Source organism: Sinorhizobium psoraleae, assembly GCF_013283645.1.
Taxonomy (GTDB): Bacteria; Pseudomonadota; Alphaproteobacteria; order Rhizobiales; family Rhizobiaceae; genus Sinorhizobium; species Sinorhizobium psoraleae.
Genome location: NZ_JABEKV010000010.1, coordinates 1 through 56102 on the forward strand (window position 1 = coordinate 1; position 56102 = coordinate 56102).

Genomic DNA, 56102 nt, shown 5'->3' on the forward strand with positions numbered 1-56102 from the left:
TCATGTCGCTCTCCTCATCGACAAACAGGTTTTTAGAAAGTCCTCCGCGCCGCATCCGACTCGAATCGGACGCGGGACGCACGATGTTTTGGCATCGCGCCGATCGATCTGGTTTCTGATTTTTCAAGTTTCAAGAGGGCGATGAAATTTTTTTAGCACTCCACCGCATGGAGTGCTAAAGCCATGATTTCGCCCTCTTGACGCGACGCTCTGGAGTCCCCAACTCATTCCTGCCGATGCCCAATTGGGATCGGCATGGTCAGGGAGCGCCACGCTTCTTGGCGCTTCCTCGTATCTATGTTGCTCTACGGAGGATGTAGCTATGAGAACAAGCTTCGACTTCAGCCCCTTTTACAGGTCCAGCATCGGCTTCGACCGCATGTTCGATCTGCTGGAAAACGCCAGCCTCAACGCTGAAAACTGGCCGCCCTACAACATCATCAAACTTGGCGAAGATGCCTACCGCATCGTCATCGCGGTACCGGGTTTTGCCGAAGACGAACTGACGATCACCCACGAGGCGAACATGCTCGTGGTCACCGGCGCCAAGTCCGAGGATGAGGAGGTAGAGTACCTCCATCAGGGCCTCGCCGTACGGTCGTTCGCGCGCAGGTTCGAACTCGCCGATCATGTCCTCGTCGAGGGCGCAAAGCTCGAAAATGGGCTGCTCGTCATCAATCTCAGGCGGGAGATACCTGAGGAGATGAAGCCGCGTCAGGTTACCATCCGAACCGAGCCGACGATGCCCGCTTCGAAGCAGATCGAAGGCGACAAGGCAGCCTAGACGGCACGCCGCTCGAACTTCGCCAGTCGCTGGGCAGGCATAGGGGAGGGAAACTGCGCCGAACCAAAAAGGAGAGATCAAGCGAAGAAAGGATGAAGCCATGAATGTACGTGACCTGATCGCCTGGAACCGTGGCAGCAGCCAGGTCCCGAGCGTCTATCGCTGTGACGACATGGATCCGTTCCTGTAAACCGTCTGTTTGACGAGGTCTTCCGCGGCTTCGGTAAGGCGCGCGTTTCTAGACAACCCTGGCTGCTGGTGTTCAAACGGAGAGTCCCGCCAACAATCGATTATCTGATGGGCTATACGGGCGGAAGTGACACGCTGTCTCAGGTCCAATTGCGTTTCCCCTCTCTCGAAGCCGCGATTGCCTATGCGGAACGGCAGAAACTGAACTACATCGTCGTGGACGACGGGAGGCGTCGACCGCGCCCTCACGGCGTTGAGCAAGCTTTCGGGCTGCAGCGGCCGCCAATCGTGTGTAGGCCATGATGTTGGTATCAAGCTGCCGATCGAGACTCGACGTGCGTCCATGAGCGAGCGGCCCGTCCGTCGGCAGCTCCAGATTGTTGATGGAGATCGAGCTCAGCGAGCTTGGCCTCGACATCTTTCAGATCACCTTCCCGTGTCAGATCGGCGACGCGCACCTCGATCACCGCATCGGTTTCGCTTCGAAAGACGCGCGAGAGCGCGCCCGGGGCGTCCGGCACGACGTGCGAGCAGCACGAGATCATACCCGCGGCGTGCCAATCGCACAGGACGCATCAGTGATGAGAGCTTTGGGACGCGGCCGCGACATGACGGTTGTTCTTTCGCGATCGGTCTAACGGTTTCCTCGCCATTGAGAACTTGCCGGATTCAAGAGGGTGCCTCTCAGGTTCCCCCGCTACCGCCGGTGCCAACGTTGCGCGATCTTCGAAGCCATAATCCGGGATCGTAACCGCTGAGGCGATCCCCATTTCACCTCGAACCGGGAGGCCGACATGGACACGCATTTCAAACGCAAGATCGCCTTCGCCTTGTCGATGGGTATCGTAACGACAGGGTTGATCTCTTTCACATTGCTCGCGCTCAATCTGGGCTTCTCGAGGGGGTTCGTCCTGACATGGCTCCGCTCGTGGAGCATCGCCTATCTCATCGTCATCCCCGCCATCCTGCTGGTCGGCCCGCGCCTTCAGGCGCAGGTCGACCGCGTTATCCGTTGACGCGACGAAGCTGGAGCTACTGACATGACAATGGCGACCCTTCGACGGCTGTTTGCCGCCGCAGCGATGTTTTCCTCTATCGCGACCGTGACACTTGCCGAGGACCGCTCGCATCAACCGAGGGCGAATATCAGCTTCATTCAGATCGACAACGACATCATACTGAGAAGGTCGGTCGTGCATAGTCTCGACCCGAAGGGGACCGTCCTCTTCCTGCATGGCTTCCCGGAAACGATGTATGCCTGGAAGAAAGTATCCCTGGCTCTCGCCGACGATTACGAGGTCCACGCTTTCGATTGGCCCGGTTTCGGGTTCTCGTCGCGGCCGACGACGGACCGCTTTTCTTATGCGCCGATGGATTATGCACGTGTCCTTGACGGCTACATCGAGAAGGCTCACATCGATCGGTCCAAGCTTACGATCTATGCCACGGACATCGGAGCCCTGCCGGCGCTGCTGCTGGGCTTGGAGAAGCCCGACATTGCACGAACCATTATCGTCGGCGACTTCGCGCCCTTCGATCGGCCGCGTTACATGTATGAGAGCCTGCAGAAGCTGAAGGATAGGCGGTCAGCGGCTCAGGCACGGGAACAGCTCAACAAGAATCGCGCGGACATTCTCGAGAACGCCTTCAGGAGAGGGCTGGCAAAGGAGGTGCAGTTCGAGCTCTCAGCCCAGTTCAGGAGCGACATGGCGCGTGGCTGGTCCTATGGCGCGCTGACGACAGCTGACGCCTTTGCGAGCTATTACATGCATTTCACCAGGGACCAGCAGTATTTCGAAGCCAATCTGGACAAGCTAAGGACTCCTGTAAAGGTGGTATGGGGCGAGAAGGATCTCTACATCAATAAGGAAATGGGAGTAGAACTCGCCGAACGGCTGGGGGCCGAGCTTTCAATTCTTCCTGACACTGGCCATTACCCGCATCTCCAGAAGCTGGAGAGGACGGTCGAGGAAGTGCGCGCTTCATTCCGGTGACGGTGCATCGCAATAATTGCTGCAAGCCGCGCGAAGGCGGGGGAGCATCCAATCGATGAAGGCACGCACTTTGCGAGCGAGTAGCCCCTGACGCGAATAGACGATGTGGATCGGCTTGGGCCCACCATCGTAGTCTTTCAAGATCTGCACGAGCGCGCCCGAGGACACTTCCTCCGGAACCTGGTAGTCGAAGAGGCGGGCGATCCCGGCTCCATTTCGCGCGGCTGCGACGCAATTGGCCGCCGTGTTGACCTCGATCCGACTGCGTGGCATCGCCTCGACACACTTCCCGTCGATCTCGAAACTCCAGAAGAACGACCGGTTATGGAACATGATTCCGTCGTGATTGGTGAGTTCGGTGGGATGTTGGGGAACGCCATGCCGTTCCAGATAGGCCGGGCTTGCGCAGGTCAACAGGCGGAACTCGCCGGCCTTGACCGCGTAGAGCGAACTGTCGACCAACTCACCAAGTCGGATGGCGACGTCGACCTGCTCGTTGGCGAGATGAACAGAACGGTCGAGGGACAGGAGGTTCAAAGTCACCTCCGGATGCTTGTTCATGAAGTCGAGTGCGATCGGCAGAACGTACCGGTGGCCAAACTCGATCGGCATGGTGATGGTGAGCAGTCCCCGCGGCGTCTGATATTCGCCTGAGGCCCTGCGTTCGACCTCCTCCAGATCGGCGATGATCTTGCGCGCCGCATCGACATAGTCGCGACCGGCGTCGGTAAGCTGCAAGTTGCGGCTTGTTCGGATGATGAGGTTTGCGCCGAGATATCGCTCCAGATCGGCGACCTTGCGGCTGACGCTCGGCAGAGGCGCATTCAGCTTCCGGCTGCCCGCCGACAAGCTCCCGGCGTCAACCACCGCAAGCAGAACCCGCATTGCATCAAGCCGATCCATAACGTCCCGACGATTAGAAGCCTCGATGTCGAGGATATGAGAAATCGGTTCTGCTGAATAGGCCGCACAGCCGTCTGCGTGAACCGTATCCCCATGATGGTTCGACGGGTGCGAATCGAGAGGGTGGTTCTCATTTTCGCTGGGTACCGGCCAAGGCTCGCGGCCGGTAAATTTTCCTCATTCGATCAAGGGTCTCGCTTGATTGCCAACCAAAGCTGTCAGCATCACCGCAATCAAATTTCCAGTGACGCAACCTCAAAGGGATGACCACTATGAACAGGGTCTTTTATGTTGGCGTGTCAGCGGCTCTCTTTGCGGCCTTTGCCTTTTCGCTCAACTTCGTTGTGCCCTTCATCATCGGTGACTATTCCACCTTTGATTTTGCCCTAATCCGTCACGTTATTTCAGCGCTCGTTGGGCTTTACATCCTGTTTTCCGAGAAGGGCGTCATGCGCCACCTCACGCTTCGAAACTGTCTGCAAGCCATCTGGCTCGCCTTCGTCGGATATGTCGGCTACTTCCTGACGGTGACGGGAGCGGCCATCTTTGCCGGCCCAGTCATCGCTCCCGCCTTTCTGGGTCTGGTCCCGATCGTATTGATGGTCATCGGTAATCAGTATCAGGGATCAATGCCATGGCGATTCCTTATGATGCCTTTGGCGCTGGTGCTGGTCGGCCTCGTTCTCGTCAATGGCACGGCATTCACGGCCGAAGGATTGAACTCTGTCCAATCGTTGTGGATTGGCGTACCGCTATCGCTCGCTGCCGTAGGACTTTGGGTCTGGTTCGCCCTTGCCAATCAGGCTGCACTCGCAGCCCGACCAGAAATGCCCTCCGGTGTGTGGTCAGCGCTGATACTGGTCGGAGGCGGCGTCTTGATGCTGGCATTTTATCCTGTCGGTGCCGCGATGGACCTCTTCCAGCTTCCAACATTGGGATTCGACTGGAGTGCCGCCGGCAGCCTATATGTTTGGGGTGTGTCCCTCGCGCTGCTGGCAACAGTAGGCGGCGTCTGGGCCTGGAACATTGCATCACGGAGCCTGCCGGTTGCCTTGGCCGCGCAATTGATCGTCTCGGAAACAGCCTTCGGTGTTATCGGAGGACTTGTCGTACATGCCCGCTGGCCAACCCCGATCGAAGTGGCTGGGGTGGTTGTCCTGATCGCCGGCGTTGTTCTGTCAGTACGGATTTTCTACGATCGCCAATTCGCATCGGGAAAGACATTGCTTGCGCACGAGTGATCTGCTGCGCGCAGGATCAATGACAGGCACTGGCATCGGAGATGAAATCACATCCATTGCAGCGCCCGCAGTTGCCGCGAAGCTGCCGCCAGGAGCGACAAACGCAGGGTCGACAGTTCGAACCACCCATTCAAGGCGACGGATGCACAGTCGGCTTCCGAGGGCGGAGGTTGCACCGGCGGCCATCCATCGATCGCCTCAGGTGGGTGTTGCGGTCATCCGCCATGGCTGGGACGAACGGCCAACATGCAGGGGAAAGCCGCCCTTAAGTCGCCGAGGCGAGTGGAGCGACCTATATTGGGAGGCTGTCAGGCCACCTCGAGCTGAGAGTCTTTCGCCGCTTGCGCGATTAACGGCGCGGGAGACTTCCTTTGCTGGTGGGAAGCGTTAAGTCGGCGCGCCACGATATCGTGGTTGAGCCACTGGACGGGGCCGGAGGGATCTGAGGACTCGCCAAAAATTAGCTGCCCGGTCGCCTCCACTACGAGAGCACTGAGAAGGTCGCTGATCATCGCCTTGCTGTCCCGATGCATCTGCGTGATCTCGTTGGACGTGCCGATGGTCAGATCGGCCTGTGCTTGGCTGTTTGCCATGGGCCACGCCGAGAAGTCGTAAAACGGACGCATGACCTCGTTGGCCTGCATATCGGTAATTTTTTGGAACACATCCTTCATCGTGAAGCCGTCTGTCAGAAGCTCTTGGCATGCCTGCCATTGGTCCTCTGCCCATTGGCCACCATTCTCTTTCTTCAAAGCGAGTAGCAGCGGTATCAGGGGAAGTTCGATACCCGTAAATACGTCGGACGAATTGGTTCGGATTTCGGGACAGTTATAGACGGTTGCCTTGACACCCGCTGCCCAGGCTTCTTGCGCGATGCATTCGAGCCGCATCTTGGCGTAACCTTGGGTGTAGTTGGTGTAGGTCTGCCAACGATAGTTCCCGTCAATCAGGACTGCCGTTCCATGGTAACCGTAGGCCGTGTACCGGACCTGAGCACCCGAAGCCTCTACGCGCTCACGGATCGCCGCGCTGAAGTCGATAAGATGTCGAAAGGTGATTGCGGAGACTTCGTCGAAATTCTGCAGGATGAGCTTGCCCATATCGCTGTCGAGCAGCGCTTGCGAAGACATGTGGCGGGGACCACGTCCCTTGTAGATTCGATTGGCAACCACCAGGAATACCTTCGCTTTCGGGATGCCTCCGGCCATTGTATGGGCGAAGAAGACATTGCGGCCGTCGGCAATCATTCCGTCGAGAACGGCCATGACTTGTGAAAGCGAATTCGTGAACCGTGAGGTGGCGATGTCCCGGCACTGCTCAATGTAGTCCCAGTCGAGCCTGTCATGTTCCCAGCTCTCCAGCGTCATTGTTGCGAGGAGATCCGTCGGAGTAGGGCCTCCTGTCGGAGCGTCGAGATCGAAGCCAGCCATAAGAGGTATGTTGATAATCCTGCCGCCCAGGCGGTCCTCTGCGGCAGAGAGTTCCTCGGCATCCAGAGGCCGCAGTGCGTTGTTCTCGTCGCGCCGCCCGACCGTGATGCCCACGATCTCCATTCCAGCCCGCCGGGCTTCGTCGAGCAAGCCAGTCGCATATCCGCGGCCGAATAGTTCGCCGAAGAGGACGAAAACATCACCTTTACGAAAGACGCTGTTTTCGGCGATGCGATTCAATGCGACCGGGTTTTCCATGCAGTCAGCTCTTTGGTCCGTTTGTCGTCGAGAGGTGGCTCAGACGAGCTTCTATAATCACATGACCGTACTGACCCGTAATGGGAAGTAATTTTAAGTGACCGTTCATTTCAAAGCGTGAAGTCCCCATAATATCTGAACCGGATAAAGCAGACCTGCGACGATACCTTCCCGCGGGAGTCGCTGGTTTCCACCGGTCTTGGCATTGAGCTTAGCGCCGGAATGGACGTTCAATCTGCCCAACCGCAGATTCGAGCGGAGGAAGGTGGGGGTGTCGACTTCCGGATCGGGCTTGGTGTCGCCTGGAGCAAGGACGACCCGACAGCCGGACGACATCATCAATATTGCAAGGTCGTTGGTCAGGGCCGGCAGGTGAGGGGGCGAGGCGCCCAGAGGGACCTGGTGCGACCCCTCGATCAAACGGAATGTCTTGCCGGGCTTCGATCCCGGCTCCCCGCCGATCGCGGGCGCTTTGCTGAGCCTCCTGCGGCGAGTCGTTTTACGGTCAAGCCGCGCGCGCACGGGTTCGGGCAGCGTTGCTGCCGGCCTCGTGCGCTCATTAGAAAGTGATCAGCTAGGAGTTCACCCGCCTCAAGAACCGGCTGCGATTCTATTCCGCTCAAGGCGACCTTTCCATCGGATTGAGATTAGCCGCTCCACAGGCAGCAAGCACACGTCTCACAAGTTCTTTTTACCCCATTGTGCCAAACGCGAACTGCGAGAGGTACACCGAAATACCGAGCTCTCGCATGCACTTCAGAAGCTAACGACGCTGAACGATTTTGTTGGACGATCCGTGAGTCCCAGGGGGTTGCCTGGGTGCACTGACGTCGTGTTGCCACTCGCTGTGTACCATTTTCGCCACATGGCGGCGCAGTTCTTAAATCCCTGACCCGCCGAGCTCTTGGTCGTCGTCGCCCTCCCAGGGCGAGGGCATAGAGGTGCGATTGAGATTGGCAGTGGGCATCGGCATCCAGCACTTCAATTCTGGCTCGGCGTACTCGATGATGCGCCCGGGCGAGGAATCAGCGGCGCGCCAGCCTTCTGCGCCGAACTGATCGCCATTCGACCAATAGGCGAGGTCAACTTCTGCGGCCCCCTGTTCGGACGGGCGGATTGTGACGAGGATCCGACTGCCGTTTTTCGGGGCGCTTGCCATGTGGCGCCAGTGGTCTGGCTCGGCCATCATTTTTTCTCCTGCCTTGCTGAAGGTTGCAAGTGTCGCCTTGCCATCGAAAACGGTCAACTCAAACCTTGCACGAACCCATCGTCTATCGCTTGACTTGCTCGCGTCCTTACAGGTGGTGAATTGGGTGGTAGCGAAGCCGTTCGAGTGCGCACTCGACAGTGCAGTAGCGAGCGGCGGTGCAAAGGATGGGTATCTTTTTTCACAGGTTTTCGCGCATTCTGGCTTGTGTGCCCTGTTCTGCCGACCTCATGCGCATTGCCAGGTTCTCACTCGGTTTCTATCCTGAGGCATGATCCGCACCACACTGGTGCGCCGAAGTCCGAGGACACTAAGGGCCGATGGCATGTCAGCTGGAAATGTTTGCCTCGCCGCCTGAGCCAGGCGATGACGTCGTTGTGAAGCTGCGAGCACCCTTGAAGCTGCGGCGGCAAAAGCCACTCGATGACGAGAGCATGGCCCGTCTTTTGGAGGAGAGCGGCAGCTATCGCGTGCTGCGCAAGCTTGTCGGCCGCCAGATCGTCGATATACCGCGGCCCGGATTTCCTCGCATCGGAGTGATCGTCGACACCGAGACGACGGGCCTCGACCGCACGAAGGACGAGATTATCGAAATCGGCGCAGTTGCGTTTACCTTTGACGACGAAGGCAATATCGGCGACGTCACGGGCGTTTACGGCGGCCTGCAGCAGCCAACCGTCCCAATCCCCCCTGAAATCACCCGCCTCACAGGAATCACCGACGAGATGGTTGCCGGGCAGATGATCGATGTGGGGTCGCTTCGAGCGTTGCTCGAGCCGTCCGACCTGGTGATCGCCCACAATGCCGGCTTCGATCGGCCGTTCTGCGAGGCGTTCTCAAGCATGTTTTCCGGCAAGGCATGGGCCTGTTCCGTTAAGGAAGTCGATTGGGCGACGCGCGGTTTCGAGGGCACGAAGCTCGGCTATCTGATTGGTCAAAGTGGCTATTTCCACGATGGCCATCGCGCCGTCGACGACTGCTTTGCTCTGCTCGAGGTGCTCGCCGGCGCCGACGGGGTGACGGAGCCAAGCGCTTTTGCGGAACTTCTCAAGACAAGTCAGCGCTCGCGCGTGCGCATCTTCGCCGAGCACAGCCCCTTCGACATGAAAGATCATCTGAAGGCTCGGGGATACCGCTGGTCGGATGGCAGCGACGGCCGTCCGAAATCCTGGTGGATCGAAATCGACGAGGAGGGGCTCGCAGCGGAGCTCGCTTTTCTGAGGTCGGAGATCTACCGGTGGGAAGAGGCCGACCCACCGGTCAAAAGGCTGACGGCGTTTGATCGGTACAAGGCTTGATGGGGATGGTCTTGCGGCGGGCCGTGGCATGCAGGTTGCGCAGGCTCGTTACCGCGATGGTTTTGCCGTCTCGAAAGTCGTGAGGAAGCAACAGCTGCAGCAGATCGCGGCCCGGCTTGCTCAAGGTGGAACACTATGAAGACACCGTGGAAATTCCTTGCCCAATTGATGTCGCGGCGACCATCGGCGAAAGCGCAAGAGAGTTCGATCGGGAATGACACCGATACCAAGGCGCTCGAGAGCCAAGTGGAGCATACGTCCGCACTTCCGCCCAGTTCGACTGTTGCTGCCGGCCCGCCTGCTCACGATGAGGACGTCTCGGTTGATCAAGGGTCGGTCGCATCCGATAAGGCGAAGGGCAATGACGATGTCGCACAGGCGTTAAAACCGCCGATCGATGCTGAAGAGGCTCAAACAACTGCGCGTCATGAGGCCGACCAGTCGGAGGCCGAAGCGAATTCGTTGGTTCCGAAAAACGCGGCAAGCACAGAGTCGCGGAGCAAGCCGCGGATCAAGCGTCGAGAAAGTGGGAAGAGAGCCAACGCCCACGTGGCTGCGCAGGCCGCTGTCGCCGCAAAGCATCATCAAAACGTGCAACCCGCGTCTTCACGTGACGTGTTTTTTCATGAAGTGGCAACACTTGACGAAGAAATCAAAATGCTGAGGACCCAACTCGCTCAAAAGCTTCATCTGCAGAACGTTCAGCTTAAAAAGATGCTTGAACGATTCGACGCTTCGTGAGCTTGGCGGAGCTCCCGACAAGCGCGGCCTTGCGTTATTTCTTGTTTCGCGGCGAAACTCTCGCAGCCACTCAATTGCATGAGTGCGAGAGCCTGCTGAGCAGGCAGCCATCAATCGGCTCATTGTGCATTCGACGATGCGTGCTGCGCCTCAGGACAGCCCAGCGACAATGCTCAAGCCCAGGTCGTCGCGAATTCCTGCTTGATAGGCGTTGATCAGCTTTGCGGCGAGCGCTTCAGCTTCTTCAGACTTGCGTGACAAGGCTCGCCTTTGCAGCTCGTCTTGGAAGGCCCTGCCGATCATCTCCAACTCGTCAGGCCCAATTGGATCGAAACTCATGGTTTGCGCTGAATTCATCATTCCCCCTCCCTCCGCCGCCCGATGCGACGGAAGACCCTTTGTGCCCCTGCGTTTCAGAAAGGGTGCAGCGTCGCTGGAGATCTATCGAACGTGAGCCGTCCTTAAGGCCGGACCATCCGTATCGGTCCACTCCAGTGCCGCCATGGCGGACCCGAATAGAAGAGCAGGTATAGCCAGAGCCCCCATGAACCTGAGCATTTGCAGCCGACGTGTGCGCTTTCCATCCCAATCGTCAGCCATTTGCCACGCCCTTAAAAGCAAGTCGGAAACAGTACGTCAGGATAGAACCAGAGAACGACTTTCCGGTCGAGTCTATTTTCAAGTATTACTTTTAAACGAATTTCGTCATTGGGATCTATATTGCGTATCCAACGGCGACGATAGAAAACTAGAAGTAGACGCCGAGCAAAAACGAAAAATGACCGTCCTGGCCGTGACGGGCGGCGTGATCTCTAGAAGGCGGTGCCCTGCGGCATCATACTGCGATACCGTTCGAGCTCGCGCGGAACCTGCGCCAACCTGTACGGGTCGCCACGATCGGCAAATTGGGGGGCAGTGGTAAGCAGGGCGCCGTTTTATTTCAGGTGATAGCCGGGAGCCTTTCACCGTCAATCGTCTGGCTCTAGGCACAAGCCAAACATCAACTATCCGTAAAGGAGGACTATGATGGTTGTGTTGACTCTGTGGAGCACTCAGCCGAAAACAGGCGTGACTAAAGGAGGGAATTGCTGATGGCTGACGAGAGTAATGCGGGACCAGTTGCTGCGGCTGTAGCGACGGACGCAGAAGTGAAAGCACCAACGGCTAAGAAGCGGAGGTCGCCACGGCCTCAGAAGGCGGCTTCCGAGCCAGCTCAATCAAAGACGCCCGCCGCTAAACGCAGGGGGTACACCGAGCAAGAGAAGAGCGAGAAACTCAAGCTGATCGAGACGCAAGTCAGCGGAGGCAGCACCCTCAAGGACGCTATCAAGAGCGCCGGCATATCGGAGCAAACCTACTATCACTGGAAAGGTGCTGCGAAGCCTGTCGAGCAAAAGGACTCTAAGAGCACCAAGCCCCTGCCGGCCAGCGATGAGTTGGCAGATCTTGTCCAGCTGGAAGAGGAAAACCAGAGGCTCCGCAAACTACTGGCGGAGAAGCTGCGAGCGGAAAATGCCGAACTGCGCAAGAGGCTCGGTCTGGACTAACCAGGACCGGGAATGCGCGGGCGACAGTTTCTTCGGCGTCCTCCGTGTTACGCCAGAAGCTTATATTTGCTCCCTATGTGGCATTTGCGCGGAAAACGAAGCGCTGCTGTTCCCCCACTCTTGCCGGGTGAAAGGCGCGCCAGCTGCGATTGTTGGCGAGCAGTTGAAGCGCGCGAGGAGGGGCTGTATTGCTGCGCCGGCAGGAATGCAGCGGCGCCAATTGGCGTTGCATTTTTCAGGGGTTGCTTAGGATCGAAAGTAGATGAAGACGCCACATCGGAGATTCGTTGTTGAATTCAAGTCGGGGCGACGACAGCCAAAAGCCCAGACGAACTCAATCTGGGGAGACACAGATCTCAAGGCCTTGGCCCGCGAAGTGGAAGGTACGGCGCCGCATCTGTTCAATTCAGATGAAACACCTGGAACGCCTGACTCGGGTGAAACTGGGCCGGCTGATCCGATCAAGGCAGAGTCTGTCAACGAGCGCGCCGACGATATCGACGTTACACCAGAAACGATACCCTTTGCCAACGGCGTAGAGGCCGAAATCTCGAAGCACCATGAGGCAGATCATCCGGCCGAAACGGTTGAGCAAGTACAGGAGAGCCGACTGGCATCACAGGCTCGAACGACATCAACCGGCACTCCTCGAAAGCGCGCCAAGCGCGCCGCCGCCCAGACGATCACGGTCAACTCGAAGCTTGGGCACGAGGATCGAAAGCCGCAGACCGGGCCTGTCGACAATCCGATCTCACTCGACGAGCTCGCCGCCCTGGACACAGCCAACAAGCGCCTCAAGAGGTTACTGGCCGACCAGCTTCGTGCACAGAATCTTTGGCTCAAGCAGATGCTTGAACGATTTGATGTCGAATAGCGAAGTCGCACCACTGGCGTCAGGGCAAAGAAAACCGCTGAGCCGCGGGTTCCGCGGATAGCCGCGCGCGGGCTGCACCACCTCAATGTCATCTGCCGGGTTTATGCGCTTTGCACGCTTTGCACTACTGAAGGGGGCGGGCCTGAGAACCCGATATTGCTAAGCCGACGGAACGTGGAGGTTGGCGCTTGGAGTGCAGCGGTGATGCGCCTGAGCTTGGCGGAGTCGACATCGGCACCCAATTTTGGGCGCCAGTGAGACCGCAGGTCAAGGAGAGGTCCTTGATGCTATATCCCATTGCCTCGCGAGATTGCTTGACAGCGAAACCTATATCGACGCGGCCTCGGCACGTGGCAACGTCTGTATGCGCTCGATCGCAAGGCCAGGCTTTAATTCGAGATTCTCGTCCTGATAGACGAGGCGCTCGTCGATGTGGGAGAGCAACGAAGTGTTCTCATTGAGGTTGGCGTATTGCGGATCGAGCGTTTCATTTGAAGTTCCTTATTTTAGTTATTGTTAGAGTCGTGACGCCGAGCTGATCTCCAACGCGTGCGTTCATGAAATCGATTGGTCAAAAGCCAGGCCTGCTCTGCAGAGATCCCAGGGGAATGCGCGGTCACTGAGCGGAAGGTCTGTTCAGCCGTCTTGCAACGCTAGTCGGGTTCGGGCGTCGTTTGCCGATCGGTCGCACCAAGAACCAGGTCGATTTTCAGGAGGTCGGCGATGACGCCGCGGATTTGCGGCCACGGTTCCTCGGGGCTGTTGGGGGAGGGCTGCCACTTGGTGACGGCGGCGTGGAGCTTGGCGGCAGCGCCGGCGACCGACACCGCCGGTGTCTCCCACAAGGTTTGCGCGGCCTGTTCCTCGACAATGGATGCACGATCTTCAGCTTCGAGTGCCTCGCTGTAGGTTCGCGAACCTGCAACCGGAAAGAGCGATCTCTCGAGCCGCTGCTGGCGGAAACTCGATTCGCCTAAACGTTGCCAAGCGCTGCACCACTGATGCCAGAGCGCGAGCGCCGGATCGTCATCGCACCCATCCCAGGACAGCTGCTTCGTCCGAGTAAGTTCTTGAAATGTGGGTAAAGACGCCGCCACGAAGGAATGAAAATCCCCGAGGGTGACCGTAGACAAAGTTCTGCTATTGTCGGAATCAGCCATGATCCGAGCTCCCATAAGCTTGGTTGTGGTCAGGCTGTATTCGGTGTTCCAGCACCGGATGCAGCCGCAGTTCCCTTGATACCGCCATTCGAGAGTGAACTGCAGTCTCAAGAAACGTCTAGGTAGCACACGAGATCGTCGTGATCAATTCGAAATCATATGATGCCAACGAAATCACTGGCGCCCAGATACGTGCGGCCCGCGCGTTGATCCGTTGGAGCGCAAAAGAACTAGCAAAAGCAGCTGGTATTGGTGTTGCAACGGTGAGCCGTGCGGAAGTTGAGGATGGAACCACATCCCTTACGAGTGCAAACCTAAAGGCCATTCGACTGGCTTTGGAAACCGCCGGGCTAGAGTTCATCCCTGAGAATGGCGGCGGCGTGGGTGTTCGTTTCAAGAAGTAGTAGTTGGCTGGTCCGTCTATGGCCCGAACGCCTCACCGCTCTTCGCAGGCCGAGCACTTCGGCGGCAACCTAGTCAGCAAATTGCCCACGCGGGTGGCCGGTTTTCCTGATCGGCCGCCGGGCATATATTTTGCCGAGCAAAATTCTCACCAAGCGCAGCAAGCACACGCCGCAAAGCCTTCTCGTTGACAAAGGCGTCAGCCCGAACGCGAACGCCATTGGCAAGATCGACTTCGATGACGCCGGGGCGCTCGTCCACGAAGGTATATCTGGCTTGCCGGCCGGTAGACACGCCGTGGATTCGATGGTCTGTCGGCGAAGGTCGTCACACGTTGAATGCTGATCCCTATCGCGGCTCGACGTGAAGTCTTCCCTGGGCCGCAAACCTTACCGGCGCATCTGCCGAGAGACCCGATCGCCCACCAACCGGCCCGTTCCTGTCCGAACTGCGGCGGGACCGTGTTCAGCAAGATCGGCACGGATGAGCGCGCGAAGTGCTGGAATATGCGCCTTCGCACTTCAAGCGGGTCGTGCATCTTCGCCCGAGGATGAGTTGCCGGGCCTGCGAGACGATCCTGCATGCGCCTATGCCATTGCTGCCGAGCCCGCTGCACACTCTTGGGCGACAAGCATTAATGCTTCAGCCTCGAGCCATTGCAGGCGTGCTCGCATGATCGGGCGTGCAGGTGCACCCAGGCGCCGCTGGGAAGAGAAGGCTCGAGCAACCACGGCGCAAATGTCAGGAAGCGCGCCGAACGCACGGAGACCGGATCTGCGTGGCGGAACAGCGGACCGGTAGGCTCGAAGGAAATCGACTGCTGTTGCACCTCCGGTTGCTTCTCCATGCCGCAGACGGGTTCCAGGCGGCGCAGGACCTCGCGTGCCTTCAGCTTGCAGCGAACGTGGTCCGAGTCGTCGGACACGACCCTGTCGAAACTGAGAAATGCTGCGATGGCGGCATCCCTGCGGCCGGCGGCCAGAAGCGTGACCGCGAGCTTGTAGCGCGGGATGCCCCGATGGGGATGCCGCCCAACGAGCTTCTCGAAGGTTTTGCTTGCCTCGCGATAGAAGCCCTGCTCCATCTGCGTGTCGCCAAGCCGATGAAGGATTTCGTCGGCGTCGGGAAGCGCCGATAACAGCCCGCGATAGAGATATTCCGCCTCGGCGTGGTCGCCCCTATCGCTGCAGAGCTGCGCAAGTGCGTAGCGGGCTTGCACATGGCCAGGGATGGTGCGGATCACTTGACGATACCCCGCTTCCGCCGCGTCGAGCGCGCCTTCGACATGCAGCGCCATCGCCCGCTCGAACACGTAGCCGACACTGCGGCGGTTCAGCCTGTCATGCAGGTTTCGGCCCGTCCGCGTTCTGATAAGCACGCAGTGAACCGGGTCCTTGTCCATCTCGCCTGTCGCTCGATCCTCGCAGCTTCGGGCAAGCGGCCCGTCGGGAAACGCCTGCAGCAAGTGTTCGAGCCTGGCGGACGAGGGCTCACAAAGCTCGATCCGCATGCTCGTCCAACTTTCGCTCATGAGGAAGCCGGCGAAGGCGTCTGCCGCCTCGGCTTCCAGGCCGGGCATGCAGAGAAAGCCACTCTCGCCGCTGTCGCGATTGCCGATCATCAGAAGCTGGTCCGAGAAAAGCCCCGTGTCGTCATCCTGGAGAGTCGTGACCTCCAGCGGCAGAAAAGCGTCGTAGCGATGGTCAGTCTGCTCCTGCCGGAAGGCCAGAATGAACCATCGTTCCCGACAGGACAGGTATTCTTTCAGACAAGTCCAGGAGAGTAAAGGATGAGATTCTGGATCCGAACGATATACTCTGTTCCAATTTTTCCGAATGCTCTCAAATTCTTTAGCATAGCCAATAACATTTATTATCATCTTCGCCTCTCTCTGAGGCGGTATTTGCAATACCGACCAATAAAAATGTTGATCCAATATGATAAAACTAAAATAAAAATCTCAGGCCCAACGGCCATCAATGTGTCTATGCAGTATGGAGCGAGGCGTCCGGTACCGGTGCGCCTCGTGATTGATTTTATCAGGCTGGAGCCCGTGATGCGAGCGGAAAACAACGTGCGGTTTTCTCGTCTTCCCAAACGACGCAGGCGATACGGGAAATCTTGCGGCCAACCGCTCCTTGAATTCGACATCGAATGCTGATGCGAAGCGTTCCTTTCATTCCGCGGTGATCTTGCCGCTTGAGGGCACATCGCGAAGCACCGACGTGCAATTCGGCAGCGGACATTGGCACGACCGGCTCTGTTACCGTTCCCGTTCTTTGCTTTATTCGAGGTCGCATAATGTATCGACAGGAACGGGAATCTGCGCACTGCCATGCCGCGGATTTGGTATCGCGACGGCGGACTCGCGGTTGAAGGGCGGCGGCCGGTCTTGCCAATTTTTGCCAACGCCGCTATGGTCATTCGCATGAGCACAATGAACATTTCCTTGCCGGATCATCTCAAGAGCTTCGTCGATGAGCAAGTCGCCGGACGGGGCTATGGGACAAGTAGTGAGTATATTCGGGAGTTGATACGTCGAGATCAGGATCGCCTCGCGTTACGCAGGCTGTTGCTTGACGGAGCCTCGTCTGCACCAACCGAGCCGGTCGATGCGGAATATTTCCCCAGCCTGCGCGATCGAGTTCGTGGTCTGCGCAGAAAGTGAACAATAAGACTATTATTGCCCGGGAGTTGGCGCGCAGCGACGTCGAGGCGGCCATCGACTATTATGTACGCGAAGCAGGAACCGAGATCGCGCTCGGCTTTATCGACGCTCTTCAAGAGGCGTACTCTTTGATCGCAAGCCATCCGGAGTCCGGGTCGTTGCGGTATGCATACGAGTTGGGATTGCCTGACCTGCGGAGTGTCTCTCTGAAGCGACATCCCTATCTCGCCTTCTATCGCGACCAGCCAGGTCATGTCGACGTGTGGCGCGTGCTTCATGCCAAGCGGGACATTCCGCAGTGGATGCAGGAGCCGAACAGTCAATGACCGATCGGATATTCCCGGAATCTATTAGTGGGCCGGCGGATGCACAACCGACTCCCGATGGCCCGATCGCATCGGCCGTCCGCCGAGAGGAGCAGCATCTACAGAAACTCGCCTTGGAAACAAAGGTCCCGGACGGTGGCTTGAAGGCCCCAAGGCCGGTAGTCAGAGCATGGCCTTACGCGAAAACGCGATCCTAGCTGCCTCGCGAGTTGAATCTAGTGGATCCAACGTCGGGAGGAATTCGATGGACTAGAACCGCGTAGAAGGAAACTGGAAGCAAGTGAAGGGTAAGATTAAAGAGCAGTGGGGCAAGCTCACCGACGACGACCTGGACCAGATTGCCGACAACCGTGAGCAGCTCGCAAGCAAAATACAGGAACGCTACGGCATCCCCGCTCCGGCGGGGTTTTTGTTTATTCACGAAGCCCCGGCCTATATGACTTTGTGAAGCTCGGTAACTTTACCGCGGAACATACCGTCGGCTGTGAGGTTGAGTTAGAAGGACAAAGGCAGCCCCGTATGCACTCGCTCAACCTCGCTGGCATCATGATTCTCCTTGTTATCATTGCGCTGTTCGCCCTGGCTTGGCTAATCTAAGGAGTAGCTTGGCGGGACCGTGTCCCTTGCGATCACTTTGAGAAGTCCACGGCAAAGAATGGCAACGCCTGTAGAACGGCAGAGGCGACAGACTGCCTAGTCGGCTTCCGCTGCATCGCAACGGCAAGGGCCGATCGTCTCGAACGCGTCTTATCAGACACGCAAAGGATGCTGTAGCCCTTTGAATTGCTCATGTTTCCTTGAACGGGCACCGGTTCATGGAAACATGCAGCAGATGGTAGTAAGCCAGCAGTTTGCCGGCATGCCGGTCGAGGAGTGCTGACTAGCTGGTGCGCTTCAACGATCAAGTGTCACTCGTCTGCCCTGCGCGTCGAAAAGGTGTAGGTCCTTCAGACTGGCCGCCACTTTGACCTCGTCACCGATCTCAAAGTCGGCCCGCCCCGAGACACGGAAGACGAGATCGCGGCCGCTTGCGAGCCTGCCATGCAACAAGCTCTCAGCGCCCACCAGCTCGATGCCGTCGACGCGCACTGTCGCTTCGAAGTCGCGAATCCCTGCCTGATCCTTGATGACCGTCAGATCTTCCGGCCTGATCCCGATCGTGAACGGCCCCGACGGTCTTGGGAGATGCGATGCCAGCGCCCAGCCGTCCATCGACGCGTCCCCGTCGAGCAGATTCATTGATGGAGAACCGATGAAGGTCGCGACGAACACTGTCGCTGGCCTTTCGTAGAGTTCGATCGGCGTGCCCACCTGCTCGATGCGTCCAGCATTGACGACGACAAGCTTGTCGGCAAGTGTCATCGCCTCCATTTGATCGTGTGTCACATAGACGCTTGTTGTTCCAAGCGAGCGCTGCAACCGCTTGATCTCGATGCGCATCTGCCCCCTGAGCTTGGCATCGAGGTTCGATAGCGGTTCATCGAAGAGAAAAGCGGCCGGCTCGCGAACGATCGCACGCCCCATGGCAACGCGTTGACGTTGGCCACCGGAAAGCTGGCGCGGCTTGCGATCGAGATAGGGCTCGATTTCGAGCGTCTTCGCGGCCACGGCGATACGTCGTTCGATTTCGTCTTTCGGTGTCTTGCGGTTCTTAAGGCCATAAGCGAGGTTCTGTCGAACCGTCATGTGCGGATAGAGCGCATAATTCTGGAAGACCATGGCGATGTCGCGCTCGGCCGGCTCCAGATCGTTGACACGGCGATCGCCGATCAGGATCTCGCCGGACGTGATGCCCTCCAGGCCGGCGATCATGCGCAGAAGGGTCGACTTGCCGCAACCCGAAGGGCCGACAAGCACGACGAGTTCGCCATCCTTTATCTCGAGCGATACGCCCTGGATTGCTTCGACGGCGCCAGCATAGGTCTTGCGAATGTCCTTGAGGATGATTTCAGCCATTACTTCTCCGTCTCCACGAGGCCTTTGACGAACCAGCGCTGCATCAACACAACGACAAGCACGGGAGGAATGATCGCGAGGATCGCGGTCACCATGACGTAGTTCCAAGGTGTAGACGCGTCGGCGAAATCGACCATTCGCCGCAGTCCGATGATGATCGTATTCATCGTGGCGTCGTTCGTGACCAGAAGCGGCCAGAGATACTGCGTCCAGCCATAAATGAAGAGGATGACAAACAGTGCCGCGATGTTCGTCCTGGAAAGGGGGAGCAGGATGTCGCGCATGAAGCGGAAGGGGCCGGCGTTGTCGATGCGCGCCGCTTCGACCAGTTCGCCCGGGATCGTCAGGAAGAACTGACGAAACAGGAATGTTGCCGTCGCCGAGGCCATGAGGGGCAAGGTCAGTCCCGCATAGGTATCGATCAATCCGAGGTCGACGATCACCTTGTAGGTCGGCAGTATGCGAACCTCCACCGGCAGCATAAGCGTGATGAAGATCATCCAGAAGAAGACCATCTTCATCGGAAAACGGAAGAAGACGATCGCAAAGGCGGAGAGAAAGGAAATGACGATCTTACCGATGGCAATCGCGAGCGCCACGATCGTCGAGTTGAGGAGCAGCCGCTCGAGACTGACGCCGACGACGCGCTCGACACCGCCAACCATGGCTTCGCGATAGTTCTCGACGAACTGACCGCCGATTGTAAGCGACATTGGCGGGCGGATGATCTCGACGGACGTTCGCGTCGATGCCACGAACGTGTAGTAGATCGGAAAAACGACGATCAGGATGCCAATGACGAGCACGAGATGGCCGACCAGGTTCGATATGGGGCGGTTTTCGATCATCTCGGCACCTCAGGAATAGTGGACGCGCTTCTCGACGAAACGGAACTGGAACGCCGTAAGTGCGACAACAATGACCATGAGGATTACCGATTGTGCGGCCGAGCCGCCGAGATCGAGGTTGACGAACCCGTCGTTGTACACCTTGTAGACCAACGTCTCTGTTGCTTTTGCCGGCCCGCCGCCGGTTACAGCGTGGATGATCCCGAAGGTGTCGAAGAATGCGTATACCGTGTTGACGACAAGCAGGAAGAACGTTGTCGGCGCGAGCAGTGGGAAGACGATCGTCCAGAAACGCTTGGTACCGCGGGCGCCGTCAATCGACGCCGCTTCGATCAGCGATTTCGGGATGGCTTGCAGGCCGGCGACAAAAAACAGGAAGTTGTAGCTGATCTGCTTCCACGCGGCCGCGACGATAACGAGCAGCATCGCCTGGTTGCCGTTGAGCAATGGATCCCAAACGAAACCGTTGCGCCGGAGCAGATAGGCGAATGTTCCCATGGCTGGATTGAACATGAACAGCCACAACATTCCGGCGACCGCGGGTGCTACGGCATAGGGCCAGATCAGAAGGGTGCGATAGACATTCCTCCCCCGCACGACGCGATCCGCCGATGCTGCGAGCAGGAGCGCCACTGCCATCGACAGGAGTGCCGTCGCCAGGCTGAAGACCGCCGTGACGTTCAAGGAATGCAAATAGGCCGGATCGGAGAGAATGGTCCGAAAGTTGGCAAGCCCGACGAAGCCCGACTTCAGGCCGAAGGGGTCCTCTCGCAGGACCGACTGATAGAGTGCCTGGCTCGCCGGCCAGAAGAAGAAGACCACCGTCAGAACGATCTGCGGCGCCAGCAGAAGATAAGGCAGGATCTTGTTGGGAAAGACGACAGGCTGCAACGCGCTCCCCTTCGTTTAAAAGATGAGTGCCCGCGCCGACAAGCGACGCGGGCAAGTTGCACCTGGTGTCAGTTGCTGACCGCCGCGGCGATCGCCGCGTTGGCTTTCTTGACACCGTCGCTCAGCGCGCTCTGGGCATCCTTCTGGCCGGAGAGCATCGCCTCGAACTCCTCGTTCAGGATGTCCCTGACCTGGGGAAGGTTGACGAGGCGCACACCCTTCGAGTTTTCGGTCGGTGCCTTGCCCATCATCTGCTTAATCGGCGTCTCGCGGCCCGGGTTCTTTTCATAGAAACCAGACTTTTTCGTTTCATCGTAGGCCGCCAGAGTCACCGGCAGGTAGCCCGAGACCTGATGCAAGCGCGCCTGGATTTCGGTCTTCGAAAGGAAGTTGAAGAACTCGGCGACGCCCTTGTATTCGTCGTCCGACTTGCCGGCGAAGACCCAAAGGCTCGCACCGCCAGGGATTGTGTTCTGCGGCCCATTGCCTTCGTAATAGGGCAATTGCCCGATGCCATAATTGACGCCTGACTTGATGATGTCGCCGAGGCCTCCGGAAGACTCGGTGAGGATCGCGCATTCGCCTGAGGTGAACAGCTGCTTTGCTTCCGAGGTCCGCCCGCCATACCGGAAGGTGCCGTCCTTGGCCAGGTCGGCGATGGATTGGAAATGCTGTACGAACAATGGGGCGTCGATCTTGAGTTCGACGTTAGGACCGGCAAGCCCATTCTCGTTTGTGCCGTAGGGCACATTGTTCCAGGCCGCAAAATTCTCCGTCTGAATCCAGGTCAACCAGGTGGAGGTGATACCGCAGGCGGAAGCGCCGCTGGCCTTGATCTTCTTGGCGGCATCGAAAACTTCCGGCCAGGTCGCCGGCGGCTTCTCGGCATTAAGCCCCGCCTTCGTGAATGCGTCCTTGTTGTAATAAAGGATCGGCGACGACGAGTTGTAGGGGAAGGACAGCATCGTACCGTCGGCCTTGGAATAATAGGACACGATGCCGGGAAGATACTGGTCCTTGTTGAATTCGTATCCGCCCTTCTGCAACACCTCGGCGACCGGGACGATAGCGCCTTCCGCGCCCAGCATCACACCGCTGCCGGCATCGAAGACCTGCAGGATCGCCGGCGCCTGTTTCGAGCGAAATGCCGCGATACCGGCGTTTAGCGTTTCCGGATAGGTGCCCTTGAAAACGGGAACCACTTTGTAAGCGCTTTGGCTTTCGTTGAACTCTTTGGCAAGCTGCTCGACCACCTCGTTGTTGGCGCCAGTCATCGCATGCCACCAGCCAAGCTCTGTCGCCGCAAAGGCGTCTGCCGCGAGAAAAACCGAAAATGCCGAAGTAGCCGTGAGCGTCCAGCTGAATCGTTTCAAGACCATTCCTCCCAGTTCTTTCAAGGTAAGAAATACAAGCGCTTGATGGGACAGTCCCTCCTCGACTCGTCCACATCCGCCTTTCGCTGCGAAAGCCAATGCAGTAGAAACGAAATGGAATGAATAGGCAATGAAAATAACGATGCGGAATTTCTGTTCCGGTTGGCTGAGCTCACCCCGCGATCGCGTCGGCTGAGATGAGGGTCGCACAGGACCGTTTAGGCAAGTCTAGTTGCGCGTGGCGACATCAACGATGCCGTCAAGCTCGCCGGTGGGTGAGCGGACCGAAGTAGCATTTGAATCGCCGCCCACCCACCAATGTGTATTCCCGATCTCATTAGCACGGAGCCGTTGATGTGAGCCGATACGATGGTTGGAATCACCGAGGCGTCTGCGAGGCGCAGACGCCTCGGTGCAATGGACGCGTAGGTCCGGTGATACCGTGCTGCAGGGATGCTATCTTCTCCGAGAGGCCATCAAGGGCTGGTGTCGCATCGACGCCGCCTCGGACTGGTGAGCGGCATCGTCCGCTCCTGGACAGACAAGCAATTCAAAGTGCTCCTGCACCGCTGTGCATTTGAAGAGACGCACAGCGGTGCAGTTGCATTTCATCGCAGTTCTCGCTGAACCGGGAGTGCTCCGCCTTGTACGAGCTGACGCTTGAGGTGAAGGGGGCGGGACGGGCTGATGGCGTAGGCGCCGTCGCCAAGAAGAGCCTGGGCCACGGATAGAATGATCAGGTAAAGCGGATACTCCCAGCCACCACCGGTGGCGGTGAAGACCCATCCGTTGCCGGAATGGACGCCCAGGGCCCCCACAAGGATGGGCAGGAGGGCGAGGGCTACCCAGCGGGACTGGATCCCGAGGATCAGCAGGACGCCGCCGACCGCCTCGGCAAAGAATGTCAGGTAGGCGAGGGTGGGCGACAGGCCGATCGACTGGAAATACTGCGCCGTCCCGGTGAGCGTGAAAGTCAGCCACTTCAGCACGACGCTGTGGGCAAGATACATCACGCCGAGGGACAGGCGAAGCAGAAGAGCGGCATAGGCAGCAGATAGAGGTGATTGGGTCATTGAAATCTCCATGCATTTGCATATAATGCTAGATAGATGCATCTGCATCGGAATATCAACTATGCAATTGCATTGAGTATGTGAAAGAGACCAGATGCGTGGACCGTCAGAGATCGTCATCACTGCCTGGGCACGGCTCGTGCGTGCGCAACGAGCCGTGATGGCGGGAATCGAGGGAGAACTGAAACAGGCAGGTTTCCCGCCCTTGTCCTGGTACGATGTTCTGCTGGAACTGAAGCGTCGGCCGGATGGGCGTCTTACACCGCGCGAACTCGAACAGGAGATGCTCTTCGAGCAATACAATCTCTCCCGGCTTCTTGACCGCATGGAAGCCGAGGGCCTGGTGCGTCGCATTCCCTATCCCGGCGACAAGCGACGCCAACTCATCGAGATCACCGAGGAAGGACGGTCGCTGCAAAGACGCATCTGGCCCGTCTATGCGGCTGCCATTGAGCAATATGTCGGCTCCAAGCTGACGGAGGGCGAGGTCCAGGGTCTCGCCGAAGCCCTGAAGAAGCTCTTGGCGGCGGACGAAAATGAACGCGCTCGTCCGCTGGCGAAAAAGCTGTCCGGCACCTCCGCGTCAGACGATCGCGTTTCCTGATCCTCTCCACGTGCGCAGAGTATCCTGGACAGCCCCAGCCGCCCACAATGACCGGCAGAAGACTAGAGAGGCCCTATGGACTGGAACGACCTGCGATATTTCCTGGCCGTCGCCCGCACCGGAAGCCTCTCGGCGGCGACCCGTAAGCTCGGGACCAGTCAGGCCACCATTGGCCGGCGGGTCCAGGCGCTTGAAACTGCGCTGGGAGCCGTCCTCTTCGAGCGGCTGAACACCGGTTACGTCCTGACCTCGGCCGGTCGCGAGATTCAGGCTCGAGCCGAGGCCGCGGAAGCCTCGGTTCTTGCGGTGGCGCGCGGGGTCGACAGGGAGCTGGGCCAGGTGCAGGGTTCAGTGCGGCTGGCGACCGGGGAGGTCCTGGCGAGCCACCTGATCGCCCCTCGGGCCAGCTCGTTTCGGGCAACATATCCCGCTCTTCGGCTGGAATTCGTCACCGGGTTTCGAGCCGTCAGTCTCTCCCGGTACGAAGCCGATTTGGCTCTTCGCCTGATCCGCCCGGATCAAGGCGATTACATCCGCCGCAAGGTCGGCGTCGTTGGCTTCGGTCTTTATGCCAGTTCGGCCTTGGTCGATGCGCACCCCGCTCTCCGGTGCGATCCGTGGTCGGTTGATTTTGTCGGCTGGGATGCATCGATGCGGGACGTCCCCATGGCCGGATGGATCAAAGGTCAGGCGCTGGATCGGATCGTCGCAACGGCAACCAGCATGAACGTTCAGTTGGCCCTCGCCCGAGCGAGCCTTGGCGCGGCGCTTCTGCCCTGCTTCGTGGCCGATAGCGTGCCCGACCTCGTGCGGTTGGCCGGACCATATCTTTGGCTCACCACTACCAGAAGATTGAGCCATGCCCACAATCATCGAAATGTCCAGGCTCGGGGAGCCTGATGTGCTTATTGCACGAGAAGTTCCTGCGGAACCGCTGAAGGACGGTGAGCTGCGTCTGCGCCATACGGTCGTCGGCTTCAACTACCTCGACGTCTATCTCCGCAAGGGCGTCTACGGAGTTCCGCTGCCATGTGTGCTCGGCATCGAGGCCACCGGCCGGGTGATCGAACTCGGGAAAGGGGTCAGGGGTCTCAAAGTCGGCGATCGGATCGCCTATACGAACGAGCTTGGAGCTTATGCGACGGAGCGCACTCTGGACGCCAGCCGGGCCATTGCCCTGCCGGATGATGTCTCCGACGAGGACGCCGCCGCCTTGCTCTTCAAGGGGCAGACGGCACACATGCTGCTGAGGAGGGTCTACAAGGTCGGCAAGGGCGACACGATCCTCGTTCATGCCGCGGCCGGGGGTGTCGGGCTTGTCCTCGTCCGGTGGGCCAAGGCTTTGGGTGCGGCCGTCATCGGCACCGTCGGTTCGAAGGACAAGGTCGTGCTGGCGAGAAGCAACGGTTGCGATCATGTTGCGGTTCTCGGCCAGGACGATGTAGCGTCTTTCCTGCGTGAGGTCACCGGGGGGGGCTGGCGTGCAGGCCGTGTACGACTCGATTGGCCGCGACACCTTCGAGGGCAGCATGAGGAGCCTGGCTCCGTTCGGCGTGATGGTATCCTATGGCCAGGCGTCAGGCGAAATCGACCCCATCGAACCGCGGCCTCTCAGCCGGTATGGTTCGCCGCTCTTCACCCGCGCGAATGTCGACTGGCACATTGCGGACACGCCCACCTATCATAACTCGGCAGCCGAGGTGTTCGATCTTATCCGCTCCGGGATACTGGTTGCCAATATTGGCCAACGGCTCCCGCTTACATCCGTGGCCGAGGCGCATCGCCAAGCCGAAACCCGCGCGACAAGGGGATCGACCCTCCTGATCGTGTAGCAGGTTCGCGGTACCGCGCCGTGCGTCTGACAAGCCTCGCGGCGCGGTCATTGCTACTTGCATGTTTCCTTAAATCGTAACTGATTCAGAGACAAAAACATGCAGCAATTCAAAGTGCTATGGCGATCCGATGGTTCACTACTGGAGAAGCTGGTTGAACAGTTTTTCGAAGGCGCCGGTTTCTTGATCAGGCTGTCCCGCGACAGGCGCCGATTGCTCAGCCGCAACGGTTGGTGTGCCGGGCTCCTCGGCGACTTGCGGGGTGGGCGGTGCCTCGCCGCTCTCCGGCATACTGCCGCCGATGATCTCCTCGATGGAAAGCTGGTTCCCTTCTCCTTTCAACGTCTTGTCTATGGCGCCGCCGACGATGTCGCGGACCGATCCACCCGTTCCTCCTCCTGAGAGCAGATCGTCGATCCGCAGCTTGTCGGTCGGCAGTCCGAACTTCTTCAGCGTCGCCAAGGCAGCGCCGGGATTCTTCAACAGCCCGGACAGATCGGGGTATATGCGCGGCTTGGCAAAAGGTCCTTCGACGATGACCGGAACGCCGATGCCGTCGGTTGAGATGCCTGCTCCCTGTCCCTCCAGAGACGCGACCATCCGCGGATCGAGGCGAAACTTCAAACGCCCATCTGGAATGTTCGCCTCGCCGCTGCCGCTCATGCGGATGAGCGGGCCGATAAGCTTGATGTCCTCGGTTCGCGCAACGCCGCTCTCAATGGCAAACGAAGCGCCAAGTTCGGTGAACCCGGTCGCTTTGCTTTCGTCCTGCTTGAAGCCCGACGACATCAATCCGACGAGATTGTTGTAGGCGTCGGCGACGTCGATACCGCGAATGGCCCCGTCGGAAAAGCGGACATTCGCCGTGCCCTGAAGCGATTGCGTCAGCGCTCGGGTCGTGCCGCCGGCACCCGTAACGTCGATCTGGGACTGTAACACGCCCTCGAGATTTCTGAAGTTCGCCATGTCGGTCAGAAGCGGCGCAGCCGAAGCTCTCGAGGTCGAGGCCTGCAACGCAATGGCAGGTTCGCCCCCCGAGCCGTCGGCCTTCAGATTCGCAGCAACATGGCCGCCATAGAATGGGCTTTCAGGAAGTTTGAGATTTGCCACTCCATCGGCGATGACCAGGGTGGTTGCAACCGGTCCGGCAAAGACGCGGCCGTATCCGAGTTTTTTTGCGTTTACCTGGATCGATGCCTCGATCGACCGAAGCGACGAGAGATCCAGCGGAACGTCCGGGGCGGGTCTGCCTTCCTTCGCTTTCGGTTCCGCCGCGGGGGAGCGCGCGCCGGCAAGGCGTGCGAAATCCAACTCCGCGAAGTTGAGTGCGCTCGATATCTTGAGTGGTGTCGTGAATTGGACGGAGCCGTTCCCGGTCCCCTCGACACCGTTGACAGACAGCATGGCGTGTTCGAAAGAAATGCCCGTTGCGCCGGCACTGACATCGCCGCTGAACGCAAGCTGGTCGATGCTGCCCGCGCCGCTCTGTCCAAGCCAGGCGAGGAATGCGCGGAGGTTGGCCGTCGAAAAATTCACCTTCCCGGCATAGTCACCCGGAAACGCTGCCTTACCATCAAGGGCGAGAGCCGCGTCCGGCATGCGCAGATCAAGCTTGAAGGGTATGTCCGCCGTCCCGGGCTTTCCGCCTAGAAGCAGATCACGTACCGGCACTCGCAAATCAACATCGACAGGTTTGCCGCGCCACGCCAGATTGGCCGACACGCGCACCGGCTTTGCGAGGTTCTCGATCCTGACGGCAAGTTTCTTGGCGGTCACCTCGCGCATCGACTGATCAGCGGCGCCGGGGACGACAAAGGTCGCGTTGCGCAGGCCGATGCTACCGGTCATGTTGATTGTTTTTTTCAGGGCGTCGCCGGTGAGGCCGCGAAAAGCAAAGCCGGTATCGATCGTCACCGCCCCAGACAGGGGAGCCGATTGCCCGGCCAAGCTTGCCAGTTTGTCGATATCGAGCCCCTTGCTGGATACACGGCCCTGGAAAGTCGGCTCATCACCGCGGACGTCGGCGGTGACATCCGCCGCGACGCTGCCGGCATCGATGCCGAGGTGCTCAAGTTGCGCTGTAAGCTGTCCGTCTTTCAGCGTTGCCGCGAAGGCGACGTCCGACGCCGAGGCATCGCCAACGGCCAGATCACTTACACTCACGCTGACATCGGCGTCGAAACCCGCCAGGAGCTGCAAGCCCGCTGCCGCGGGCTTTTCCGATTGTGCTTTCGACTGCTGCGACGAAGCAGACGTCGCCTCGACGAACGCGCTCAAGTCCAGCCGATCGGCAACGAGGTCGGCGAGAAACCGAGGACGGTCGCCAGGTATAAAGAGCGCGTCCAGCCCAAGCACCTGTTCGCCGACGCTGAATTTGCCTCCACGGATCTGGTAACTGCCGTTGGCATTGAGGGCCGCTTGCCCCGTTGCCTCGAACTCGGAGAGGCCGGGGGCGGGCGCCGGATCTGCTTCGAAAGAGAGGCTCAGATCGGCGGGCTGGCGTTCAAGCAAGGGGCGCAGAGAAGAGATGGCGAGCGTGACCTGATAGCGTCGTTCCTCGATCTTGGCGCTGGCGGAAAGCGATAGCTCGCCGTCGATGTCGGGAACGGCGAGCGAAAGGTCGACATCGGTGATGGTCTGCTTCGAACCGGCGCCGTCTTCCTGGTTCAATGTGCCGCCGACGATCGAGACCGAGTCGATTGCGCTTCGCTCCAGGAAGGTGACGAGGGCTGAAAGCGGATCGCCTGGCTTGGCCTGGTTCTCGCCTGCGGCGCGTGTGGTCGATGTATCATCCGCCTTTTCGTGAAGCATGATGACTGGCCGAGCGACCTTGATCTCTTTGATGTGCAAGCGATTCGACCAGAGGGACGACAGCGTCACAGAGCCCGCGAGTTCTCCAATTTCGGCCGTGACACCCTCCGCTTCGGCGGAGAGCCCGACATCTTCCGCCACCACCGCGAGGTGGGGGAAGACGGAAAGTTGGACAGGGCCATTTAGCGCTATTGAACTGCCCGTCGCGGCCGAGAGTTGGCGGCCGAGTTCGGCGCGCATCCAATCGCTCGAAACGAGAGTAGGCAAAACAACGAGAGAAGAGGCAGCAAGCGCACCGAGCGCCAGAAGGCAAAGCAAGAAACGCTTCATGTGTCTCCCCGTTGCGAAAGCGACTGATTCGTTATCGTTTTCCAGGACGACCACTTTTGCAACTCCTGCGAGACTTTCGCCGGTCGCGCCAAAGGGAGGGATGACCGCGCTGGCAAATCTTTGGTGGATTTAGATCGCGCGGGCCATACGGCCCTCGAGTTCCTCCAGGCGACGGACGAAGCCGGGATTGGCCGGCTGGAGCGCCACGGCATCGGCGAGCATGTCGCGCGCCGTCGCCAGCTCGCCATCGCGGATGTGACGGTTGGCCCGGTGGTAAAGGAAGTTGACGCGTTCGACGGGCGAGAAGGCGTCGCCGAAGCGGGCGTGGAACCGGTCGGCCCAGGCTGGATGGCGGGCGATCGCCGTTACGGCGATCTGATAAGGGCGCATGGGCGCATTGACCCGGACTGCGCGAGCCAGTGCTCTCAAGGCCGTGCGGTTGTCGGCTCGGCACGCCTCGATGAGCGAAAGTGCACGTGCCGTTCCGGTGAAGGCCCGAACCGTACCGTGCCCGGTCATATGGACCGGCACAAGGCGTGTTTCCGCCTGCAGCGCGGCGATCCGTTCCGCGTGCCGGCGATCTATGGCGTGGAAAGGATCGAAGAAGAGATAGCCCCGACCGGCCACATGGTCTGGCGCGATTCCCATGTTCGTGTGCAGGTCGGGCGCAAAGTGACGCGTGAAGCGGCTATCGAACGGCACGGCTTTCGGATCTATGGAGACTTGCGGGCAAAAGGCGATGGCGACGGTCGCCTCGAAGCGGCGGCGGTAACGCAGCGCGGCGTAGCCGCCCTGCGAATGCCCGTAGAGAATTCGCTCCGGCGCCGCGTGGAGGATTGGGGCTGCCGCCGCGACAGCCTTGACCACGCTTGCCGCCGGAAACCAGTTCGGCCGTCGGCTGATGAAGCCCAGCGCCGCGATGTCTGCTTTCTCGCAGAAACGCTGCCCCCAGAAGCGGCTGCCGTTTGCCTGCATTTCCATCTCGTTGAAGGTGACGAGAAGGTAAGGCGACGATCCCGGGTGATGGATCACTTCCAGGTTCTCGTCTGAATAAATGAGCATGGAGAAACTCCGGGAACGGACGGACGCCGACATCAGTTGTTTGCGCTTCGCGAGGTCAGGGCCCCGCGACTGTTCGGAGCGGTCCTGCCTTGACCAGCGGACCGCTCTCCGACGCCATTCACGCCACTGCGCGCTGTGTTGCCGATAGGCTCTCTATTTCGATGCCGATCTGCGGCTCCAGGTCGGCTCGAGCCATGGCCATGCGCAGGTTTGCGTTCACGAAGCCCGCCGGCGTGCCGCAGTCAAAGGTGCGGCCGCCAAACTCGAACGGCCGAATTTCCTGGTCTCCCATGAGTGCGATCATGGCATCCGTCAGTTGGATTTCGCCGCCCGCCCCGGGCGCCTGGCGCTCAAGAAGCTCGAAAGTCTCCGGTTGGAGGATGTAGCGCCCGGAGATGAAGAGGTTGCTGGGGGCGGTGCCCGGTGCCGGCTTTTCGACCAGGCCAGTCACGAGGGGACCGCCGGCCGCGGGTTCCAGCGAGACGATGCCGAATTTATGCGCGTCTTCGGGCGCGCACTGCTCCACGGCGATAACGTTTCCGCCATGGCGTTCGTAGAGTGCCACCATGGACTTGAGGCAGGGCTCCTCGGAAATCATCAGCATGTCGGGAAGAAGGACGGCAAAGGGCTCGTCGCCAACGATGTGTCGGGCGGTCCATACGGCATGGCCGAGGCCTCGCGCCTGCTGTTGGCGCACGAAGGATATGGTACCGGCACCAGGGGTGTTTTGCGCAATCCTGTCCGCCAGCGGATGCTTGCCGGCATTGCGCAGGCAGACGTCGAGTTCGAACGCATGGTCGAAATGATCCTCGATTGCGCCCTTCATTCGGCCGGTGACGATGATCACGTGCTCGATACCCGACGCGAAGGCCTCTTCGACGATGTAGTCCAGCACCGGCCTGTCGACGATCGTCAGCAATTCCTTCGGGACGCTCTTCGTCGCCGGAAGCATCCGTGTGCCGAGACCGGCGGCGGGTATTATGGCTTTGCGGACCTTTTGCATGTGGTTTGTTCTCCGATTCATGCGACCTTGCGAGCGGGATTGTCGGTGTCGATCAGCTTGTGAGTGACGCCGTATCGACATTGTGGTGGCTGTTGGTGCGGCGCTGGACGTCCAGGATAGGATCGGAAAGCCCGGCACCTGCTTGGCTCTCCTTTTCCGAAAGCAGGCGGCGGTAGAGCGAGGCATGTTCGCGAGCGGAGTCGATGTGGCTGGTCGGCCGCCGCATGGTTGCCCGCAGCCGATCCCAGGCCTGCGGTTCACTCAGAACTTCGGTGATCCGATCTGCGAGATCCTGGGCGCTGCCGACGCGGAAATGCAGACCGTCCGTCCCATCCTCAATCTTCTCGGCCATGCCGCCAATATCCGAACAGATGATCGGCCTGCGGTGGTGCAAGGCTTCCTGGATGACCACCGGCGAGTTTTCCCACCAGATGGACGGCAGCATCACCCAGTCGGCCGAGCGGATCAGCCGCGGCATGTCCCCGTTTTGATAGGCACCATAGAAGCGCACGCGACGGCCGGCCTCGTCGATCAGCTTCTTCACACGGTCCTGGAAATCTGCGGGCTGCCGTTCGAGGTTGCCGCCGAAGATCATCAGGCAGGAGTCCTCGCCCCAGATGTCCTGGGGCACACGTGACACCGCGTCGATCAGAACGTCGACGCCCTTGAAGGGCGTCATCTGGCCGAAATAGGCGAAGCGATTGCGCCGTGCGCCGCTGGCGGGCAGATCGCGCGCGGCTGCGGATTCCTTCATCACTATGCCGTTCTCGATCACGGAGAGCTTCTCCGCCTCTATTCCCCATTCGACATATCGAGTCGCGAGGAACATGCTGGGAGAGACGAAGGCGTCGGCAAGGCCGAGCATCCCGCGCACGAACTGTTCCCGCTTCAGGAAACGTGAGACGGGGATTTCGGGAAAGCATCCATGGCAACTGATTGGGGAAGCCTTGTTGCAGAGTTGGCCCGACGGCCGTTTCACCATCTGCCCGTGGTTGTGGCAGATCGACAAGTATTCGTGGAAGGTGACCACGATGACAGCGCGCGGCAGCGCCTCGCGGAGGCCATAAAGGGCCTCCAGCCCCATGCCGATCACATGGTGGAAGTGAACCACGTGCGGCCTGAGGTCACCGACGAAGCGCAACAGGTCGCGGCGGATGGTCTCCGTATCGCCGTTGGACAGGAAGAAGTGGTCGTAGTCGTCGGCGTGGAAGAGAACTTCGTCCACGGCCAGACGAAGACTCATGAGCGCCGAGGCACCGTGACGCGGAACGGGATGGCCGACCCTGGCCAGATAGATCGATTCGATGCCAGGCAAGGCATTCAGCCCCTTGTGGAGGCTATGTGACGCGATCTCCGCCCCACCCAGCGACGTCGCCGGATGACCATGCGAGACGACAAGGACCCGGAGTTGCTCGCTCATGCGGAAACCCTCTCGGTGGGAAGTTCTTCGCCCATCAGGGCGGGAGCCCAACGGGCACGGAATATTGCTTGATCTATCCGCTCGATAAGAACGGCCATTGCGGCTTCGCCGACGCCGGCCACCTCGTCGGAGCCCAGCATCTGCACCGATGGCAGCCAGTAGGACTCGATCCCGGCGCGGCTGAGCCTCAGTCCCAGATCCATCCCCTTCTGCTGGGAGCCGAGATAACTGGCGGAAAAGCCGCCGGCGCGCAGAAGAGCCTCGCGGGGGGCGATGCAGCACTCAAGGGAAGCCGCTGCAACACGGGTCGTCTTCAGCCCGGTCACAGCGCTCAGCGGATAGCCGGCATAACGGCCGAAGAGCGGATCTTCGGAATGGCCGTCCGACCAGCTGCCGGCCCAGCGAACCGAGTGGTCCTCATAGGCAAGGGTAGGGGAGATGATGCTCCCCTTCAAAGCCTCATGGGCGGCGGCGAGCTTGCCGTACCAGCCCGTCCTGTGCGGCAGCAACGAGCCGGCAAGCAGGACCACTGTCTCGCTTGCAAGCGCTCGCACACCCACTTCCAGGAGGTCGTAGATATCGCCTGCTTTCTCGGCTGATATCAGCCTGAGCGGCAGGCGATAGAATTGCGCGACTTGCCTGATGCGGGCGGCCTGTCGTCTGAAGCGCTCGGCTGGCACGACAAGCGCGATCGGCGCGCGCTGCGTTTCGGGGTCGAGCGCAAGGAGCCCGAGGAAGGGCGCAATGTCTGCGTCCTCAGCCTCGCCGGCGGCGATCACGATCGGCGGCCCGACCGCCTCATTAAATCCGCCGGCATCGACGATTGCGCCAACGGTCGGCGAGGGGCTCTCCGATGCGCTGAGGAATGGCACGATCTGGCGGTCGATGAGATCCGAGAGTGCCCAGTCTGCGGGGTCAATGGACCGGATTTGGCGCAGGGCGGCCATGCGTGCCGGGACTCTCGCAGGCGTCAGCGGCATGAATGCGCGGCGGGAATCCTTGAGCGTCAGTTCCAGATGGAGCGGCGCTGCAGCGTCTCCGCCCAAGCTGTTGGCATAGACAATGAAGCCGTGAGAATGGCTGTCGCCCTCGAGCGCACTTTTGAACATCGGCTCGTCGGTGAATGCGTCCGTCACATCGGAGCGATCGAGCCGGGTCCAGCAATCATCGAGCCGCGCTTCGGCGCGCCCACGGCGCAGCTTGACGCTCTGAACATGACCGTCCGCGTCGAGCATCCACCCCGTCATCAGGAAACCGCCGCCGTTCTCCTGAAAGAGAGTGTCTATTCCCAGCCGCACGGGAAGGGGGAGGGTCGAGATCGTCTCTCTGCCGTCGAAGCTGTTCGCAGCCGCGCGCAGGCGCAGCAGCACCTGGGGCGAGCTATGGGTCTGGAGCAACACGGCGCGCATGTGACCAGGCGTTTCCGCGGGCCCAGCGATGAGCCTGCGCTCGTGAACTGCCGCATATCGCCAGGCTCCGCGCCCGCGATAAACCAGCCCCTCGATGTCACGCGCCCTGAGCGTCTCGTTTGCGGGCAGCAGGCCGACAAAGCCGCCGGCCCCATCCGGAACGTCCTGGCGCGGAAAAGTCGCGATCCCGCAATCGGTGGCCATGGGCTTTTCGCCACTCACAACCGCCCGGCAGACGCCAGCCGCGATGTCCCGGCCCCAACCTTTTAGGAAAATCGCTCCGTCCTCGCTCTCGCCGAGGAGCTCGATGAATCCATCGCCCCTGTGCGCGGCCTTCAGCAGCGTGATCATGGCTGAGAGCCTGCGGCGCCCGACAGGCCCCTTCATCATGAGGTCCAGTAACGAATCCAATATGTCGGACAGTTGGGGGCCGGCAGCCTCTGCCACGATCGCGGCGACGTCGCTGACCGAGATTGGACGAGGCGTGAAAACGTACCGCCTCCCAGTCCCCTCCTGTCCGAAGCGAACGGTCGTGAGCGGACGTTCGGTGCCGTCTAGGGTTAGCAGCGCCGCGAAGCCGTGGGACGCCGAAGCCGCGGGTGTCGCCAAGGGCCAGCCAATGACGGAGGCGGTCAAGCTGGCGGCGGGATCGTCATTGAGTTCCGCCGTGAGCTGGCCGGCCATGGATCCGCCGGCGCCGACGATCAGCAGGCAAGACTCGTCTATGGGACAGGCGACAACTCTTCCGGCCCGCATGATCCTGCCGCCAGGCGGCGATGTCAGCTTGAGGCTCTGCTCCGTTCCGACCATGCGCATGCCCCTCAGACCCTCGTTAACAGCGCGAGGGCAGCGCCTGTGGCGAAACCCACGAGAACGAAGAGCAGCAGCAGCAGGGGCTTCAGCTCTCCGTTCGAACGCTTCTGCAAGGCACTCAGGTTCCTTTCCATCGTCGCCACTACACCGTCGAGCCGCATCAGATGGACGTCGAGATCGCTCAACCTCTGTGTAACTTCCGTCCTCAGATTTGCGACGGCATCGCTGATGGCGGTAAGCCCAACCGGCTCGCCCTCGCCGCCCTCGTCGATCTGCGTGCGCAGGAGAGAGCGCTGAGAAACCTGCAATTGCCGCTGCGCCGCCATCAGGATGTCGAGCTTGTCGAGAACCTTCGTCAGCGGCGCGGCGATGAGCGCCTCGGCTGCCTGCTCGTCGGGCCGCGGTACGCGCAGCTTCTGCTCGACACCGCGACCGTCCAAGGCCATCACGACAAGATCGGCGGCACGTGAAGCGACCGTCTCCGGCAGCGCGATCTCGAAGGCGTGACTGCCGTCACCGATGCCGTTGCGTTTCAGATCGGAACGGTTGCGGTCGGCGATCTCCTCCGCAATCACGCTGCCGTCGAGAAGGACGCGAATGATGAGCCGCTTGTCGGGCGCTCCCGGGTCGAACGCCCAGCCGTAGACCCGGCCCTGATCGATTGCATCCACTCGGCCCGTCATAGGCTTCGCGTTGTCCTGTTCCGGTGCGGCGCTTGATTTCTCGGCAACAACAGCCATCGATTTTCTCCCTAAGCCGCTTCGATCCGCTTAGGTGCGATCGCGTCGATCAGGTCGAGATAGCGCCGTGCGGTCGTGTCGATGTCGTCGGGCACGCGGGCATTTGCGCAGAGGCGGCGCCGCAAATCGGGGTCATCGGCGATCCGGCGCATGGCAGAAGCCAGCCCACGAGGATCTCCGGGTGCCACCGTGAGGCCGTTCAATCCATCCTCGATCATCTCGGCCATGCCGCCGATATTGCTGGCGATGACCGGCCGCCCAAGGGCCTGCGCCTCCTGGATGACCAGCGGGGCGTTTTCCCACCAGATGGAAGGGACGATCGTGCAGTCGACGGCGGCGACGAGATTAGCGACATCCTCCCGCCGGTAGGGGCCGCGTTGCTGCACGACGGGTGCTGTCTCGCTGAACAAGCGCGTGATCTCGTCGACGAAGCTTTCGCTCTGGAACGGAGCGCCGCCATGGACGCGCAGCTCGAACGGGAGTTCCTCGGCAATGAGTTGTCGCGCCGCCTCGAGCAGAACGGTTATGCCTTTCCACGGATTGAGATTACCGAAATAGCCGAAAACCGGCCGATCATTCACGATCCGCTTCGCTTCCGCGGGCGTGTTTCGCCGTGGCAGACCGTTCGGGATGACGCTGATCAGATCTTCGGCGAGCCCCCACTCGACGAAGCGCTGCTTGAGGAAATGGCTCGGCGCCACGAAACGGTCCACTGTGCTCAAGAGGGCCTTCAGATGACGCTCGCGCAGCGCGAACCGATCGAGCGGTATGTCCTTGAAGCAGGCATGGCAGCGGTCGGCGCTCGCGCCGTGGCAGAGTTCCTTCGCCCCGGTGCGCACCATCAGCCCATCATGGTGACAGATGGGATAGTAGTCGTGCAGCGTCATGACAATCCGGCAATGCGGGAGTGTCCGACGGACAATATGCGGGAATTCGGCCCCGAGCAGGAGCAGATGATGGATGTGCACTACGTCCGGGCGGAAGTCGTTCAGGAGTTCCGTCAGGTCCGGAACGACACCATAGAGATCGATCTGGCTCATGAAGAAGCGATCGAAGTGACCGGACCATAGCAGCACCTCGTCTCCCGCAGGACCAATTCCCTGAAAGCTCGTGCCCGGTCGGGCCTGACGGTGGAGCTGGTTCGTAGCACCGAGAAAGAGCACCTCGCAGCCCGCGAGTTGATAGGCACGGAAAAGGTCGTGCGCGAAGATCTCCGTGCCTCCGGGGTGGAGGGCGGGATGGTTGTGAGCGGCAACGAGAATGCGCTTGCTCATCGTCCGCCTCCGGTACGCTCGGCTACGAACACGTCCTGGTAATGGTCCGCCGCCTGTCCGCGCCAGGAGCCCAAAGACTTCAAGGCGGTAGAGAGGCCGGCACGGTTGAGAGCGCCGTCGAGAAAGCCGTCATCAAAACCGACCGCTGCCAGGCGCGGCAGATCGGGCACGAACCAGCAGGGCCCATCGCCATCGCGCTGGAACGCGAGACGCGGATCGCGTCTGCCTGTTTCGTTCGCTGCGGCAATAGGCTCGACCACGAAGGCGGTCATGAAGAGGCGCCCGCCCGGTTTCAGGAGCCTGCCGATCTCGCTTAGATAGACGAGCACCTCGTCCGGCGGCAGGTGCGTGACGATCGACGTCATGATCGCGAAGTCGAAGTGGCGATCGGCATAGGGCAGCTTCAGCGCCTTGCCGCTGATCTTGCCCTGCGGATTGTAGAGTTCATGCGCGATGTCGACCCGCTGGAAGGCGAAGCTCGGATAGACTGACGTGACGAAGCGGCGGCACCAGGCGATGCCTCCCTCGACGGGGTCGATCCCGTTGTAGCGCCCCTTGTCGGGATCGAGATATTGGGTGAGGGGGACTGCCATTCGACCAATGCCGCAACCGATGTCGAGCACGCGGCTTTCCGGCTGCAGCCCTCCCATCCGGATGAAGTGACCGAGAAACTCGGTGCCAACGGCTTTGAAGTCGCCATCGCCGACGAAAACACTGTCCGGCGCCGGTTGCGGCAGGAAGCGGTTCTTCAGGCAACTCTCCTGTAGCCACTGGATATGTTCCTCGTGGGCGGACAGCGCCGTCACCGGCGCGCTCTCCTCGCGACGGAATGTCTCGTTCATGCGGCGCTCCTTGCTGTGGCTTCAACGCTGAACGGCGCAACCGTTTCACCGGCGCCGCCGAGATAGTCCGCCATCAGCTCGTCAATGTCCGCATCCCAGCGCTCCGTGTGCAGCCAGGCGTTGTATTGGCTGGCAACGCCGCGCATGTAGTCCTGGCTCCGGCGGATCGACCGGCGCTCGAAATGGTAGAGGCACGCCGACGGCTCATAAGCTATCTCAAGGCCGCACCTGCGGATCTTCAGGCAAAGATCGCTGTCCTCGTAATCGCCGATGACGTAGTCCTCCGTGTAACCGCCGACACGCTCATAGGTGTCCCTCAGGGTGACCAGGCATGCGCCTGTGACACCCGGAACGGCACGGTGGACCTGGGCCGGCGCGTAGTCTCCGGGCATGCCCTTGTGGAAATGGTGATTGAGCCAGACGCCGCGCCGATCGCGGGCGAAGTAGAGCCCGGCATGCTGGAGTGAACCATCCTCGAAGATAAGCTTCGGTCCGATGGCGCCGAGCGCCTCCTGTTCGAGCAGCGGCAGCGCGAGCGTCTGCAGCCAGCCGGGCGCTGACGGTACGACGTCGGAGTTGAGCATGACGAGGACCGAGCCGCGTGCGAAGCGCGCACCGACGTTGCAGGCCCGCGCATAGCCGCCGTTGCGGCTCATCACCACGAGCTTCATCGCCAGTCCGTGCAGGAGATGCAGACCGCCGAGCAGATGCTCCGTCTCGTCCTGGATTTCTGGCGAATCCAGGACATAGATGATCTCCGTATTGCTCGCGACCCACGGGTCTGTCGCCAGGCCGGAGAGCTGGAAACGCAGGAAATCGAGGACGCGGTATAGCGGCACCACGATCGAGACCATAGGTGCTTTCTGGGGCATGCCATAGTCCTTGACGTAGTCGACCTTTATGGTCCTGCCCAGTCTCTGCTCCACGTCCTGGAGGGCCGGGGCGAGGATCGTCCGGAAAGCCTCATCGACCGCGTGCTGTGGCGGGACTGCGCGAAGGATGCGGTTGCGTTGAGCGGCAGGCTCGAAAGGCTGGGGCTTCGGCACGAGTGATTTCACCGCACCCGAAGCGAGTCGCATCTGGAAACGCGGCTGCAGGAGGGCGCCCAATGGTTCGTTCAGCGGCAGCCAGGCAACGAAGCCGGTCACGTCGGTTCTGGCGCCTTCATCCGCGCCACGAGCCCAGGCGGGAAACGCATGCCAGTTTCCGTCGAGCGGCACTGCCGTGCCGTCCTCTTTCAGGTAGTCGATGCCGGCGAGGGCGGATGCGGGATCATGGAACCAGCCGCCGGAAAGCAGGCCGCCGGAAAGCGCCAGCGCCAGATCGACCTCCGCGGCAGGGTGCATTGCGGACTTGCCGATCTGCCGCGCCGGCAGCGGTCGCCGAAGCTGCAGGTCTATCGCTGTCGCCGCGCCACCCTCCGGCATTCCCGAGAGCCACCGTACGACAAACTCGCGCAGTGCCGGCGCGCCGCCATGTTCGGTCCACCACTTCTGAAGATTGGCGTAACGCGGCGTGAGGGCGGACAGCTCGCGGACGGCGACGCCCTTCTTTCCCAGGAACACGAAGAAGGACGGCCGGGGAGCCCGGGGAGATTCGATGATGAGATGGCAGGGCCGCACGCCCTGCTCCGGATGGCCGCCGACGACCACTTGCGAAGGCAACGGCAGGACGGCATTCGCGCCGAGAGCATAGACGGCGCTGATGTCGCCGAAATCGCGACTGATCGCTGTCTCGACCAGATACCGCCCCTCGGTGACCGCACAGACGATATTGGCGGGCCGCGGGCGCGCCTTCAGCGCGTGTAGCGCGTCCTCGACGACGGCGATGAAGAGCTGGTCCCTGGAAAGGCGGAACGCGCTTCGCCATGCCGTCAGCAGATTGTTCAGGAATTTGATGCACCCCTCGGGCGAAAGATCGGCAAACAGGGCGTCCACATCAAGGCATGGGAGTTCAGTGATCGGCCGCAGGAGAAACGTTTGGGGGGCGCTGCTTTCAACGGCGATCTGCGCGCGCTGCGGCTCCCTGCCCGGCCGCATGGCCCAAAGGACGCGCTGGCCCCCATCTGCAAGCGGGAGCGTCGTGCTGACAAGCGGGACCGGTTGCTCAGGCATGACGAGCGTGGATTTGACCGCGCCGGTCAGCGTGGCCGGAATATCCCGGATCAGGACGGCCACATCGGAGCTGATGCGAAAGGCCTCGGCATTCTGGAAAATACAGCTGGCGCCCCTCGTACGGTCGTCGAACGTCACACGCCACTCCTCTTGACTGCTGAAGGGAAGGGCACGCCCCGCGGGGAGGAGGGCGGGGCGCACCGATTCGAACCAGGAGCGGGATGAGAAAAGTGAGCGTGGCCTTCCCGGCCCGCATCCCGCATCTCAACCTGTTAGTGGACCGTGAAGTAGTTCTCGGGGTTGGCCTGGATATCGTCGGCGTCCGCGTTCACCAGCGTCAGGGTATCGCCATGACCGAGATCGATGACGACATTGCCGCCGACCTGGGTGATGCGCGAAGCCAGGTCCTCGGGCGAGGCGATATCGAGACCGTTGATGCCCTTGGAGATCTGCAGCACGTCCTCGCCGGGGGTGAAGTCGAGGATGACGTCGTTGCCGCCGCCTCCGTCGAAGACGAAGACGTCACTGCCCTGACCACCGGCCAGGAGATCGTCGCCTTCGCCGCCATCAATGATGTCGTTTCCGGCGCCGCCGATCAGGATGTCGTTGCCCTTGCCGCCGACCATGAAGTCGTTGCCTTCGCCGCCAAGGAGGATGTCGTTGCCCTTGTCGCCATAAAGCAAGTCGTCACCCGACCCGCCGAGCAGGATGTCATCGCCTTTTTCGCCATAGAGAATATCTGCGTCGTCGCCGCCGAATACGGTGTCGTTTCCGTCGCCGCCGAACAGCAAGTCATTACCTTCGTCACCGAAGATAATGTCGTGCCCCTTGCCCCCGTTGACGAAATCATCACCGCCGCGGGCGCGGATGAAATCGTCAAAGCGAGAGCCAAACAGGGCGTCGTCGTATGCGCCGCCTTCTAAAGTGGCCATCTGCTTCTCCTCTTCGTCGTTTGATGCATGCGTCATCGGCACGGAGCCGAGGATTGCGAGCCGGAGTGTGCACTGCAATAAAACAGAAGGCAACACGGTGTTCAAAAATAAATCGGCCTATTCTTGTTGTTTGTTACGTACTTCGGTCATCATCCGCCGCCGTGTGTCAATATTGGTACAATATATTTTTAGGAGTAATTGCTATAGCGATGTCCGTAAATCGCTTCAAAATTTAAAGTAAATTGTGTTGATGCTTGGTTCATGTGGAGAGATACCCTTAATCCTCCCTGAACGCACGATTGAAGCTGTCTGTAATTGGGGAAACCAGATAATCGATCGCCGAGCGCGGCTTGTGCACGATCAGCACCTCGGCGGGCATGCCTGGATAGAGTCGTATATCGGGATTCGCGGCGAGCGACTCCGGCACGATCTGCGCCCGTGCCACGTAATAGGCCACGTTGGACTTCTCATCCACCGACTGGTCTGCGGCGACATAGCTAATCTTGCCGTCGACCGGCAGATGGGTGCGCTGGTTATAGGCGGTCAGCCGGATCTGCGCCTTGGAGCCGATCGCGATGCTGTCGATGTCGCGCGTGCTGACATGCATCTCCACGAGCAACGGCTCATCCCCGGGGACGATGTCGAGCAGCGGCTGGCCCGGCGTCACGGCGCTGCCCGACGTGCGCAACTGGATATTGGCGACGACGCCTGCCTGGGGCGCGCGGATCTCGAGGCGACGAAGCACATCCTTCGCGGCCGTGATCCGCTCCTCTACATCCGCAAGCTCAAGGCGCGCCGTGGTGATCTCGCCTGCGATCTCCGACTGAAAATCGCTTTCGATACCGATCAACGCAAGTTCGGCACCCGCCATGGCCTTCTGCGCCTGCGCCTTGTCACCGGCAAGCTCGCCGCGCGTTGCGGCAAGCTCGCTGAGCTTGGCGTCGATCTCGATGAGCTTCGAGCGCTGCGCAAAGGCCTTGTCCACCAAGGTGGCGATTGCCGCCCGCTGTTCATTTACGAGCTCGATCTGGCGGTCCGTCGCCTGAAGCTGCGCGCCGAGCGATTTCGCCTTCTCCGAATATTCCTCGATGGTCTTGCGCTGGATCTCTAGCCGCCCGTTCTTCGCCTCGCGTCGCTTCTCAAAGAATGCCGTTTCCGCGGCGATGGCGTCCTTAGCGGCGGCATCGCCGGCGCCGGCGAGATCGCCGGGAAAGCTCAATTCCATTGCACCTGCCTGCTCTGCCCTGAGGCGGACCAGTTTCGCGATCAGGCCGACGCGCCGGCTTTGCAATGCCTGCAGGTCGGAACGGGCGCGCGTATCCTCGAGCTTGATCAAAGTCTGCCCAGCGGCGACATGATCGCCCTCCTGGACGAGAAGGCGGCTCAGGACGCCGCCCTCGAAATGGCTGACCGTCTTGCGCTTCGAATCGACGACGATGGTCCCGCTGGTAACCGACGCGCTGCTGAGTTCCGTAGAAAACGCCCAGCCGAAAAAACCGCCGAAAGCGACCAGGATCGTCGCCAGTCCCGCGATAACGAGGCGTCGGACGGGGGAATGAGTGCTCTCGGCAAGCTCGAGTTCCAGCGCACTGACGTGCAGCGGCGGTGCGGCGCTCACGGGCAGGCGGCGATCTGGATTGCCGGTCGGGGCCAAGGGCTGCATATCGACACTCGCGGGCAATGTAGGCTTGCTCGTCATGAAGCGGTTCCTTCGCGTCGTGTTTCGCCGGGCATCATGGACGCGACCACATCCGTGCGGGGGCCGAACTGGGCAATGCGGCCGCCTTCCAGTACGAGCAGTTTATCTGCGACCTGCATGATCGCTGGCCTGTGGGCGATGATGACGACGATGGCGCCATCGTTGCGCGCATGGTCGATCGCGCGGATAAGAGCCCGCTCGCCGATCGCATCGAGATTGGCGTTCGGTTCGTCGAGCACGATCAGGCGCGGGCGGCCGTAGAGGCATCGAGCAAGCGCGATGCGCTGCCTTTGCCCGCCGGAGAGTGTCAATTGCCCATCACCAACCGGCGTATCGTAGCCGAGCGGCAGGCGTCCGATCATGTCGTGCACGTCGGCAAGCCGCGCCGCCTCGAGCACCCTGTAAGGGTCGCTCTCTTCCATGCGGGCGATGTTTTCGCGGATCGTCCCTTCGAGCAGGGAAACCGACTGCGGGAGGTAGCCCGTCATCTGCCCGAATGAGCCGCGCTCCCAGAGATAGACGTTGTTGCCGTCCAGGAATACGCCGCCCGTCGTCGGCTTCTGGATGCCTACGAGGAGCCGCGCCAAAGTGGATTTGCCGGCGGCGGAAGGCCCGACGACGCCCAGCACCTCACCAGGCGAGAGGGAGAAGGAGACGCCCTTGATGATCGGAACGTCCAAGCCCGGCGCGGCATAAACCAGCTTGTCGACGACCAGGTCCCCTTCGGAGCGCGGCGTCGGCATCGTCTGACGGACTGCAAGGTCTTCATTCAGTGCGGCTTCGATTCGGCGCCAGCTTGCGATTGCCAATACCCATTGCCGCCAGTTCTCGATGACCGAATCGAAAGGTATGAGAAGGCGCCCGACAAGGATGGTCGTCGCCATCATCGCACCGGGCGAGATTTCCTGCCGCATCACCAGAAGTGCACCGGCGCCGAGCGACGCCACCTGTATGGAAAACCTGAGGCTGCGCGTTATAGAGGCCATCGCCCGGCTTCTGCTTCCACTGGTTTCCAACACGCTAAGCGCGTGCAGCTGCGCCGCGCGCCACCGTTTCGCGAGCGCAGGCAGCATGCCCATCGCTTCAATGGCCTCGGCGTGACGTAATGTCGCACCTATTTTCGACACTGCCTCAATATTAGCCTGGCTTGCCTCTTTCATGAGCTGACGCGTCAAGAGATCGGTTATGAGGCCGCAGCAGACAAGCACCGCTACTGAAACCGCACCGATCACCCCGAAGAGGGGGTGCAGCAGAAAGAGAACGCCCAGGAAGATGGGCGACCAGGCGGCGTCGAGAGGGGCGCTGACGGCCGACGAGGTAAGGAAACCGCGCAGCTCCGTGAGGTCCCGCAGCGACTGTGCCGCCCGGGTAAGTCCCTGACCGGCGGAAGCCTGCACCGCGGCCGTAAGGACCGGCAGGTTCAGCGACCGCACGACGGAGCCGCCCATCGCCTGGAATGTGAGGGCGCGGATGTAGTCGAGGACGCCCAAAACAACGAGCGCGCCAAGGGCCAGGATGGTCAGCATGACGAGCGAATCCATGCTCTGACTGTTCAACACCCTGTCATGTACCTGCATCATGTAGAGGGGCATGGTGAGTTGCAGGAGGTTGATGCAGGCGCTGAGCAGAGCTGCATAAAGAAGCGTCACGACGAATACACGCCGTGCTCGCAAGACCAGCAGCTTAGGGTTGATTGTTCCATTTTGCGTCGATGCCGGGCCGATTTGACCCTTGCTAATCATATTATTTCGAACAGTATCACGCATGGGCGATTTTCTGCATATAAGCATCCGCGGGGTTGAGGAGCGATCCGGTTCAGATTCACTCAAATCACAGTATTGCTGGGATCAGTGTGACACAATAAAGATCGCTTGCTCAAGACATGCAATTCGGGGACTGGGGCGTCATGAAATTTGCTTCAATTTTTGAAGTAAATTCCCGGATAATGAAGTAAATTCCCTAATGGAGAGAGGAATGAATCACAGGATTCTCTATCCGTTCGCAGACTTCGGAGATGCCATGGTGGTCCAGCCCGAGGGTGATACCACCAGGAATACTCCGGACCCCGGGCGCGATCAGGACGGAGACAGATCTCTGATCACATATTTCGAGCTGGCGCGTGTCATGGAGCGGGCGAGCCGGCGATTTTCCGGGCTGTTGCGCACGGAACTGACCAAGCTCGGCGTCGACGACATTGGGTCGGCGCAGGCGATGGTTCTTCTGGTCATCGGTGAGGCCGAACTCTCGGTAGGAGAGCTCCTCGACCGCGGCCATTATGTCGGTTCCAACATCTCCTACTACCTCAAGCAGCTCGCCGACGGGGACTATATCGACCGGATCGCCTCCCAGCGTGACAAGCGGTCGGCCCGCATCAGGCTGTCTGAGAAGGGGAGGCAGCTCTGCACTGCCCTGCGGGAAGCGGCAAAGTCCTATGAGCGCGCCCTCAGCCATGGAGAGCAGGATCGACGGAACCTCGAGACCGCCTTCCAGACGCTGCACCGGCTCGAACTGGTCTGGGGCAATGCCGCTCGCTACGGCATTTGACGTGCCTCCAACGCATAATCCCAGCGCGGGATGAGGAAAAGTGCGTGCGGTTTTCCGCCCGCATCCCGCGCTAACTCATTGGAATCGATCACGTTCATGATTTCAGGTCGATCCGACCTAAAATCATCGTGATCTAGTGGGCGAATGGTCAAGAACATGCATGTAGCGTTTGTACACCGTCGTGGTTTTGGCCAGTTCGCCGCGCTGGCTTCTCATCTGGCCGAGGCGGGAAGCGAGGTGACCCTCGTCACCGAAACTGTGGATCAGAAAATTCCCTCTGTTCGGGTCGTTCGACATCGAGCGGAGCCCGGTCCGCGCGCGCATCCGCAGATCGCGCGCCATTTGGGTGTTCCCGACCATCACGTGCGAATCGGACATCGGGTCGCCGAGACCTTCGAAGCCATGGCGCGCCTTGGCCAAGTCCCCGACATCGTCCTCGGCCATATCGGCTGGGGCAGCATGATGTTCGTAAAGGATGTGCTGCCACGTACACCCGCACTCGGGTACTGCGAATTCTTTTATCGGGCGGAGGGGGCGGATGTCGGCTTTGCCCCTGACGATCAGCCCGATTCGGAGACCCGCAAGAGATTGCGTCTTCGCAACGCCGCGCAGCTCCTGTCGCTCGAAGCGGTGGACGGAGGCATCAGCCCGACCAATTGGCAGAGGAGCCTCTATCCTTCCGATGTACGGCACCGCATCGCGGTGTGCCACGAGGGGATCGACACACGGCGCTTCCGCCCCGATCCGACAGCTTCGCTGAAGCTTCCGGACGGGCGCGTGCTCAAGGCCGGCGCCCCGCCAATCGTCACATTCGTCGCACGCGACCTGGAGCCCTATCGCGGATTTCCGCAGGCGTTGGAGGCCGCCGCCAAGGTCGTCCGGCAACATCCGGACGCGCTCTTCGTCTTCGTCGGCGGCGACGGCGTGAGCTACGGTGCGCCGCCCCCGGGCGGGGGCTCCTGGAAGGAGCACCTTCTTCAATCGCTGGACGTCCCGCGCGACAGGTTGATCTTTCCCGGCGTCGTGCCCCATTCCGTGCTGCGCCAGCTCTTCCGGATTTCAGCCGCTCACCTTTACCTCACTTATCCCTTCGTTCTGTCCTGGTCGGTCGTGGAGGCAATGGCTTGCGGTGCTCTGGTCATCGGATCGGATACCGCACCGGTCCAGGAGGTGATCCGTTCGGGCCGGAATGGTCTACTGGTCCCGTTTTTTGACACGGATGCGCTCGCCGAAACCATTCTCGACGTGCTGGCACGGCCGGACGCTTTCCACGAATTGCGCGCCGCAGCGCGCAGGACGGTCGAGCAGCGGTTCCGGCTGGAAGATTGCCTCGCGCGTCAACTGGCATTGATCGGCAAGGCAATCGGCGAAAGCGCGCCGCTTTCGATGCAATCGCAGTTTGCTTGAATATTGCTTCAACTTTTGAAGTATAATAAAAGTCTAGATCTCAAAAAATTCTTATTGTGCGCTGCAGAAAACCTAGATATGTTTTCCGAGATGAATTCGGCGAGTGAAGTTATTCATTTGTCATGAAAATTTCATCTTCCGCATAATACGATTCTTCTGAGGTCGCTGCGTGCAAGAGTTGATGTCTTCTAGTATTAGGCAATCGCCGACGAAACGAAGGCTGATCGTGGCATCTGATCGGGACCGGGCAAATGTCGAAGGGAGCGGCATCGAGCATCTGGTCCATTTCCTTCAGGCGGATACAGGCTCCCCGTCTCCCCTGCAGAACGCGTTTCCACTGATTGCGCTCGCCTTCTCGGGCGAGGGAGAGGCCCACCTGAGAGAGGGGCTTGCCGCTGTCCACGCGCTCGGAACGGTTCCCGAGATACCCGTTCAAAGGATTGATGCGAGCAACCGGGCGGAGAGCTTGACGCTCGTTCATACCCTGATGGAGGGCGGGATAGGACGGCTTGCCCGGTTCACCTCTTCGATCACATCCGAGCTAGCCATTCTCCGGCGTGAGCGCGAAAGCCTGCTCGAGAACTATCGTGCGATGGAAGACGCGTTCCAGGCGCGCAACTGGGAGCCGGTTACGGAGGTCTTCGCGCACGACCCCTATGTCGATCCGAAGGACGAGGGGATCGGGCAGCTCCTTGCAACCGGCTACGTCGAGCAGCTCTTGCCGGTCTCCAGCCATGGCGTTGCCGGCGTGGCGCTTCACCTCCATTCCGTTCCGAGGGACGGCGGCGAGCTGGTGGTCGTGCTGGGCTATGTAGAGAACGGCGAAGGCGTGGCCGAGTGGGTCGTGCCATACACGCAGCTTGCCGCAGGCTGGAGTTTCTTCGCGCTGCCGCGAGCTTGCGGAGGCGGAGCAAGGACATTGCGGCTTCGCGTCTCCACAACCGGCGCGGAGATGGTTGGGCTTTCGCTCGGCTATCCTATCGCGAGCGAGCGCTACACGGCCCAATCGGAGGCGCCCCATCCCGATCTCGATCTGCGGCCTCTGGCGTTCCGGGTGTTTACGGGGTTGCCGGGCGTCAGGCCGACCCGCATGCCCAACATGATCGCGCCCACCGCCTTGCTCGACGGCCACTTCATTGAAGACTATAGGCTCGCGGTCGACCTGTTGAGCCAGATCGTCGATGTTTCCGTGACGCCGATTGTTCCGGAGTTCCAGACGGTTCGCTTCCTAGAGCACGAGCACGCGGTGGTGTGCCATCCGCTGCCGAGCGGCATTTCGGCCGGCACCATTGGCCGCGCCGTGGAGCCTGGCACGATATCTTTCTCGGCGAGCGCCGTCATCGACCATCCGCAGGGCGCGCCCGCGGCAGTGAGTTTCCTGCTCGCTCCGGCAAATTCGAACGCGCGCTCCGAGGTGGCGGAACTTGCGCGCAAGGGTGCGGCCAAGCCTTCGGCGTTTTTCAGCGGCTGGCGCGAGGTGACCGCCCAAAAGGCGATCAACATCAACTTTCAGTTGGACGAACCGGTGCGTGCGCCCATGGATCTTATGATCCTCAGCCGCGCGGTGTCGGATTCCGTCGATTTCTCCTGGCTCAAAGTGTCCGGCTTCCGGCTGGTGAAGCAGTCCGCAGGAGCGTCCCATGTCAACAAATAGGGACATGCCGGATCTGGTCGCGGTCGCGATGCCGCTCTACGGACACGCCGCGCTTGCTCTCGAGGCGATCGAGTCGGTCCTGGCCTCGGCACTTTCCGAGTGCAGGATCGCCATCGTCGTTTCGGTCGATGGCGATCCGCGGCACGAGACATTCGACCAGCTGCTCCTCTATGCTGCGGCCAATCCAGCCGTTCATGTGCTTTTCGGCGCGAATGCGGGGCCGGGCGGAGCTCGTAACCGGGCGATCGACTACGTGCTCGAAAACCTGCCCGAGGCGGGCGCGGTCTATTTTCTCGATGCCGACAACCGCGTCTTGCCGGGCACGGTCGAAACCCTCTACCGGCAGCTTCGCTCGAGCGGTTCCGGCTGGGTCTACACCAACATCGATACTTTTTCGGTGAGCTGGCGGGCGCATTACGGCAACCGCTACTCGCGGCTCGTGCACTGCATCACGGACAATATCTGCGATACGGGCTCGATGATCTCGATCGACGTCTTTAGGGCAGGCGTCCGCTTCAACGACGACCGGCAGAACGGTTTCGAGGACTGGGAGTTCTGGCTCTCCTGCATCGAACACGGATTCGTCGGAACGCCGTGCCACGATACGACCTTCGAATATAGGCTCCGGGCCGAAAGCCGTTTCAAGGAAGCGAACCGCGACCGCGCCGCCTCGGTCAGCTTCCTCAGAAAGCGCCACAGGGCTCTGTTCCAGCGCCCGATGCTCGTCGACTTCGAGCACGAAGAATGCCCCCGCTACCTTTTTGCGCGAACGGAAGACGCAGCGATTTCGTTCTTTACGGATCCAACCAAGGAGCCCGCGAGGCCTCGTCTCGACGACATCATCCCGGCATTCTGGGCGAGTATCGGGGAGCCGGACAACGTGCACTTCCCGCCATTCCTCATGGCTGGAAGCGGGGCAACCCTCGATCTTCTCTTGCGGTCGCGCATGCTGCCGAATGTGCTTTCCCACCTGGAGCGCCTGAGCGAGAAGGTCAATGTCATCTTCGTCCAGCTCGGCAATGATGCGGCGCAGCGCAAGATCGAGCCTATCTTCCTGGAGGCAGGGACCCAGAACGTCGCGCACGCCGATCTCATCTTCCTGTCGACCTCGCTCGTGCGTGACGTGATCCAGAACAACGCGCTCGACTGGTTCGCCTCGATCGGCCAGCAGCAGGTATGGCCCACATCGGCGGTCCTGAAGGTGCGGTTCCCGTTCCCGCGGACCCTGCCGCGTCGCTCCCACATCACGCCTCAGCAGGTGATGATAAATTGCGTCAATGCAATCGCGACCAGTCCCTTGCGGCGGACGGCCGGCAGGCGCTGGACGTGGCGCCCGGCGCGGCTCGTGCCTTATGCGGAACTTCACAAGGCGCTCCGCCATGAAGTCGGAGGCTCGCCCGTCCTGCCGCTCGGGCATAGCGAGAACCGCAAGCGAACCGCAGCGCTGCTCGTGCCGAATGCGTCGTTCGGCGGCGCCGAGAAGGTCGTCTATGCAGCCGCGCGCGAACTGAAGGCGGCGGGCTACGAGACCCACCTGTTCGTGCTCGGCACGTCCAGGATGGACCTGATCGACGAATTCGATGCAAGCTTCGATTACATTCACTTTTGGGACCAGGGAATTCCCGCCTGGGGCGGCTCCGGCTCGTTCCTTGGGCAGGACTTCATAGCCGAGGGCCACGAGGTGGATTGGGCGGCGCTCAAAGGCCAGCTTTCCGGCTTCGACCTCGTCATCAACAACCATGTAATGGCCGTGCATCCGCTCATCGCGCGGTTGCGCTCCGAAGGAACACGCACGGCCTGCTACCTTCACGTCGTCGACAATACGCATTTCAAAAGGCCGGCGGGCCAGCCCTTTGCTGCGATTGCCCACGAGCATTGCTACGATGCGTTTCTGACCTGCTCGGAACAGCTCAAGATATACTTGCACAGCTTCGGCGTTCCCCTTGAGAAGACCTTCGCCGTGCCCAATGGCGCGAGCTTTTCCGTACCCCCCAAGATCCTGGCCGAGGTCCTGTCTGTAAGGCGGATCGAGCGCAAGGACGACCGGCTCAGAGTTCTCTATATGGGCCGGCTCGATCAGCAGAAGGGCATCGATCGGCTGGCTGCGGCAATCGCGGAGCTGCGTGCGTCGCGCGTCCCCTTTGACGCGCGCGCAATCGGCGGGGAGATCCTCGCCGACGCCAGCATGTCGTGGGCCGACAGGCTCAGGGAACTCGGTGTTGACGTGCGCCCACCTGTCTTTGCAAGCAAGGATTTGATCAAGGCACTCGGTTGGGCCGACGTCCTCGTGATGCCCTCGCGCTGGGAAGGCGCACCCTTGATGATCGCGGAGGCGCAGCAGCTCGGCTGCGTGCCGATCGCCACCGCGGTGGGCGCCGTCGACGAGCTCATAACGGACGGAGAAGACGGCATCCTGATCGATGCCGCAGCCGATCCGCAGGTGGTACGCGACGTGGCGAAGGTCATCGAGGAGGTGGCCCGCAATCGCCAAAAGCTCGCGCCGCTCATGGAGGGTTGCCTCAGAACGGCGGCACGCCGCTCCTGGGGCGCCTCCTTCGGGGAGTTCCTCGATTGGTGCGACCGCTCGGTCAACAATTCGTCGCTTTCGCGCGCCGCGGTCTCTCGCGGGCGCGAAACATCCAATCCCGAAGTAGCGGCCGTGGGCTGAAGGCTCCTGCCGATTTCAAGAAGAAGGGTCGATTGCATGCGTCCACGAATCCTCGTGACGGGAATTCCTGGTCACTACACGCGCCTCGCCAATGGCGCGCACGGGTTGTCCGTTTCCTATTCGGAGCGGCAGAAACAGCCCGAGACGAAAGAGGAGTTTCTTCAGGAGCTTCGCAACATCAGCAATACCGGAAACTACCTGATCGGCGAGGGGGCGCTGCGCGCAATCGCGCCGCATGCGAAGCAGGTGCCGTTCTGGCACCTCTACAATTGCAGCAAGAACGGAGTTGGTCTCGAGGAATTCAACAATAGCTTCGACATCTGCGTCTTTACCTGCGCCAATCTTCTGCGCAAGGGCCTCTCGGCAGACGCCGAAGCGGAAGTGCTGAGCAAGCTCAAGATGCCGATCGTCATGCTCGGCATCGGTCTTCAGAATCGCCGGGACCTCGAGAATAGCCTGCCGGAGGGAACGAAGCGGCTGCTCGATGTCCTGAAGGAGCGTGAGCATTATTTCCTGACGCGCGGATTTGAAACGGCGGGCTTCCTCAAGGATCAAGGCTTTTCCTACGTCCAGCCGACCGGCTGCCCTTCAATCTATTTCATGCCGCACAATATGCGCGCATCACTGAAGAAGCTGCCGGATGTGAAGGTCGGCAAGGCACGGACGATTTTCTCCGGCTATCTCGGCGCCAACCACGATGCGATCGTCGATGCCATCACCTTGGCACCCGAGGATTCGCGTCCGCAATATGTGATTCAGGACGAGTTCCTCCACTTCGACATGAAAGTGGAAGCGAATGGCGACGGCCGCGTCTACGACTCCGCCTCCGGCACGATGCTCGGCGAACTCAGCTACTCGGGCACGGAACGGCTGAAAACGCCATTCGACATACGCACCTTCTTCGATACCAACCAGTGGCGCGCCTGGGCGTCGTCCATGGATTTCAATTTCGGTCGGCGTTTCCACGGCTCCATCATCGCGATGCAGGCGGCGGTCCCGAGCCTGATGGTGGCGGTGGACGATCGGATGCGCGAAATGCTGGGCTATACCGGCTTGCCAGCCATCGATGCTGTCGATCTCGACAAGGCCGAAAACAGGGCCGAGTTCGTTGCCGATCACCTCACCGGGCTCAACGCATCGGAACTGGTCGACCGATATTCCGATCGCGAGCGCACTTTCCGTTCGGCGCTGCGCGAAATCGGCATCGGCCATTAGCTGTTCGCAAGAAAAAACTCAGGTGTATCGATGCGTATCTTGCTTACCGGAATACCTTCCTATCTGCAGCGAACCGTTGCCGGCGTATCCGGGGCGGACGTTCGTCACAGGCCCTATTTCGACGAGGTCAGGACGAAGAAGGACCTGATCGACCAGGTGCGGAAAATCGCCAACACCGGCAACTACCTGATCGGCGAGGGTGCCGCCCACAGCCTGCGCGGACATGACGTCACCTATGTGCCCTTCTGGCATCTCGCCAACAGCCGCGACTCCGGCGATGTCTACGAGCATCTCAACCGGGAATTCGACATCTGCGTGTTCGCCTCCGCGAATCTCTTGCGGCCCGGCTACTCCGCCGATCTCGAGGCGGAGGTGTTCGACAAGCTGAAGATGCCTGTGGTGGTCATGGGCATCGGAATCCAGCGCAGGGAAGGGCTCAAGGAAAAACTGCCGGCCGGCACCCTCAAGTTCCTGGAAGTGCTCAAGAAGAAGGAGAGTTTCTTTCTCACACGTGGCTACTTCACGGCCGAATTCTTAAAAGAACAAGGCATGAAGTTCGTGAAGCCGACGGGCTGCCCGTCGCTTTTCTTCGCGCCCAGCGAGATGAAGCGCTCACTCGCCTCTCTCGCCAATCCGGACCTGGCCGCAGCCCAGAAGATCGCCTTCGGAGGTTATCTCGGGAGCGTGGCCGATACGATCGTGGATGCCCATGCGCTGCTCAAGCCCGACAGCGTCGCAAGCTACGTCATACAGGACGAGGTGGTTGCCTACAATCTTGCCCTGCCGGGCGACGATGACGTCATGGTCTACGACCGGGCAAGCGGGCGGATCACCGGGCAGACCGAATACAAGCATTCCGAAAAGTGGCAAAGAAAGCACGAGCTCCTGGTGTTCTTCGATACCAACCAGTGGCGAAGCTGGATTTCGTCGCGGGATCTCTGCTTCGGTCGCCGCTTCCACGGCTGCATCATCGGCATGCAGGCGGGCGTGCCCGCGCTGATGATCGCCGTCGACGACCGCATGCGCGAGATGCTGGAGTTCATCGGCTTTCCCTATATGGAGGCGGCGATCTGGAACCGTGAGACGGATCGGCGGGCCTATCTCGCGAATTTCCTGTCCAAGATCGACTCGCAGGCGGTCATCGACCGCTACTCGGCCTGCGAGACGAATTTCCGCAGCGCTCTCGCGCATGTCGGTCTCTAGGCTCAAGCAAAGAGTGGCAGGTTCAGGCGCGGGGCTGCTTTTTGCCGCGCTGCTTGCACTCGCGCCGCTTGCGGAGCTGACGACCGCCTATGCCGTTCAGACATCGATGGCCCGCATTGGCGTCAACCGGCTTAATCTCGCCTGGCTGACCCGCAGCGAGCAGGAAAGGATATTGGAGGAGATCGCAGCGAGCGGCGCGACCAACGTACGCCTGTCGCTATCGCGGCCGGTAGACAAGAGCATCGAGGCGCTGGCGATCGCCAGCAGGCTCGGTCTCAAAATCCTTCTCGAGATCCAGCTTTCGAACAAGAGCTTCTATGCCGAGAGCGCCCGTCCGCGAACCGGCTTCGGTCGGATTTGGGATATCCACCGGCTATCCGATCTCGACCTGGACCAATACCGCAAGGGGCTGCGCGCGGCGCTTCAGCGTATCGATGCGTTGGGTATTCGCCTTGAGGCGATCGAGCCCGGAAACGAGATCAACTACGCCGCCTATAATGGCGATCTTCTCGTTCATCGGGAGCCCGGCGGTCGAACCCCGCGCACCGTTACAGATCTCAAGGACCGAGCCGCGTTCGAGCGGGGCCTCGATGTCTATGTTCAGGCCCTGGAGATCAGCCGTGAAGAAGTGCGCGCAACGCTGCATAGCCGCGACGCGGCAGTCATCAGCGCTGGTCTCTCCGACATGGCTGCCCAGGAGGCTGACAGGCGCGGGATGGAACGGCTCGACCCGCGCGAAGTCATCGCGCTTCTTCGCGATCGGGGTATCGACGGCCTTGTGGATGCTTATGGCATCCACATCTATCCGGGCCGGATCGCACCGGCGGCGCTGAACGCGCGGGTGACGAGCCTCCTCGATTTCTGCCTGGCTTCCGCCCTGGGTAAGCCCTGCTGGGTTACGGAATGGGGGATTGCCAACAAGGCACGTTCCTGCCCGATCGACGATCGACGACGGGAAAGTACGATCGGCGCCATGCGCGCGGCCTTTGGCGAATTGATGGAGGCAGGGCGGCTGACGGCGACTTTCTACTACGATTGGGACACGGAGCCTTCCTACAGCCTCTGGCGCTGCGGCAAGCTCAGTCCCGCCGGCGCCGCGGCGATCAGACCGGCCGAAAGAAGGGGCGCGAGCGCAAGATGACCGTGACACAAAAAGGTCGGACCTGCGGGCGGCGTTCTGCCGGATGCGCCAAGTTTACCGGAGAGACCGCATGAAGGGCATCATCCTTGCGGGCGGCAGAGGAACCAGGCTTTACCCTGTGACGATCTCGGTCTCGAAACAATTGCTTCCCGTCCACGACAAGCCGATGATCTACTACTCGCTTGGCATGCTTATGCTGGCTGGAATTCGCGACATCCTGGTGATCACCATGCCCAGGGACAGGGCCCTGTTCGAAGGTTTGCTCGGCGATGGCAGCGGCTTCGGCCTATCGATTTCCTATGCCGAACAGGCGGAGCCGAACGGGCTCGCGGAGGCCTTCATCATCGGCCGGGACTTCATCGGGGACGGTGCCGTCGCCCTGATCCTCGGAGACAATATCTTCTACGGCGCGGGCTTGCCCGAACTCTGCCGGGAAGCCGCGGCCCGCAAGACTGGCGCCACCGTCTTCGCCTATCGCGTCGACGACCCCGAGCGTTACGGGGTGGTGAGCTTCAACGGCGAGAGCGGGCTTGCCGAAACGATCGAGGAGAAACCGAAGCGACCGCGGTCGAGCTGGGCAGTCACCGGCCTCTATTTCTACAGTAACGATGTGATCGACATCGCCGCCTCGATCAGGCCGTCGGCGCGCGGCGAACTGGAGATCACCGACGTAAACCGTGCGTATCTCGCTCGAGGCGATCTTCATGTCTGCCGTCTCGGCCGAGGCTTTGCCTGGCTCGACACTGGCACCCACGACAGCCTGCACGATGCGGCTTCCTTCGTGCGCACCATCGAACACCGCCAGGGCATCAAGATCATGTGCCCCGAAGAGATCGCCTTCGAACTCGGCTATGTTTCGGCTGACCAGGTGCTGGCGCGTGCCGATCTGCTCGGAAAGAACGACTATACGACCTATCTCCAGCGACGGATAAGGGAGCTTGCAGATGCTTGAGTTACGCCCCCTCGGCCTCGACGGCGTCCTCGAAATCGTGCCAGGCAGACTTGGCGATGAGCGTGGCTTCTTTTCGGAGACCTACAATGCCTCGACGCTTGCTGCGCACGGCATCGATCTGACCTTCGTGCAGGACAACCACTCCCATTCCGTCGCGGTGGGAACGCTCCGTGGTTTGCATTACCAACTTCCGCCCAGGGCGCAGGCCAAGCTCGTCCGGGTCGTTCGGGGGCGGGTTTTCGACGTCGCCGTCGATATCCGCAAAGGGTCGCCGACATTCGCCCGCTGGGTCGGGCTCGAACTCTCCGCCAAGACGTGGAACCAGATTCTGGTGCCTGTGGGCTTTGCCCACGGCTTTGTCACCCTCGAGCCGGAGACCGAGGTCATTTACAAGGTGAGTGAGCACTATTCCGCGGAGCACGAGCGAGCGATCCGCTTTGATGATCCTCAAATCGGGATCACGTGGCCCGTGGATACGGACCGCTTGCGGCTGTCCGCGAAGGACCGGCATGCGCCGCTGCTGGTCCACTCCACCCCTTTTCAATTCGCGTAAGGAGATGGCGGCGATGCGGGTTCTGGTCACGGGCGGCGCGGGCTTCATCGGCTCTGCGGTCTGCCGGCACCTGGTAGCGAGTGGCGCGACGCGCGTCGTCAATGTCGACAAGCTGACCTATGCCGGCAATCTTGCTTCCCTGCGGGCAGTCGAGGGGCGGCCGAACTACACATTCTATCGGCTTGATATCTGCAACGAGGGCGCGCTGCTGGACATCATGCGCCGCGAGCGCGTCGATGCGGTGATGCACCTTGCGGCCGAGAGCCATGTCGATCGCTCGATCGAGGGGCCGAATGTTTTTGCCGAAACGAACGTCCTCGGCACGGTCCGGCTGCTCTCTGCCGCGCTGACCTATTGGTCCGAATTGCGGGGAGAAGCGCGCGAGCGGTTTCGCTTCCACCATGTCTCGACCGACGAGGTATTCGGCGATCTTCCCTTCGGTAGCGGGGTATTCGCTGAGGAGTCACGCTATGCGCCGTCGTCGCCCTATGCGGCGTCGAAGGCGGCCGCGGATCATTTCGTTCGCGCCTGGCACCAGACCTATGGACTGCCCGTGGTGCTCTCGAATTGCTCCAACAATTACGGCCCGTTTCATTTTCCCGAGAAGCTGATCCCGCTCACCATCATCAATGCGGTCGAGGACAAGCCGCTGCCGCTTTACGGATCGGGAGCGAACGTGCGAGATTGGCTCCATGTCGACGATCATGCACGCGCGCT

48 protein-coding genes and 5 pseudogenes (1 of these 53 running past the window's edge) are annotated in these 56102 nt (G+C 60.6%); 29 read left to right on the forward strand and 24 right to left on the reverse strand.

Annotated features, from left to right (window positions below; translation table 11 throughout):
• Positions 1 to 322: 322 nt before the first annotated feature.
• The 4 genes and pseudogenes from ILFOPFJJ_RS30405 to ILFOPFJJ_RS30425 all read left to right on the forward strand — a co-directional run bounded on the left by ILFOPFJJ_RS30405 (position 323) and on the right by ILFOPFJJ_RS30425 (position 2967).
• On the forward strand, positions 323 to 784 hold the full coding sequence (locus ILFOPFJJ_RS30405; RefSeq protein ID WP_173514215.1) for an Hsp20 family protein: 462 nt from the start codon (positions 323 to 325) through the stop codon (positions 782 to 784).
• A 100-nt stretch (positions 785 to 884) separates the two neighbouring features.
• Positions 885 to 1276: pseudogene (locus ILFOPFJJ_RS35530) on the forward strand (NADH dehydrogenase ubiquinone Fe-S protein 4).
• Positions 1277 to 1767: 491 nt separating this feature from the next.
• Positions 1768 to 1989 (forward strand): DUF2798 domain-containing protein, encoded by a 222-nt coding sequence (locus tag ILFOPFJJ_RS30420; protein ID WP_173514216.1) that lies wholly within the window; start codon positions 1768 to 1770, stop codon positions 1987 to 1989.
• A 24-nt stretch (positions 1990 to 2013) separates the two neighbouring features.
• Positions 2014 to 2967 (forward strand): alpha/beta fold hydrolase, encoded by a 954-nt coding sequence (locus ILFOPFJJ_RS30425; protein WP_173514217.1) that lies wholly within the window; start codon positions 2014 to 2016, stop codon positions 2965 to 2967.
• Here ILFOPFJJ_RS30425 and ILFOPFJJ_RS30430 read toward each other — a convergent pair.
• A complete protein-coding gene (locus ILFOPFJJ_RS30430; protein WP_173514218.1) occupies positions 2956 to 3870 on the reverse strand; it encodes a LysR family transcriptional regulator in 915 nt (304 codons plus the stop codon). The two genes, ILFOPFJJ_RS30425 and ILFOPFJJ_RS30430, sit on opposite strands and share 12 nt — an antisense overlap.
• Positions 3871 to 4142: 272 nt before the next feature.
• Here ILFOPFJJ_RS30430 and ILFOPFJJ_RS30435 point away from each other — a divergent pair, with 272 nt between their 5' ends.
• Positions 4143 to 5111, forward strand: coding sequence for a DMT family transporter (locus ILFOPFJJ_RS30435; RefSeq protein ID WP_173514219.1), 969 nt, complete (start codon positions 4143 to 4145; stop codon positions 5109 to 5111).
• A 308-nt stretch (positions 5112 to 5419) separates the two neighbouring features.
• On the opposite strand, the gene ILFOPFJJ_RS30440 is transcribed toward ILFOPFJJ_RS30435, so the two are convergent.
• Complete coding sequence (locus ILFOPFJJ_RS30440) at positions 5420 to 6799, reverse strand: enoyl ACP reductase FabMG family protein (RefSeq protein WP_173514220.1); 1380 nt, start codon at positions 6797 to 6799, stop codon at positions 5420 to 5422.
• A 144-nt stretch (positions 6800 to 6943) separates the two neighbouring features.
• Between ILFOPFJJ_RS30440 and ILFOPFJJ_RS35535 the strand changes: the two are divergent.
• A pseudogene (locus ILFOPFJJ_RS35535) lies at positions 6944 to 7175 on the forward strand (hypothetical protein); the annotation flags it as partial.
• Positions 7176 to 7679: 504 nt separating this feature from the next.
• Here the strand turns inward: ILFOPFJJ_RS35535 and ILFOPFJJ_RS30445 are convergent.
• A complete protein-coding gene (locus tag ILFOPFJJ_RS30445) occupies positions 7680 to 7985 on the reverse strand; it encodes a hypothetical protein (protein WP_173514221.1) in 306 nt (101 codons plus the stop codon).
• 341 nt (positions 7986 to 8326) lie between these two features.
• On the opposite strand from ILFOPFJJ_RS30445, the gene ILFOPFJJ_RS30450 reads away from it, so the two are divergent.
• Positions 8327 to 9304: a 3'-5' exonuclease gene (locus ILFOPFJJ_RS30450; protein ID WP_173514222.1), complete on the forward strand. Its 978-nt coding sequence runs from the start codon at positions 8327 to 8329 to the stop codon at positions 9302 to 9304.
• A 135-nt stretch (positions 9305 to 9439) separates the two neighbouring features.
• Positions 9440 to 10045 (forward strand): hypothetical protein, encoded by a 606-nt coding sequence (locus ILFOPFJJ_RS30455; protein WP_173514223.1) that lies wholly within the window; start codon positions 9440 to 9442, stop codon positions 10043 to 10045.
• 150 nt (positions 10046 to 10195) lie between these two features.
• On the opposite strand, the gene ILFOPFJJ_RS30460 is transcribed toward ILFOPFJJ_RS30455, so the two are convergent.
• On the reverse strand, positions 10196 to 10405 hold the full coding sequence (locus tag ILFOPFJJ_RS30460; RefSeq protein ID WP_173514224.1) for a hypothetical protein: 210 nt from the start codon (positions 10403 to 10405) through the stop codon (positions 10196 to 10198).
• Between the two features lie 731 nt (positions 10406 to 11136).
• Between ILFOPFJJ_RS30460 and ILFOPFJJ_RS30465 the strand changes: the two genes are divergently transcribed.
• Both ILFOPFJJ_RS30465 and ILFOPFJJ_RS30470 read left to right on the forward strand, forming a co-directional pair.
• Complete coding sequence (locus tag ILFOPFJJ_RS30465) at positions 11137 to 11592, forward strand: transposase (RefSeq protein ID WP_173514225.1); 456 nt, start codon at positions 11137 to 11139, stop codon at positions 11590 to 11592.
• A gap of 262 nt (positions 11593 to 11854) precedes the next feature.
• Positions 11855 to 12466, forward strand: a complete 612-nt coding sequence (locus tag ILFOPFJJ_RS30470) for a hypothetical protein (protein WP_173514226.1) — start codon at positions 11855 to 11857, stop codon at positions 12464 to 12466.
• 170 nt (positions 12467 to 12636) lie between these two features.
• Here the strand turns inward: ILFOPFJJ_RS30470 and ILFOPFJJ_RS36625 are convergent.
• Together ILFOPFJJ_RS36625 and ILFOPFJJ_RS30475 are read right to left on the reverse strand one after the other, a co-directional pair.
• Positions 12637 to 12860: pseudogene (locus ILFOPFJJ_RS36625) on the reverse strand (hypothetical protein); the annotation flags it as partial.
• Between the two features lie 259 nt (positions 12861 to 13119).
• Positions 13120 to 13626: a hypothetical protein gene (locus ILFOPFJJ_RS30475; protein WP_173514227.1), complete on the reverse strand. Its 507-nt coding sequence runs from the start codon at positions 13624 to 13626 to the stop codon at positions 13120 to 13122.
• Positions 13627 to 13766: 140 nt separating this feature from the next.
• Here ILFOPFJJ_RS30475 and ILFOPFJJ_RS30480 point away from each other — a divergent pair, with 140 nt between their 5' ends.
• Both ILFOPFJJ_RS30480 and ILFOPFJJ_RS36870 read left to right on the forward strand, forming a co-directional pair.
• Positions 13767 to 14030, forward strand: a complete 264-nt coding sequence (locus tag ILFOPFJJ_RS30480; protein ID WP_173514228.1) for a helix-turn-helix domain-containing protein — start codon at positions 13767 to 13769, stop codon at positions 14028 to 14030.
• A 494-nt stretch (positions 14031 to 14524) separates the two neighbouring features.
• Positions 14525 to 14704 carry a hypothetical protein gene (locus ILFOPFJJ_RS36870; protein WP_512700886.1) on the forward strand — a complete coding sequence of 60 codons (180 nt, stop codon included), beginning with the start codon at positions 14525 to 14527 and terminating at the stop codon, positions 14702 to 14704.
• Here the strand turns inward: ILFOPFJJ_RS36870 and ILFOPFJJ_RS30485 are convergent.
• Positions 14663 to 15649: a tetratricopeptide repeat protein gene (locus ILFOPFJJ_RS30485; protein WP_246299925.1), complete on the reverse strand. Its 987-nt coding sequence runs from the start codon at positions 15647 to 15649 to the stop codon at positions 14663 to 14665. The genes ILFOPFJJ_RS36870 and ILFOPFJJ_RS30485 overlap by 42 nt on opposite strands.
• Positions 15650 to 16420: 771 nt before the next feature.
• Here ILFOPFJJ_RS30485 and ILFOPFJJ_RS30490 point away from each other — a divergent pair.
• From ILFOPFJJ_RS30490 to ILFOPFJJ_RS30500, 3 genes and pseudogenes are all read left to right on the forward strand, one after another.
• Positions 16421 to 16696 (forward strand): type II toxin-antitoxin system ParD family antitoxin, encoded by a 276-nt coding sequence (locus ILFOPFJJ_RS30490; RefSeq protein WP_376741478.1) that lies wholly within the window; start codon positions 16421 to 16423, stop codon positions 16694 to 16696.
• The gene (locus ILFOPFJJ_RS30495) at positions 16693 to 17022 is read left to right on the forward strand and encodes a type II toxin-antitoxin system RelE/ParE family toxin (RefSeq protein WP_173514230.1); all 330 of its coding nucleotides are present in this window, start codon (positions 16693 to 16695) and stop codon (positions 17020 to 17022) included. Before ILFOPFJJ_RS30490 ends, ILFOPFJJ_RS30495 begins: the two co-directional genes overlap by 4 nt.
• 253 nt (positions 17023 to 17275) lie before the next feature.
• Positions 17276 to 17470: pseudogene (locus ILFOPFJJ_RS30500) on the forward strand (CsbD family protein); the annotation flags it as partial.
• 446 nt (positions 17471 to 17916) lie between these two features.
• Here ILFOPFJJ_RS30500 and ILFOPFJJ_RS30505 read toward each other — a convergent pair.
• From ILFOPFJJ_RS30505 to ILFOPFJJ_RS30525, 5 genes are all read right to left on the reverse strand, one after another.
• Positions 17917 to 18978 carry a sn-glycerol-3-phosphate import ATP-binding protein UgpC gene (locus ILFOPFJJ_RS30505; protein WP_173514231.1) on the reverse strand — a complete coding sequence of 354 codons (1062 nt, stop codon included), beginning with the start codon at positions 18976 to 18978 and terminating at the stop codon, positions 17917 to 17919.
• Positions 18978 to 19826 (reverse strand): sn-glycerol-3-phosphate ABC transporter permease UgpE, encoded by an 849-nt coding sequence (gene ugpE / locus ILFOPFJJ_RS30510; protein ID WP_173514232.1) that lies wholly within the window; start codon positions 19824 to 19826, stop codon positions 18978 to 18980. The genes ILFOPFJJ_RS30505 and ugpE overlap by 1 nt, the downstream gene beginning before the upstream one ends.
• Before the next feature lie 9 nt (positions 19827 to 19835).
• Complete coding sequence (ugpA, locus tag ILFOPFJJ_RS30515; RefSeq protein ID WP_173514233.1) at positions 19836 to 20717, reverse strand: sn-glycerol-3-phosphate ABC transporter permease UgpA; 882 nt, start codon at positions 20715 to 20717, stop codon at positions 19836 to 19838.
• Positions 20718 to 20785: 68 nt separating this feature from the next.
• On the reverse strand, positions 20786 to 22096 hold the full coding sequence (gene ugpB / locus ILFOPFJJ_RS30520) for a sn-glycerol-3-phosphate ABC transporter substrate-binding protein UgpB (RefSeq protein WP_173514234.1): 1311 nt from the start codon (positions 22094 to 22096) through the stop codon (positions 20786 to 20788).
• Between the two features lie 602 nt (positions 22097 to 22698).
• Entirely contained in the window at positions 22699 to 23163 is a 465-nt protein-coding gene (locus ILFOPFJJ_RS30525; protein ID WP_173514235.1) for a DoxX family protein, read from the reverse strand.
• 94 nt (positions 23164 to 23257) lie between these two features.
• On the opposite strand from ILFOPFJJ_RS30525, the gene ILFOPFJJ_RS30530 reads away from it, so the two are divergent.
• The 4 genes and pseudogenes from ILFOPFJJ_RS30530 (at position 23258) to ILFOPFJJ_RS36630 (ending at position 25599) form a co-directional block, all read left to right on the forward strand.
• The gene (locus tag ILFOPFJJ_RS30530; RefSeq protein ID WP_173514236.1) at positions 23258 to 23767 is read left to right on the forward strand and encodes a MarR family winged helix-turn-helix transcriptional regulator; all 510 of its coding nucleotides are present in this window, start codon (positions 23258 to 23260) and stop codon (positions 23765 to 23767) included.
• Positions 23768 to 23842: 75 nt separating this feature from the next.
• Complete coding sequence (locus tag ILFOPFJJ_RS30535; protein ID WP_173514237.1) at positions 23843 to 24667, forward strand: LysR family transcriptional regulator; 825 nt, start codon at positions 23843 to 23845, stop codon at positions 24665 to 24667.
• Positions 24645 to 25235: pseudogene (locus ILFOPFJJ_RS30540) on the forward strand (alcohol dehydrogenase catalytic domain-containing protein); the annotation flags it as partial. The gene ILFOPFJJ_RS30535 and the pseudogene ILFOPFJJ_RS30540, both read left to right, overlap by 23 nt.
• 22 nt (positions 25236 to 25257) lie before the next feature.
• Complete coding sequence (locus ILFOPFJJ_RS36630; protein ID WP_376741476.1) at positions 25258 to 25599, forward strand: zinc-binding dehydrogenase; 342 nt, start codon at positions 25258 to 25260, stop codon at positions 25597 to 25599.
• Between the two features lie 138 nt (positions 25600 to 25737).
• Here the strand turns inward: ILFOPFJJ_RS36630 and ILFOPFJJ_RS30545 are convergent, their stop codons facing one another.
• The 12 genes from ILFOPFJJ_RS30545 to ILFOPFJJ_RS30600 all read right to left on the reverse strand — a co-directional run bounded on the left by ILFOPFJJ_RS30545 (position 25738) and on the right by ILFOPFJJ_RS30600 (position 43814).
• Entirely contained in the window at positions 25738 to 28740 is a 3003-nt protein-coding gene (locus ILFOPFJJ_RS30545; protein ID WP_173514239.1) for an AsmA family protein, read from the reverse strand.
• A gap of 129 nt (positions 28741 to 28869) precedes the next feature.
• On the reverse strand, positions 28870 to 29802 hold the full coding sequence (locus ILFOPFJJ_RS30550) for an alpha/beta fold hydrolase domain-containing protein (protein ID WP_173514240.1): 933 nt from the start codon (positions 29800 to 29802) through the stop codon (positions 28870 to 28872).
• Between the two features lie 118 nt (positions 29803 to 29920).
• Positions 29921 to 30805 (reverse strand): UTP--glucose-1-phosphate uridylyltransferase, encoded by an 885-nt coding sequence (locus ILFOPFJJ_RS30555; protein WP_173514241.1) that lies wholly within the window; start codon positions 30803 to 30805, stop codon positions 29921 to 29923.
• 52 nt (positions 30806 to 30857) lie between these two features.
• The gene (locus ILFOPFJJ_RS30560; protein ID WP_173514242.1) at positions 30858 to 32225 is read right to left on the reverse strand and encodes a glycosyltransferase family 4 protein; all 1368 of its coding nucleotides are present in this window, start codon (positions 32223 to 32225) and stop codon (positions 30858 to 30860) included.
• Positions 32222 to 34444, reverse strand: a complete 2223-nt coding sequence (locus ILFOPFJJ_RS30565; protein WP_173514243.1) for a hypothetical protein — start codon at positions 34442 to 34444, stop codon at positions 32222 to 32224. Before ILFOPFJJ_RS30565 ends, ILFOPFJJ_RS30560 begins: the two co-directional genes overlap by 4 nt.
• A gap of 11 nt (positions 34445 to 34455) precedes the next feature.
• The gene (locus tag ILFOPFJJ_RS30570) at positions 34456 to 35187 is read right to left on the reverse strand and encodes a hypothetical protein (RefSeq protein WP_173514244.1); all 732 of its coding nucleotides are present in this window, start codon (positions 35185 to 35187) and stop codon (positions 34456 to 34458) included.
• An 11-nt stretch (positions 35188 to 35198) separates the two neighbouring features.
• Positions 35199 to 36461: a glycosyltransferase family 4 protein gene (locus ILFOPFJJ_RS30575; RefSeq protein WP_173514245.1), complete on the reverse strand. Its 1263-nt coding sequence runs from the start codon at positions 36459 to 36461 to the stop codon at positions 35199 to 35201.
• A complete protein-coding gene (locus ILFOPFJJ_RS30580) occupies positions 36458 to 37303 on the reverse strand; it encodes a class I SAM-dependent methyltransferase (protein ID WP_173514246.1) in 846 nt (281 codons plus the stop codon). The genes ILFOPFJJ_RS30575 and ILFOPFJJ_RS30580 overlap by 4 nt, the downstream gene beginning before the upstream one ends.
• Positions 37300 to 39555, reverse strand: coding sequence for a glycosyltransferase family 2 protein (locus tag ILFOPFJJ_RS30585; RefSeq protein WP_173514247.1), 2256 nt, complete (start codon positions 39553 to 39555; stop codon positions 37300 to 37302). The genes ILFOPFJJ_RS30580 and ILFOPFJJ_RS30585 overlap by 4 nt, the downstream gene beginning before the upstream one ends.
• Positions 39556 to 39689: 134 nt before the next feature.
• Positions 39690 to 40349 carry a calcium-binding protein gene (locus ILFOPFJJ_RS30590; RefSeq protein WP_173514248.1) on the reverse strand — a complete coding sequence of 220 codons (660 nt, stop codon included), beginning with the start codon at positions 40347 to 40349 and terminating at the stop codon, positions 39690 to 39692.
• Positions 40350 to 40626: 277 nt separating this feature from the next.
• Positions 40627 to 42048 (reverse strand): HlyD family type I secretion periplasmic adaptor subunit, encoded by a 1422-nt coding sequence (locus ILFOPFJJ_RS30595; RefSeq protein ID WP_173514249.1) that lies wholly within the window; start codon positions 42046 to 42048, stop codon positions 40627 to 40629.
• The gene (locus ILFOPFJJ_RS30600; protein WP_173514250.1) at positions 42045 to 43814 is read right to left on the reverse strand and encodes a type I secretion system permease/ATPase; all 1770 of its coding nucleotides are present in this window, start codon (positions 43812 to 43814) and stop codon (positions 42045 to 42047) included. Before ILFOPFJJ_RS30600 ends, ILFOPFJJ_RS30595 begins: the two co-directional genes overlap by 4 nt.
• A gap of 208 nt (positions 43815 to 44022) precedes the next feature.
• Between ILFOPFJJ_RS30600 and ILFOPFJJ_RS30605 the strand changes: the two genes are divergently transcribed.
• The 10 genes from ILFOPFJJ_RS30605 to rfbB all read left to right on the forward strand — a co-directional run.
• Complete coding sequence (locus ILFOPFJJ_RS30605; RefSeq protein ID WP_173514251.1) at positions 44023 to 44592, forward strand: MarR family transcriptional regulator; 570 nt, start codon at positions 44023 to 44025, stop codon at positions 44590 to 44592.
• Positions 44593 to 44748: 156 nt separating this feature from the next.
• Positions 44749 to 45999, forward strand: coding sequence for a glycosyltransferase family 4 protein (locus ILFOPFJJ_RS30610; protein ID WP_173514252.1), 1251 nt, complete (start codon positions 44749 to 44751; stop codon positions 45997 to 45999).
• 181 nt (positions 46000 to 46180) lie between these two features.
• Positions 46181 to 47653, forward strand: a complete 1473-nt coding sequence (locus tag ILFOPFJJ_RS30615) for a DUF6212 domain-containing protein (protein ID WP_173514253.1) — start codon at positions 46181 to 46183, stop codon at positions 47651 to 47653.
• On the forward strand, positions 47640 to 50321 hold the full coding sequence (locus ILFOPFJJ_RS30620) for a glycosyltransferase (protein ID WP_173514254.1): 2682 nt from the start codon (positions 47640 to 47642) through the stop codon (positions 50319 to 50321). The genes ILFOPFJJ_RS30615 and ILFOPFJJ_RS30620 overlap by 14 nt, the downstream gene beginning before the upstream one ends.
• Positions 50322 to 50357: 36 nt before the next feature.
• Positions 50358 to 51536, forward strand: a complete 1179-nt coding sequence (locus ILFOPFJJ_RS30625) for a polysaccharide pyruvyl transferase family protein (RefSeq protein WP_173514255.1) — start codon at positions 50358 to 50360, stop codon at positions 51534 to 51536.
• A gap of 30 nt (positions 51537 to 51566) precedes the next feature.
• Positions 51567 to 52739 carry a galactoglucan pyruvyltransferase gene (locus tag ILFOPFJJ_RS30630; RefSeq protein WP_173514256.1) on the forward strand — a complete coding sequence of 391 codons (1173 nt, stop codon included), beginning with the start codon at positions 51567 to 51569 and terminating at the stop codon, positions 52737 to 52739.
• Positions 52740 to 52773: 34 nt separating this feature from the next.
• The gene (locus ILFOPFJJ_RS30635) at positions 52774 to 53880 is read left to right on the forward strand and encodes a glycoside hydrolase (RefSeq protein ID WP_376741479.1); all 1107 of its coding nucleotides are present in this window, start codon (positions 52774 to 52776) and stop codon (positions 53878 to 53880) included.
• Positions 53881 to 53950: 70 nt separating this feature from the next.
• Positions 53951 to 54832, forward strand: a complete 882-nt coding sequence (gene rfbA / locus ILFOPFJJ_RS30640) for a glucose-1-phosphate thymidylyltransferase RfbA (RefSeq protein ID WP_173514257.1) — start codon at positions 53951 to 53953, stop codon at positions 54830 to 54832.
• Positions 54825 to 55385 (forward strand): dTDP-4-dehydrorhamnose 3,5-epimerase, encoded by a 561-nt coding sequence (gene rfbC, locus ILFOPFJJ_RS30645; RefSeq protein ID WP_173514318.1) that lies wholly within the window; start codon positions 54825 to 54827, stop codon positions 55383 to 55385. The genes rfbA and rfbC overlap by 8 nt, the downstream gene beginning before the upstream one ends.
• A 13-nt stretch (positions 55386 to 55398) precedes the next feature.
• Positions 55399 to 56102 carry the 5' portion of a dTDP-glucose 4,6-dehydratase gene (rfbB, locus tag ILFOPFJJ_RS30650; protein WP_173514258.1) on the forward strand. It continues 367 nt past the right edge of the window, so only the first 704 of its 1071 coding nucleotides appear in the window; the start codon lies at positions 55399 to 55401; its stop codon lies off the right edge, out of view.

Bases quoted from the DNA above. Each gene is read 5' to 3' on its own strand.
- ILFOPFJJ_RS30405 (WP_173514215.1), top strand. From the start codon at position 323: ATGAGAACAAGCTTCGACTTCAGCCCCTTTTACAGGTCCAGCATCGGC.
- ILFOPFJJ_RS30420 (WP_173514216.1), top strand. From the start codon at position 1,768: ATGGACACGCATTTCAAACGCAAGATCGCCTTCGCCTTGTCGATGGGT.
- ILFOPFJJ_RS30425 (WP_173514217.1), top strand. From the start codon at position 2,014: ATGACAATGGCGACCCTTCGACGGCTGTTTGCCGCCGCAGCGATGTTT.
- ILFOPFJJ_RS30430 (WP_173514218.1), bottom strand. From the start codon at position 3,870: ATGGATCGGCTTGATGCAATGCGGGTTCTGCTTGCGGTGGTTGACGCC.
- ILFOPFJJ_RS30435 (WP_173514219.1), top strand. From the start codon at position 4,143: ATGAACAGGGTCTTTTATGTTGGCGTGTCAGCGGCTCTCTTTGCGGCC.
- ILFOPFJJ_RS30440 (WP_173514220.1), bottom strand. From the start codon at position 6,799: ATGGAAAACCCGGTCGCATTGAATCGCATCGCCGAAAACAGCGTCTTT.
- ILFOPFJJ_RS30445 (WP_173514221.1), bottom strand. From the start codon at position 7,985: ATGGCCGAGCCAGACCACTGGCGCCACATGGCAAGCGCCCCGAAAAAC.
- ILFOPFJJ_RS30450 (WP_173514222.1), top strand. From the start codon at position 8,327: ATGGCATGTCAGCTGGAAATGTTTGCCTCGCCGCCTGAGCCAGGCGAT.
- ILFOPFJJ_RS30455 (WP_173514223.1), top strand. From the start codon at position 9,440: ATGAAGACACCGTGGAAATTCCTTGCCCAATTGATGTCGCGGCGACCA.
- ILFOPFJJ_RS30460 (WP_173514224.1), bottom strand. From the start codon at position 10,405: ATGATGAATTCAGCGCAAACCATGAGTTTCGATCCAATTGGGCCTGAC.
- ILFOPFJJ_RS30465 (WP_173514225.1), top strand. From the start codon at position 11,137: ATGGCTGACGAGAGTAATGCGGGACCAGTTGCTGCGGCTGTAGCGACG.
- ILFOPFJJ_RS30470 (WP_173514226.1), top strand. From the start codon at position 11,855: ATGAAGACGCCACATCGGAGATTCGTTGTTGAATTCAAGTCGGGGCGA.
- ILFOPFJJ_RS30475 (WP_173514227.1), bottom strand. From the start codon at position 13,626: ATGGCTGATTCCGACAATAGCAGAACTTTGTCTACGGTCACCCTCGGG.
- ILFOPFJJ_RS30485 (WP_246299925.1), bottom strand. From the start codon at position 15,649: ATGATCGGCAATCGCGACAGCGGCGAGAGTGGCTTTCTCTGCATGCCC.
- ILFOPFJJ_RS30505 (WP_173514231.1), bottom strand. From the start codon at position 18,978: ATGGCTGAAATCATCCTCAAGGACATTCGCAAGACCTATGCTGGCGCC.
- ugpE (WP_173514232.1), bottom strand. From the start codon at position 19,826: ATGATCGAAAACCGCCCCATATCGAACCTGGTCGGCCATCTCGTGCTC.
- ugpB (WP_173514234.1), bottom strand. From the start codon at position 22,096: ATGGTCTTGAAACGATTCAGCTGGACGCTCACGGCTACTTCGGCATTT.
- ILFOPFJJ_RS30525 (WP_173514235.1), bottom strand. From the start codon at position 23,163: ATGACCCAATCACCTCTATCTGCTGCCTATGCCGCTCTTCTGCTTCGC.
- ILFOPFJJ_RS30530 (WP_173514236.1), top strand. From the start codon at position 23,258: ATGCGTGGACCGTCAGAGATCGTCATCACTGCCTGGGCACGGCTCGTG.
- ILFOPFJJ_RS30535 (WP_173514237.1), top strand. From the start codon at position 23,843: ATGGACTGGAACGACCTGCGATATTTCCTGGCCGTCGCCCGCACCGGA.
- ILFOPFJJ_RS30545 (WP_173514239.1), bottom strand. From the start codon at position 28,740: ATGAAGCGTTTCTTGCTTTGCCTTCTGGCGCTCGGTGCGCTTGCTGCC.
- ILFOPFJJ_RS30550 (WP_173514240.1), bottom strand. From the start codon at position 29,802: ATGCTCATTTATTCAGACGAGAACCTGGAAGTGATCCATCACCCGGGA.
- ILFOPFJJ_RS30555 (WP_173514241.1), bottom strand. From the start codon at position 30,805: ATGCAAAAGGTCCGCAAAGCCATAATACCCGCCGCCGGTCTCGGCACA.
- ILFOPFJJ_RS30560 (WP_173514242.1), bottom strand. From the start codon at position 32,225: ATGAGCGAGCAACTCCGGGTCCTTGTCGTCTCGCATGGTCATCCGGCG.
- ILFOPFJJ_RS30565 (WP_173514243.1), bottom strand. From the start codon at position 34,444: ATGGTCGGAACGGAGCAGAGCCTCAAGCTGACATCGCCGCCTGGCGGC.
- ILFOPFJJ_RS30570 (WP_173514244.1), bottom strand. From the start codon at position 35,187: ATGGCTGTTGTTGCCGAGAAATCAAGCGCCGCACCGGAACAGGACAAC.
- ILFOPFJJ_RS30575 (WP_173514245.1), bottom strand. From the start codon at position 36,461: ATGAGCAAGCGCATTCTCGTTGCCGCTCACAACCATCCCGCCCTCCAC.
- ILFOPFJJ_RS30580 (WP_173514246.1), bottom strand. From the start codon at position 37,303: ATGAACGAGACATTCCGTCGCGAGGAGAGCGCGCCGGTGACGGCGCTG.
- ILFOPFJJ_RS30590 (WP_173514248.1), bottom strand. From the start codon at position 40,349: ATGGCCACTTTAGAAGGCGGCGCATACGACGACGCCCTGTTTGGCTCT.
- ILFOPFJJ_RS30595 (WP_173514249.1), bottom strand. From the start codon at position 42,048: ATGACGAGCAAGCCTACATTGCCCGCGAGTGTCGATATGCAGCCCTTG.
- ILFOPFJJ_RS30600 (WP_173514250.1), bottom strand. From the start codon at position 43,814: ATGCGTGATACTGTTCGAAATAATATGATTAGCAAGGGTCAAATCGGC.
- ILFOPFJJ_RS30605 (WP_173514251.1), top strand. From the start codon at position 44,023: ATGAATCACAGGATTCTCTATCCGTTCGCAGACTTCGGAGATGCCATG.
- ILFOPFJJ_RS30610 (WP_173514252.1), top strand. From the start codon at position 44,749: ATGCATGTAGCGTTTGTACACCGTCGTGGTTTTGGCCAGTTCGCCGCG.
- ILFOPFJJ_RS30615 (WP_173514253.1), top strand. From the start codon at position 46,181: ATGTCTTCTAGTATTAGGCAATCGCCGACGAAACGAAGGCTGATCGTG.
- ILFOPFJJ_RS30620 (WP_173514254.1), top strand. From the start codon at position 47,640: ATGTCAACAAATAGGGACATGCCGGATCTGGTCGCGGTCGCGATGCCG.
- ILFOPFJJ_RS30625 (WP_173514255.1), top strand. From the start codon at position 50,358: ATGCGTCCACGAATCCTCGTGACGGGAATTCCTGGTCACTACACGCGC.
- ILFOPFJJ_RS30630 (WP_173514256.1), top strand. From the start codon at position 51,567: ATGCGTATCTTGCTTACCGGAATACCTTCCTATCTGCAGCGAACCGTT.
- rfbA (WP_173514257.1), top strand. From the start codon at position 53,951: ATGAAGGGCATCATCCTTGCGGGCGGCAGAGGAACCAGGCTTTACCCT.
- rfbC (WP_173514318.1), top strand. From the start codon at position 54,825: ATGCTTGAGTTACGCCCCCTCGGCCTCGACGGCGTCCTCGAAATCGTG.